The sequence below is a fragment of the Phenylobacterium sp. genome, from assembly GCF_036264965.1.
In the GTDB taxonomy this organism is placed as follows: Bacteria; Pseudomonadota; Alphaproteobacteria; order Caulobacterales; family Caulobacteraceae; genus Phenylobacterium.
The window spans coordinates 1-47,899 of sequence record NZ_DATAPY010000151.1 but is presented as its reverse complement, the minus strand read 5'-3'; the positions used below and the strand labels follow the sequence as shown (position 1 = coordinate 47,899).

The following is a 47,899-nucleotide window of genomic DNA, read 5'->3' as shown; positions in this document are numbered from 1 at the left end:
AAGCCTGCGATCGATCAGCGCTTGGCCGTAGCGGCTCGCGTAGGCCAGGAACACGCCGACCTGGCTGTTCTCGATCCGACCCGCTGTCCCCGAGTACTGGCGCGCGACACCGGCAGAGCGATCCCCCTTCTTCACAAACCCTGTCTCGTCAACAATGAGGACGCCGTCCGCGTCGCCCAGCGCCTCCACCACATAATCGCGAACCTCGTCTCGCAGCTGATCGGCGTCCCACTGGCTACGCCCCAGCAGCGACTGCATCCGGTAGGGCCGCTCAGCGCCCGACTGCTCGGCCATCAACCAGCCCGTCTTGCGCTCAATGCCGGAGAGAAGACCATCCAGGAAATCCGCGCCCGTCTCGCGCAGCTCTCGACGGCGAAGCACTCGCCCAACCCGCGCTTTAAGCACCGTGAGCTCCTGCTCCCAAGCCAATAAGGATCCTGACCACGAGGCGACAGACATGGCTCCCTCCATAACCTGCCGAAGGGAATCAGAAAATCACTTGATCCGCAACTGTAGTACTAGGACGGATCGACATTCAGCTTCCCTCGCAACTGGCGCTCCAAAGTCCTCTCCCCGCAAGGGGGAGGGGAAACGAGGAACACCCGCCTCCGCTGAATGTCGATCCGTCCTAAACGTCCGACCACATCCGCAGCAGGTTGTTGTAGGTCCCCGCCAGGCTGACCAGGGTCGGATCACCTGGGCCGACCTTCACGCTCATCGCCTGGATCGCGTTGTCGAGGTCGTAGAGCAGGGCCCGCTGGGCGTCGGCGCGGACCATCGACTGGGCCCAGAAGACCGCCGCCCAGCGTGACCCACGGGTGATGGCTGCGACCCGGTGCAGGCTGGTGGCCGGATAGAGGATCATGTCGCCGGCCGGCAGCTTGATGGCGTGCTCGCCATAGGCGTCCTCGACGATCAATTCGCCGCCGTCGTAGTCGTCGGGATCGGTGAGGAAGAGCGTCGCCGAGACGTCCGTCCGGAACCGCACGGGGCCTGCGAAGCGGATGGCGTTGTCGACGTGGGTGTCGAAGGCCATGCCCTCGTCGTAGCGGTTGAACAGCGGCGGGAAGACCCTGAGCGGCAGGGCGGCCGACACGAACTGCGGATGGCGGCCCAGCGCGGTCAGGATCAGGTCGCCGAGCTCGCGGGCGGCCGGTGCGTCCTGCGGGACCTGCAGGTTGCGCTTGGCGAGCGCCGACTGCTCGCCGGCGGTGACGCGGCCGTCGACCCAGGCCTGGCCCTGCAGGATCGCGCGCGCGCTCGCCACCTGCTCCGCGGACAGGACGTTTGGGACATGCAGCAGCATGGCTAGAAGGTCGCTCCCACCGAAAAGATGATCGTCCGCGCCGGCGCCGGCGTCGCCCGCGTGCCGAAGGTCTGGGCGTAGTTCAGCCGGTCGGCCAGGTTGTAGCCATTCACCGACAGGCGGTAGCGGCCGATCCGGTAACTCACGAAGGCGTCGAAGGTGACGTTGTCCGGAACCTCGGCGATCTTCAGCGCGGCCAGGGTGGAGCGGTCGGTGTAGCCGACGCTGCGCGCCGTGTACCCCAGGAAGAGCGTGCTCTGGTAGGTGACGTCGCCGCCGACGGTCAGCCCGTCGACCCACTGCGACAGATCATAGGTGGTGAAGAAGGTCGCCGCGTTCTTCGGCGTGAAGGTTGCCTGCTGGCCGACAGCCACGGTGTTCAACACCGGCAGGGCCGTGGTGACGCCCACGGGACAGACGATGCCGATCGGCGTGCCCGTCGTGGTCGTCGGCACGGCGCAGTTGGCAAAGGACTCTCTGATCCTGTCGTCGAGATAGGTGTAGCCGGCGCTGATCGTCCAGGCGCCGGTGACCTTGCCGGTCAGGCCGAGCTCGAAGCCCTTCACCTCCTGGCGTTCGCCGGACTGGGCCTGCAGGAAGCCGGTGGCCGGATCGGTCTGCAGGGCGTTGTCCTTCCTGATGTCGAAGACCGCGCCGGTCGCCGAAAGCCGCGCGCCGGGCAGGGCGAACTTCGCGCCCGCCTCCCAGATCTCGCTGTCCTCGGGCGCCAGGTCCTTGGAGGTCACCGCCAGGTTGGCCGCCGCGCCCACCACGGAGGTCCCCTGCGGCGTCTGCGACCTGCCCCAGGAGAGGTAGTAGGTCTGGTCGGACGCCGGCTCCCAGACCACGCTGGCCCGCGGGCTCTTCAGGAGGGGCTTCACCTTCAGGTTCGAGGTCGTGTCGTTGAAGAAGGTGGAGCTGAGCTCGGCGGCGTAGCGGTCCAGCCGGTAGCTGCCGATCAGCGACAGGGTCCGTGTCAGCCACAGCCGGTCGGTAAGGAAGATCCCGGCGTCCGTGGACGAGCCGTTGCTCTGTTCGGTGGCCGTCCCCAGGGTGTTGGTGAAGACCGTCGTCCCGTTCATCGTCGCAGTACAGTTGGCCGTCGCCGACGGACAGGCGATGTTTTGGCCGGGGACGGCGCGGAACACCGAATAGCCGGCGGGGAAGTTCGGGTTCGGATTGACGATCGGGTGCGGGATCGCGGGCCGCGTGGCGAAGCCCGCCGGCAGCAGGTAGGCGAAGAACAGCTTGTCGTTCTCCTGGCGCGAGACGTCGACGCCGACGATCGCCTGGTTCCTGAAACGGCCGAGGTCATAGTCGATCCGCGCCGCGGAGATGTTCTGCAGGCCCCTGGCGTCCATGTCGTAGGGGCCCTGGCCGCCGATGCCGCCGAAGGCCTCGGTGGCCGGATTGCCGTCGAACAGGGCCGTCGTGCAGGCCGCGCCGCACTGGTCCAGCGTCGTGTACTGGAAGTAGCGGCGGTAGATCGCGTAGCGGGTGTCCGAGGTCAGGGTGATCTTGTCGTTGACCTGGTGGCTGACGCGGACCGTCACCATGTCGGTGTCGGACCGGTCGATGTCGTTGCGGAAGCCCAGGAAGTTCGAGCGGCGGACGCCGACGTCATATTCGGTAGCCGGCAGGGCGACGATGTCGCCGGGCTTCTGGACGATGACGACGCCGTAGTCCGGCCGCTGGCGGTCGTGCTGGTGCAGATAGCTGGCGGTGAGCTGGGTGTCGGTCCCCAGGCCCCAGCCGACGGTCAGCGCCGCGCCCCAGCGGTCGGAATAGATCAGGTCGCGGTCCACCACCCCGGTGGAATTGCCCATCAGGGTCAGGCGCGCCGCGGTCGTTTCGCCGAACTTGTGATTGATGTCGGCCAGGGCGCGATAGTAGCGACCGTCGCCCACATACCCGTCGAGGCTGGTGAAATCGTCGAGCTTCGGGGCCTTGGAGATGATGTTGATCGCACCGCCGGTCGTGCCGCGGCCGAACATGGCGCCGGACGGGCCTTTCAGGACCTGGACTTCCTCGTAGTTGAAGCTGTCGCGGGTGTAGGCCCCGAAGTCGCGCAGGCCGTCCACATAGACGTCGTCCTTGGCGTCGAAGCCGCGGATCTTGAACTGGTCGCCCGAGAGCGTGCCGCCCTCGCCGATGGCGATGGTGATGCCCGGGACGTTGCGCAGGGCGCCTTCCAGGGTCGCGACCCCTTGCGCCTTCATCTGCGCCTGGCTGACGATGCTGATGGCCTGTGGCGTGTCCTGGACGGTGGAGCTGAGCACGCTGAGGCCCGTGCTGCGATCCAGCGGTTTGGCCTCGCCGCTCACCGTCACGCCGGAGACGGTCGTTTCGTCGGCGGCGTCCGTCGCGGCGGCCGGGACTTCGGCGGCTTGGGCCGCGCCGCACAGGCTGGCCGCCCCGGCGATCATCGCAAGGCCCAGCCGCACCGGCCGCGCCTTGCGATAGGCCACCACCCCGAACGCCCCACCACCCATCGAAAGCTCCCAACTGCAATTGAGAATCGTTCTTAATTAAGCGCGCTCGGCTTTGCAATGCGAATGATTTGCAAGAGCAAATCTCCTCTCCCTCCGGCACAGCGGGGGAGAGGGTAGGGTGAGGGCCGGCTCGAGGGCGTGATCCGCCGTTGGTTCGGCGATGACTCATGAACGGCGCCGCCGCAGACAGTCGGGTCACCAACGGGAGAGACTGTCAGACCCCCAGCCGACCCTCACCCCACCCTCTCCCCGCGTTTCGCGGGGAGAGGAGGAACAGCGGTACGATTCGACGCCGCAACGGATCGGCGCGATGCTGGCCAAAACCGGCGAACGACGGAGGAACGGCGATGGCCTATGACGCGAGCGACTACGAAACCATCACCCTGGAGCGGCGCGGCCATGTGGGCGTGCTGACGCTCAACCGCCCCGACCGGCTGAACGCCATCAACCGGGTGATGATGGGCGAGGTCGCCGCCGCGGTGGCCGCAGTGAAGGCCGACGACGAATTCCGCGCCCTGGTGGTCACCGGCGCCGGCAAGGGCTTCTGCGCCGGGGCCGACCTGCTGGGCGCCGGCCAACCGATCTCCGGCGCCGCCCCGGAGCTCAAAGAACAGTTCGACCGTATCGACGAGATGGGCTGGGTCGGGCGTTGGGCGATGATGTGGTCGGGCCTCGACAAGCCGACCATCGGGGCGATCAACGGCGTGGCGGCCGGCGCCGGCATGTCCACGGCGCTCGCCTGCGACGTGCGGATCGGCAGCGAGGCCGCGCGCTTCAAGAGCGTGTTCATCGAACGCTCGCTGTCGCCGGACTCTGGCCTGTCCTTCTTCCTGCCGCGGATCGTCGGCTATGCGGCGGCGGCCGACCTCATCTTCACCAGCCGCGCGGTAGGCGCCGAGGAGGCCAGGACGCTCGGCCTGCTGAACCGCCTGGTCGGCGCCGACGAACTGGTCGACGCCGCGGTGGACTACGCCAACGAGATGACCCGCTGGCCGCCGGTGGCGCTGCGGGTCTCCAAGCGGGTGCTGCAGCACAACACCGAAGCCACGCTGGAAGAAGCTCTGCGCTACGAGAGCGCCGGCCTCTACTACGCGCGCCGCGCGCCCAACGACGTGAAGGAATCGCGCGACTCGTTCATCGAAAAGCGTCCGGGCGTCTACACAGGCGCCTAATATCCCTTCATAAGGCGCGGCATTCTTTCTGGAGACATTTCCATGCCCCTCGACACCGCCGCCGATCAGAAGACGTTCCGCTGGGACGACCCGCTGGACCTCGCCTCGCGGCTCTCGGAAGAGGAGCGGATGATCTGGGAGGCGGCGCGCGCCTACGCCCGCGACAAGCTGCTGCCCCGCGTGGTCTCGGCCTATGCCGAGGAGCGCTTCGACCGCGAGATCATGACCGAGATGGGCGCGCTGGGCTTCCTGGGCCCGACGCTCCCGGAGAAGTACGGCTGCGCCGGCGTGAACCATGTGGCCTACGGCCTGATCGCCCGCGAGATCGAGGCGGTGGACTCCGGCTACCGCTCGGCGATGAGCGTGCAGTCCTCACTGGTGATGTACCCGATCTACGCCTTCGGCTCGGAAGAGCAGCGGATGAAATACCTGCCCGGCATGGCGGCCGGGACGATCATCGGCTGCTTCGGCCTGACCGAGAGCGACGGCGGCTCCGACCCGGCCTCGATGCGCACGGTGGCGAAGAAGGTCGACGGCGGCTACGTGCTGAACGGGTCCAAGATGTGGATCACCAATTCGCCGGTCAGCGACGTGGCCCTGGTCTGGGCCAAGCTGGACGGGGTGATCCGTGGCTTCCTGGTGGACCGCGGCTCCGAGGGCTTCGCGACGCCGAAGATCATGAACAAGCTCAGCCTGCGGGCCTCGGTGACGGGCGAGATCGCGCTCAGCGACGTCTTCGTGCCCGACGACATGATGTTGCCCAACGTCAGCGGGCTGCGCGGGCCGTTCTCCTGCCTGAACAAGGCCCGCTACGGCATCGCCTGGGGCGCCATGGGCGCGGCCGAGTTCTGCCTGCACGCCAGCCGCGACTACACCGTGAGCCGCAAGGTGTTCGGCAAGCCGCTCGCCGCGCGCCAGCTGATCCAGAAGAAGCTGGCCGACATGCAGACCGAGATCGCCCTGGGCTTCGAGGGCGCGCTCGCGCTGGGCCGGCTGATCGACGAAGGCGCCTGGGTTCCGGAGGCCATCAGCCTGATGAAGCGCAACAATTGCGGCAAGGCGCTGGCCATCGCCAGCGAGGCCCGCGACATCCACGGCGGCAACGGCATCTCCGGCGAATACCATGTGATGCGTCACGCGGCGAACCTAGAGACGGTCAACACTTACGAAGGCGCGCACGACGTTCACGCGCTGATCCTGGGCCGCGCGATCACCGGCGAGAACGCCTTCTAGCCCGTGACGGCACGCCGCTAGGCGGCTCCACATTACGTTTACGACTGGGCGATATGGTCGCGCCCCTACCTGGGGGGTGGACTGTCCATGGCCGGAAAAAGCGCGTCAGGCGCGGCCGACAAGGCTGAGATGATCAGCTCGCTGTTCTTGAACAGCAGCGATCTGATGCATGTCGTCAGCGACCGCGGTCTGCACAAGCTGATCAATCCGGCCTGGAAAACCCTGCTGGGCTGGGACGAAGCGGACATCATCGGCAAGCCGGCGATCGAGTTCACTCATCCGGAGGACCGCGAAGGTGTGGTCGAACGGATGATGGCGCTGGCGCCGGGCGGGGCCTGGGAGCGCCAGGTCCGGATGCGGGCTAAGGACGGAACCTACCGCTGGTTCGCCGCGCGCACCCAGAAGATGCCGAACGGCGAGTTCATCGGCACGCTGCGGGACGCCACGACCGAACGCGCCCGCGCCGAAGAGCTGGAAGAGACCCGCCGTATGCGGCGCGAACTCAGCGAGTCGGCCGGCATCGGCACCTGGCTCTTCGAGCCGCTGGAGGGGCGCATCGAATGGTCGCCGGACCTGCTGCGGCTGACCGGCTTCGACGTGGAGGAAATCACCGCCGCCGAACAGTTCTACGAGCGTGTCCACCCGGCCGACCGCGCCCACACCAGGCGGCTGATGATTCACGCCGTGCAGACCGGCGAAGGCGCGACACTGGAGCACCGGATGAAGGTGGGCGGCCGCTGGACCTCCTGGCGCACGACCTTCCGCACCCTGCCCCGCGCACCCGGCGCCTTCGCCCTGAAGGGCATCTCCGAGGAAATCACCGAGCTGGCCAAGGCTCGCGACGTCGCCCGACGCGGCGAGCTGCGCATGAAGCGCACGGAACGCGAGGCCCAGGTCAACGCGCAGCGCCTGGCTGTGGCGCTCGAGGCGGCCGAGGCCGGCGTCTATGAGATCGACCACGTCGGCAAGACGTTCTGGGCCTCGCCGGAGTTCGTGAAGCTCACGGGTCAGGACGACGCCACCTATGAACAGGCGACCCAGCTGCGCTTCCCGGGCTTCCATCCCGACGACCTGGACCACGTGCGCGACTCCTTCCGCGCCCTGCACACCGGTTCGAGCCCCGCCGGCGCCTTCGACGCACGGATCGTGCGGCCGGACGGCGAGACCCGCTGGATCCGCGTCTCGCACCACCTGAAGGTCGGCAAGGGCGGCCGCTGGCTGAAGGCGGTGGGCCTGATCCAGGACTTCGACGCGCGCAAGCGCCAGGAGATCGCGCTGCGGGAGGCGCAGGAGGCCGCCGAGGCCGCGGGCGAGGCGAAGTCCGCCTTCCTGGCCAACATGAGCCACGAGATCCGCACGCCGATGAACGGCGTGATGGGCGTCTTACACCTGCTCAAGGGCGAGAAGCTCACCGAGGAGGGCCGCCACATGCTGGAGGAGGCGCTCTCCTGCGGCCAGATGCTGGCCGAGCTGCTCAACGACGTGATCGACTTCTCGAAGATCGAGGCCGGCCGCCTGGAGCTGAGCGACGAGGCGCTCGACCCGCAGAGCCTGCTGGAGGGCGTCAGCCGCTTGCTGCGGCCGCAGGCCGAGAGCAAGGGCCTGCTGCTGCGCCTGGATTGCGAACCGGGCCTCGGCTGGGTGCGCTCCGATCCGGTGCGCCTGCGCCAGGCGCTGTTCAACCTGATCGGCAATGCGGTGAAGTTCACCGAGCGGGGCTCGGTCACCGTGCGGTGCGGCTCGCCGCGGCCCGGCTTCCTGCGCTTCGACGTCATCGACACCGGCGTCGGCATTCCGGACGAAGCGCAGAGCCGGATCTTCCAGCGGTTCGACCAGGGTGACGCGTCCACCACCCGCAAGTTCGGCGGTTCGGGCCTGGGCCTGGCGATCACCCAGAAGCTGGCCGAGATGATGTCCGGCGCCGTGGGGTTCTCATCGCAAGAGGGTCTCGGCTCGACCTTCTGGCTGGAGATCGCCGCCGGGCCGGCCGAGGCCGTCGCCGAGACCTGCGAAAGCCTGGAACCGGTGCTCGAGGGCCTGCGCGTGCTGGTGGTCGAGGACAACGCCACCAACCGGATGATCGCCACCAAGCTCCTGGAAAGCCTGGGGGCCCAGGTGGCGACCGCCGCCGACGGCTACCTGGGCGTCCAGGCCGCGGAGACCGGCGATTTCCACCTGATCCTGATGGACGTGCAGATGCCGGGGATCGATGGGCTCGAAGCCGCACGGCGCATCCGCGCGCTCGGCGGCGGCGCCGCCCAGACCCCAATCGTGGCGCTCACCGCTAATGTGCTGGCCCACCAGCGCCGCGCCTATCTCGACGCCGGCATGGACGGCGTGGTCGGCAAGCCGATCTCGCCCGGCGTTCTGCTGCGCGAGATCGCCCGCCTGAGCGCGCCGGCGCCTGAGGTCGAGGCCACTGAGGCGGCCTAAGGATTCGAGCGGAATTGGATGCGGGTCCGGCTTCCACCGGCGCGGGAACCGATGCTAAGGCTTCCCCAAGGACACCAGCCTTCGGAGTTGACCTGCAATGAGCCTGCGCCGCCCTTCCGCGACCCTCTGGCTGGCGGCGCTCGCCGCCGCCGCCGCGACTTCCGCCCTGGCTCAGCCGGCCACGCCGCCGGCCGACTTCGCCGTCTGCACCGCCTGCCATGAGGTCAAGCCGGGCGGCGTGTCGCTCGGCCCCACCCTGTTCGGCGTCGCCGGCCGCAAGGCGGGCACGGTCGCGGACTATGACTATTCGCCGGCCATGAAGGCCTGGGGGATGAGCTGGACGCCGGAGAACCTGGCCGCCTTCATCCTCGACCCCGCCAAGACCGTGCCCGGCAACAAGATGGACTATTCGGGGGCCGCCGATGCGGCGACCGCCAAGGCCATCGCCGACTATCTGGCGACCTTGAAGCCCTGAGTCCCGCGACGTCAGGGATTCTTCGAAGGAACGGTATGCTCAGGCAGCTGAGCCTTGCCACTTGTGGCAGGAACGAGGTCGCGGTACGTCGGGGCCTGACTTGACTGGAAAAAGATGGGGGTCCGCTGAAATCGTTGGGATTCGCCCAACGCCGCCGGCAACGCCCGACCACGGCAAACTTCACGCCCGCCGTCGTCGCGGGCGCACTCCGGAGCCTCGAATGACGCGTTCTCAATCCTACATCTGGGCCACGGCTGCCGGCGCGGTGCTGGCGATCGGCGTCTCCTCGCTGGCGCTCTCGGCCGGCAATCCGGTGGAAGACCGCCAGGCGGTGATGAAGGCGGTCGGCCAGTCGATGAAGGAAGCCGCGGGCCTCAACTCGCCGGCCACCTTCGACGCGGCCAAGGCCAAGGGCGCCATGGACGCCGTGGCCGGCAACGCCAAGAAGCTGCACAGCCTCTATCCGGCCGGCAGCGGGGCCGACCCGAAGAGCGCGGCCGACCCCAAGGTCTGGGAAAACAAGGCGGACTTCGACAAGCGTCTGACGGAAATGGCTACGCTCGCCACCGCCGCCGGCAAGGCCGCCAGTGCCGACGCCTACAAGCCGGCCTTCGCCGCGGTGGGCGCAACCTGCAAGTCGTGCCATGACGTCTATCGCAAGAAGAAGACGGCCTGAGCCGCGAACGGCGCGCTTGGGCGCGCCTGACGGACGGACATCAAGGGGTGGAAAGCGGCGATGCTTAGGCGCGGATTGATCGTCGTGGGCGTGCTGGCCGTGATTGTGGCCTGCGCCCTGTGGTTCATCACGGCGCCGAAGACGCTGCCGGCGTCGGAGCTGGCGGCCGGCTATCATCCCGACGTCGCCAACGGCCAGGTCATCTTCACCGCCGGCAATTGTTCGGCCTGCCACGCGACGCCCGGCCAGGACGACCGCACCCAGCTGGCCGGCGGCCTGAAGCTGAAGTCGCCTTTCGGGTCCTTCGTCGTCCCCAACATCACGCCGGACAAGCAGTTCGGGATCGGCGCCTGGACCGAAGCCCAGTTCGTCAACGCCATGAAGCGCGGGACGGGCCGCCGCGGCGAGCACCTCTATCCGGCCTTCCCCTACAGCTCCTACAGCCTCTTGAAGACGTCTGACGTGCGCGACCTCTTCGCCTACCTGCAGACCCTGCCGGCCGTGGCCAAGCCGACCGCGCCACACGAACTGAAGTTCCCCTACAGCCTGCGCCCGGCGGTGGGCTTCTGGAAGCTGCTCTACTTCAAGCCGCACGAGTTCGTGACCGATCCGAAGCAGTCGGCGGCCTGGAACCGCGGCGCCTATCTGGCCGAGGGCCCGGCCCACTGCGCCGAGTGCCACACGCCGCGTAATGCGCTGGGCGGCGTCGAGGCCGACAAAATCTACGCCGGCGCCCCGAACCTCGAGGCCGGCGGCCGCTTCGCCAGCAATATCACGCCGTCGAAGGACGGCATCGGCGACTGGAGCGAGCAGGACATCACCGACTTCCTGAAGTCGGGCACCGACAAGTGCTTCAATGAACCGACCGGCATGAAGGACGTCATCGCCTCCACCAGCAAGCTCCCCGACGCCGACGTGGCCGCAATGGGGACCTACATCCACGCCCTGCTGCCCAAGGACGGCAACGGCAAGAAGAAGACCTGCTGACTTACCTCCCCCATCGCGGCAGCGATGGCGGGAGGGGGACCGCTCGCCGAGCGGAGCGAAGAGTGAGTCGTGGAGGGGGCGAGCTCCATCCGCTGAGCGTGAATGTCAGGTCGCCCCGCCGCGCCTGAGGGTCGCCCCCTCCACCATCGGCTCTTCGGCCGATGGTCCCCCTCCCGCCGCTTTGCGGGGGAGGTAGCGACAGCGGCGCGCTTCCACCGCCGAGCGAACCGGTGCTAATCCAGCCCGACAAGTCAGGGGAGACTGAACGCATGGCGGAACTCGCCGCAGCAGCAGGCGTCGTGGCGCCGGAGAAGGCCGCGAGCCTGCGCACCGTCGTCGCCGCCTCGTCGCTGGGCGCGACCTTCGAATGGTATGACTTCTTCGTCTTCGGCAGCCTGACGCAGGTGGTCTCCAAGACCTTCTTTTCCGGCCTGAACGAGACGGCGGGCTATATCGCGGCGCTCGCCCTGTTCGGGGTCGGCTTTGCGTTCCGGCCGATCGGGGCGCTCGCCTTCGGCCGCATCGGCGACCGGGTGGGCCGCAAGGGCGCCTTCCTGATCACCGTGGCGCTGATGGGCGGCGCGACGGTCGCCATCGGGCTGTTGCCCAGCTACGCGACCGCCGGCATCGCCGCCCCGATCCTGCTGCTCGCGATGCGCATCGTCCAAGGCTTCGCGCTTGGCGGCGAATATGGCGGGGCGGCGATCTATGTGGCCGAGCATGCGCCGAGCAACGCGCGGGGCCGCTCGACGAGCTGGGTGCAGACGGCCGCGGCCTTCGGCCTGTTCGGCGCGCTACTGGTGATCCTCCTGACCCGCCTGATGCTCGGCAAGGCGTTCGGGCCTGCGGCCTTCGACGCCTGGGGCTGGCGCATCCCGTTCCTGTTCTCGGCGGGCCTGCTGGCGGTCTCCATCTTCATGCGCATGAAGCTGCAGGAGAGCCCGACCTTCGCCACCATGAAGGAAGAGGGCGGCCTGTCGGCGGCGCCCTTCACCGAGGCCTTCGGCCGGTGGAAGAACCTGAAGCTGGTGCTGCTGGCCCTGGTGGCGGTGATGTTCGCCCAGGGCGCAGTCTGGTACACGGCCTTCTTCTATGTGCAGACCTTCATGGAGAAATTCCTGAAGGTCGAGGCTACGACCATCAACGGCCTGATGATGGCCATCGTGGCGGCGAGCGCCCCGCTCTACGTCTTCTTCGGCTGGCTCTCCGACAAATGGGGCCGCAAGCCGGTGATGCTGGCCGGCATGACCCTGATGCTGGTCGCCTACTTCCCCGGCTTCCACATGCTGGCGGGAACCCTGAACCCGGCGCTCGCCGAAGCCCAGGCCGCCGCGCCGGCCACCGTCATCGCCGACCCGGCGGACTGCTCCCTGCAGTTCGATCCCGTCGGCAAGGCGAGCTTCACCTCGTCGTGCGACATCGCCAAGAGCGTGCTGGCCAACGCCGGGGTGTCCTACATCAACGAAGCCGGACAGCCGGGGCAGCTGGCCATCGTGCGCGTCGGCCTGGCGACCATCCCCTCGCTCGACGCGCGCGGCGCGCCCAAGGACGTGGCCAAGGCGATCAAGGCGACGGTCGAGGGCCATATCAAGGAAGGTCTGGCCCGCGCCGGCTATCCGGCCAAGGCCGATCCCAAGCGGATGAACCTGCCCGGCGCCTTCGGGGTGCTGATGATCTTCGTGGTGGCGTCGACGGCGCTGTTCGGGCCGATCGCCGCCTTCCTGGTGGAGCTGTTCCCGACGCGGATCCGCTATACGGCGCTGTCGCTGCCCTATCACATCGGCACCGGCTGGGTGGGCGGCTTCGTGCCCTTCACCGCCTTCGCCATCGTAGCGTCGGTCGGCAACATCTATTCGGGGCTCTGGTACCCGTTCGCGTTCACCGCGATCGCGTGTGCGACCTGCCTGTTCCTGGTTCCCGAGACCTTGGGCCGGCGGCTGGACCAGTAGGCGCTAACCCGCGATCGGCAGGACCTCGGTCTCGACGCCGGCGGCCTCCAGCACCGTCTGCTCGCTGCGCCAAGCCGGGCCGGTGACCAGGCGCGCCACGCGCAGGCCCTGACCGGTCAATTCCGCCAGCCGCGCCGCCGTCTGCGGCCCCGTGCGCTCGGCGTCGCGGCGGGCCAGCGCCAGGATGTCCGGATGCGCCGCCTCATCGCAGACCAGCACGTCGGCGGCGGCCAATGCGCGGGCCGCCTTCAGGGTCAGCAGGTCCGCCGGTCCGCGCGCATCGATGAACTGCACCATCCCCGCGCCCGGCTCATCGCGGGCCAGGGCCTGGCGCAGCAGGGTCGCGGCCAGCGCCTTGTCGCCGCGCAGGGCGGCCTCGGCGGCCGGGCCGTTGAGCGCCGCACGCAGGAAGGCGCGGCGGCGATGCGGCTCCGGCAGGGCCTTGCGCACCTCGTCCTGCATCCCCGCGAACAGGGCGGCCAGATGCCCAGCGCCTTCCGGCACACGCGCCTCGATGTCGTGGCGCAGCAGGGTCGCCAGCATAGGGGAAGCGCCGCCGGTGCCGATGGCCGCCACCACCTCCCCGCGGTCGATCAGGGCCGGCGTGGTGAAGTCGCAGAGCGCCGGGCGGTCGACCACATTGACCGGCACATGGGCCGCCCGCGCCGCGCCGGCGGCGGCTTCCGCAAAGGCGTCATCGTCGGTGGCGATGAAGGCCAGCGCCGCGCCCTCATAGGCCTCAGGCTTCAGGGCCGCCTCGCCTTCCAGCCGCCGGATCCTGGCCGGCGAGCCCACGAACAGCCGCAGCTTCGCCTCGGCGGCCTCGCCGGTCCCGACGATGACGATGGTCTTGCCGGACAGCGGATAGAAGGCGGGAAAGGCGTCCATGGGCCGGCGATAGATAGCGGAGGTCGGCCCCACAAGCCACGGCGGGCACACTTACGGCGCGGTCTGATCATCGTTAGGATGCGTCGCGGACTCTCCGGGAAGGACCTGCGCCATGACAACGACGCTGAACGTAAACGGCAAGGCTACGCCGGTGGAGGCGAGCCCGGACACCCCGCTACTGTGGGTGCTGCGCGATGAGCTCGGCCTCACCGGGACCAAGTACGGTTGCGGCATCGCCCAGTGCGGGGCCTGCACGGTGCTGGCGGACGGCCAGCCGATCCGCTCCTGCTCCACGCCGATCGCGGCGCTGGCCGCGGCCAAGATCACCACCGTGGAGAGCCTGGGCGGGAACCACCCGCTGCAGGTGGCCTGGGTGAAGAACGACGTGCCGCAGTGCGGCTACTGCCAGTCCGGGCAACTGATGAGCGCCACGGCCCTGCTGGCCACGAAGCCCAAGCCCACGGACGCCGAGATCGACGCGGCGATGAGCGGCAACATCTGCCGCTGCGGCACCTACCAGCGCATCCACGCCGCCATCAAGGAAGCCTCCGGCCAGCCGGCCGCAAAACCCGTCGCGGCCAAGGCCTGAGAGGGATCGCCATGAACCAGCTTCTCAAGGACCTGAAGGCTTTCCAACCCGTCCCGACGCGGCGCCAGGCGCTGGGCATCGGCGCGACCCTGGTGGGCGGCGCCCTGCTGATCGGCTGCTCGCCCCAGACCATCGGCAAGATCATGAGCGTCGGCGCGCCGCACGACTTCGGCGCCTTCGGCCCCTTCATCAAGGTGGCCGCCGACGGAACCGTGACCGTGGTCTCCAAGCACATCGAGTTCGGCCAGGGCAATCACGCCGGCCTGGCCGCCATCGCGGCCGAGGAAATGGACGCCGACTGGGACAAGGTGAAGGTCGAGCAGTCGCCCGCCAACGCCGCGGTCTACGCCAACACCAGCTTCGGCATGCAGGGCACCGGCGGCTCCTCGGCGATCTCCAATAGCTGGATGCAGCTGCGCAACGCCGGCGCGGCGGCGCGGGCCATGTTCGTGCAGGCCGCGGCGACCACCTGGAGCGTTCCGGCCGGCGAAGTCTCGGTGAAGGACGGCGTCGTCAGCCACGCGGCCAGCGGCAAGCAGGCCCATTTCGGCGACCTGCTGGGCGCCGCGGCCAAGGTCGCGCCGCCGCAGAAGCCGGCGCTGAAGGACCCCAAGACCTTCACCCTGATCGGCACGGACCGCGTACGGCGCAAGGACTCCGCGGCCAAGGCCAGCGGGACGGCGCGCTTCACCCAGGACGTCCACCTGCCGAACATGCTGACCGCCATGGTGGCGCACGCGCCGAAGTTCGGGGCCAGGGTCGCCAGCTTCGACGCGGCCGCGGCGAAGAAGGTCCCCGGCGTGGTGGACGTCTTCCAGATCCCCACCGGCGTGGCCGTGGTCGCCAAGACCACCTATGCCGCGCGCCAGGGCCGCGACGCCCTGGTGGTCACCTGGGACGAGACCAAGGCCGACAAGCGGGGTTCCGACCAGTTGCGTTCCGAGTGGACGACGCTGGCCAACAAGCCCCTACCGACCGGCGCGAGCCTGAAGTGGTACCCCTTCCTGGCCCGCGGCGATGCGGCCAAGGCGGCGTCCGAGCCCGCGGCGCTGGAGGTCAGCTACGACTTCCCGTTCCTGGCGCACGCCACCATGGAGCCGATGAACTGCGTCGCGGTGGTCGACGGGAACCACGCCAAGTTGATCCACGGCTCGCAGATCCCGACGCTGGACCAGCTCAACACGGCCAAGATCGTCGGCAACCTGCCGGGCGCCATCGAGATCGAGACCCTGTTCGCCGGCGGCAGCTTCGGCCGCCGCGCCAACTTCCAGTCCGACTACGTCGCCGAATGCGTCCACATCGCCAAGCACGTGGGCAAGGGTCGGCCGGTGAAGCTGGTCTGGACCCGCGAGGACGACATGACCGCGGGCTACTATCGCCCGATGGCGCACCACAGCCTGCGGATCAGCGTCGACAAGGACGGCTACCCCGCGACCTGGCGGCACCGCGTCGCCGTCCAGTCGCTGAGCAAGGGCTCGCCGCTCGGCGATCACGGGCTCGATCCGTCCGCTGTCGAGGGCGCGAAGGATTCGCCCTACCTGAAGGCCACCCCGGTGGTCGACGGCCAGGCGATCCATCCCGACGCCGCCGTGCCGGTGCTGTGGTGGCGCTCGGTGGGGGCGACCCACAACGCCTTCGTCATGGAGCACACCATCGACCAGCTGGCGAAGAAGGCCGGCAAGGACCCGGTCGACTATCGCCGCGCCCTCTACGCCAAGGCCGGCGCGGACCGCCACCTGGCGGTCCTGAACCTCGCCGCCGAGAAGGCCGGCTGGGGCAAGCCGGCGCCTGCCGGTTGGAGCCGCGGCGTGGCCGTGCACGAAAGCTTCGGCTCGGTGGTGGCGCAGATCGCCGAGGTGAAGCTGGTGAACGGCGAACCGCGCGTGGGCCGGGTAGTCACCGCCATCGACTGCGGCACGGCCATCACCCCCGACCAGATCGCCGCCCAGATGGAAGGCGGAACCTGCTACGGCCTGTCGGCGGCCCTGTTCGGCGAGATCACCCTGAAGGACGGTGCGGTGCAGCAGCACAATTTCGACGCCTATCGGGTGCTGCGCCACAACGAGGCGCCGACCGTGGAGACCTACATCGTGCCCTCGGGCGAAGCGCCCAGCGGGGTCGGCGAGCCCGGCACGCCGGTGATCGCCCCGGCGGTGGCCAACGCCCTTCTGGCCATGGGCCAGCCGCCCACCACCCGCCTGCCGTTCGTGAAAGCCTAGCCTAAAACCTCCCCCGTGCGCGTGTTCAGACCGGGGACATCCGTGACGGGTGTGCGGAGACATCCGTGACACCTTTCCGATCTCGCAAGGAGGTCGGAGATGCCGTTCACGGGAGTCTAGGCGATGGATCGCAAGGGGGAGGGGGACCACGAAGTGGTGGAGGGGGCGCTGCCTCCGCACGGCCCCAACGCCCCCTCCGTCAGCTTCGCTGCCACCTCCCCCGCACGCTGCCGCTACGGGGGAGGTATTTGACGCACCGCCTTGAGGTTTGGATCGCCGTCACAAACCGGCTAGGTAAGGCTCAGTCTGAGCATATGGGGTCCTGAGTGGACGACGCCGGTGCAAGCTTGCAGGCGCAGATGAGCGCTATGGGGCGCGCGGCCCACGAAGCCGCCGTCGCCCTGCGGTTGGCCGATGCGGAGACCCGCACCCGCGCGATCGCCGCCATGGCCGAGGCGATCCGCGCCAACGCCGCCGACATCCTGGCCGCCAACGCCCACGACGTGGCCGCCGCCAAGGCTTCCGGTATGGTGCCGGCCATGGTCGACCGCCTGTTGCTGGACGAAGCCCGCGTCGAGGCCATGGCCAGGGGCTGCGAGACCGTCGCCGCCATCCGCGATCCGCTGGGCGCGGAGCTGGACCGCTGGGACCGGCCGAACGGGCTGGACATCGCCCGAGTGCGCACGCCGATCGGGGTCATCGCGATCATCTATGAGAGCCGGCCTAACGTGACCGCCGACGCCGCGGCGCTGTGCGTGCGGTCCGGGAATGCGGCGATCCTGCGCGGCGGGTCCGAATGCCTGGCCTCGAACCTCGCCATCCATGCCGCCGTAGCTCGCGCTATGGAGGCCGCGGGGCTGCTCAAGACCTGCGTGCAGATGGTGGGCACGGCCGACCGCGCCGCCGTCGGCTTGATCCTGGGCGGTCTGGATGGGGCGGTGAACCTGATCATTCCCCGAGGCGGCAAGAGCTTGGTGGCCCGAGTTCAGCAGGAGGCCCGCGCCCCGGTGCTGGGTCATCTTGAGGGGATCAACCACGTCTTCCTGCACGCCAGCGCCGACCTGGAGAAGGCCAGGGCGATCGCCGTCAACGCCAAGATGCGCCGCGTCTCGGTCTGCGGAGCGGCGGAGACCTTGCTGGTCGACTCCGCCGACGCCCAGCGCCTGCTGCCGCCGGTGGCCGAGGCCCTGCGCGCCGCAGGCTGCGAGCTGCGCGGCGATGCGCGCGCGCGGTCCCTGGTTCCGGACATGGCGGCGGCGACCGACGAGGACTGGTCGACCGAATACCTGGCCCCGATCATCAGCGTCGCGGTGGTCGACGGCGTCGAGGGCGCGGCCGCCCACATCGCGGCCCACGGCTCGGCCCACACCGACGCCATCGTCGCCGAGGATGGCGCGGCGGCCGAGCGGTTCGTGGCCCTGGTGGATTCGGCCATCGTCCTGGTCAACGCCTCGACCCAGTTCGCAGACGGCGCCGAGTTCGGCTTCGGCGCGGAGATCGGCATCGCCACCGACCGGCTGCACGCCCGCGGCCCGGTGGGCGCGGAGCAGCTGACAACCTACAAGTATGTGGTCCGCGGGACCGGCCAGACGCGCCCCTGAAGGCGGGCGCCCGGCCGCGCTCAGGCCCGGATTCCATCTGGAGCCCGGAATGCGCGTGGGCCTCTACGGGGGTTCGTTCAACCCGGCGCATGAGGGCCACGCCCACGTCGCCGAGACCGCCAAACGCCGGCTGAACCTGGACCATGTGATCTGGCTGGTCTCGCCGCAGAACCCGCTGAAGGCCAGCCACGAGACCGCAGACCTGGCCGAGCGGATGGCCGGCGCGCGCCGCCAGGCCAAGGGGCCGGGCATGATCGTCACCGATGTCGAGGCGCGCCTGGGCAGCGCCTACACCATCGATACCGTGCGCGCCCTGAAGCAGCGGTTCCCCGGCGTGAAATTCGTCTGGATCATGGGCGCCGACAGCCTGGCCAGCTTCCACCGCTGGCGTGGCTGGACCCAGATCATGCGCGAGGCGCCCGTCGCCGTGGTCTCGCGGCCGTGGATCGGGCTGAAGAGCCGGTTCTCGCCGGCCGCCCGGCGGTTCGCCCGCTTCCGCATCCCGTCCATCGCGGCCGCCACGCTGGCTGACCGCAAGCCGCCGGCCTGGGTCTTCCTGCGCGGACCGCTCAACTTCCAGAGCTCCACAGCCCTGCGCGAGCGGATGAAACGGCTGAAGCCGTGATGGGCGGCTGACCGGCGCCCCTTTGCGTGCTAGGGTGGCTCTTGCGAGGCTTAAAGGAGTTACCCCGCTGACCCGTGAAGTTGCGCCCCGTGCGCAGGAAAGCGCCCCCTCTTTGAGAGAAGCCGGGCTTTCCAAGACCCCCCTGGACCGCATCGCGGCCCTGGAGGAGATGATCCTGAGCCGCTTGGACGACGATAAGGCGCAGGACGTCGTGTTCATCGACCTCAAGGGAAAATCGGCGATCGCAGACGGCCTGGTGGTCGCCTCCGGGCGTTCGCACCGTCATGTCGGCGCCATGGCCGACCACCTGCTGCGCGCCTTGAAGGACGAAGGCTACGGCCGCGCCCGGGTCGAGGGCCTGCCCAGCTGCGACTGGGTGCTGATCGACACCGGCGACGTGATCATCCACCTGTTCCGCCCCGAGGTCCGCAGCTTCTACAACATCGAGAAGATCTGGTCGGTGGACTCACCCCACCGGACCCAGGCGGCCGGCCCGGTCGTCTAGAGCTTTCGAGACCCGTCACCGGGGCGTGCGGCGGCCAAGTTCCGGCTGCGCCAGAGCAACCTTATCCGTTTGAATCCGTTAGGGTTGCATGCCCAGGATCATCATTGACTGCCCGACCACCGGCGCGGAGGTTCCGACCGGACACCGCACCCAGGACTTCGCTCTCTCGGCCGTCGTCGAGCCGCGCTCGTTCCGCTGCCCGGTCTGCCACCAGGTGCACGCCTGGCGCGGCGAGGACGCCCGGATCGAGGGCGTGGAACGTGAGCGGGCCACAGTCGGCGCGGCGATAATGGATCCATCACCCTCGAACTGATCCCCCACAGTCGCGTTTCCTCTGTTCATTCCAAGGGGACAAGCGACCATGGCCACCCGTCCGACCTGGCAGGGCTATCTGCGGCTGTCGCTGGTGAGCTGCCCCGTGGCGCTCTACACGGCGACCTCGCGCGGCGGGGAGGTGCATTTCAACATGCTCTCCAAGGCGACCCACAACCGCATCCGCATGATCCCCACCGACCCTGAGACAGGGCCGGTGGAGCGCTCGCAGATCGTCAAGGGCTACGAGATCGAGAAGGGCCACTACGTCGTCGTCACCGGCGAGGAGCTGGAGGGCGTGCGGCTGGAGACCACGCGGACGCTGGATATCGAACGCTTCGTCGGCGACGAGGACATCGACCGGCTCTACTGGAACGACCCCTATTTCCTGGCCCCCGACGGCGAGATGGCGGCCGAGGCCTTCGCGGTGATCCGCGAGGCGATGAAGAAGGCCGGCAAGGTGGCGCTGGGCCGGCTGGTCATGCACCAGCGCGAGCGGCTGATGGCGCTCGAGCCGCACGACAAGGGCATCGTCGCCTACACCCTGCGCAACCGGACCGAGGTCCGCGAGGCCGACGAGATCTTTTCCCACATCAAGGCGGTGAAGCCGCCGGCCCAGATGGTCGAGATCGCCGCCAGGATCATCGACCAGCTGGAAGGCCCCTTCGATCCCAGCCAGTTCAACGACCGCTACGAGGACGCGCTTCGGGCCCTGATCAAGGAAAAGCAGAAGGGCCACACCATCGAGGCGCCCGAGGAGCCCCGCGAGGCCGAGGTCATCGACCTGATGGAGGCGCTGAAGCGCAGCCTCGGCCAGTCCGGCGGCGAGCGGCGCAAGCCGGCCTCGGCCCATGCCGCGCGCAAGAAGCCGGCCGCCACGCCCCATAAGAAGCCGCCCGCTAAGAAACGGGCCTGACGCTGATGGCTCCGCCGGCTAGGTTCGCGCCTTTCTCGGCAGGGAGGGCGCATATGGCGGCCTATGTGGTCAACGAGATCGTGGTCACCGACCCGGACCTCTTCCAGACCTATTCCGTCCAGGTCCCGCCGACGCTGGCGGCGTTCGGCGGTCGCTACCTAGTGCGCAGCGGCGCGAGCCAGGCCATCGAGGGCGAGCCTCCCGGCCGCCTGGTGATCCTGGAGTTCCCCGACCGCGCCGCGGCGCTCGCCTGGCGCTCGTCGCCCGCCTATAGCGCCATCCTGCCGATCCGCGACGCCAGCTCGACATCGCGGGTCTATGTGGTGGACGGGTATCAGCCCCAATAGCCCGCTTACCACCAACGCCCGTCATCCTCCGGTCGCCCGAAGAGGCGATCCGGGGGACCCAAGCTGAGTCAGCCGATTGGCGAATCGGCTTGGGTCCCCCGGATCAGCCTGCGGCTGACCGGAGGATGACGATGAATTTTGAGCCGCTTATTTCGGCGACGTCGGCGAGGCGCCGCCGCCGGCTTTCACATTGGCTTCCTGCCAGTCGAGCTGGGCCTTCAGGAAGTGATCGTGCGGCTTCGCGCCATCGGCGCTGAACTCCATGTAGGTTTCGGCCGGCGCGAACTTCGGCCAGGCCGGGCCGCCGGCTGAGTCCGGATTGCCGGTTTTAATAAAGGCCGCCCAGTAGGCGCTGACCGACTTGGCGAGCGGCAGGTCCACGTCGGCGAACTGCTGCTTGGGGCCGGCGAAGGCGTACTTGATCTCCGCGGTGTGCGGCGCGCCGAACGCCAGCTGGGCCTTCGCGCCCGGCGACACGTAGGAGAAGTAGTAGGTGTAGACCGGCTGGCCGGCCTTGGCCTGGGCGCGGCTGATCGCCCGGTCCGGCTCGGTGATGTACTGGCGCGTCGCCATGTCGTTGGCCATCTGCGCCTTGTTGCCGGCGCCGGTCGGATCGAAGGCGGCCACCGCCGCGGCCTTGCGGTCGGCGGAAATGGCGTCGACGGCGGCGGCCTGCGGGCGGAAGAGGCTGGCTTCGTTGGAGTTGCCGCCGATCAAGAGCGGCACCTTGGCCTGCTTGCCGGCGGCGAAGCCCTCGTAGATGCCGCCCTGCACATAGCGGCCATCGAGGATCGGGCCGGCGCGGGAGGTGAACGGGCCCGAATAGGGCATGGCGCTGAGCGGCAGCTTGCGCAGGGCTGCGGCGGCGGCGGCGTCGTCGCCGCTGACCCCGGCGGTGGCGGCGGCCTTCAAGCCCTGGGCCTGGGCGTCGGCCATCGAGGTGGGCTCCAGGCGGCCGAAGCTCGACTCGCCGATGGCCTTCTGGAAGAGGCCACGGGCGTCGGGCGCCAGCATCAGCTCCAGCACCGAGATGCCGCCGGCGCTCTCGCCGCCGATGGTGACGTTGTTGGGGTCGCCGCCGAAGGAGGCGATATTGGCGTTCACCCACTTCAGCGCCGCGATCTGGTCCATGTAGCCGTAGTTGCCGCAGGGGCCTTCCTTGCAGAGCGCCGGATGGGCGAACCAGCCGGCGCGGCCCAGGCGGTAGCTGACCGAGACGGTGATGATGCCGTCCTTGGCGAACTGGATGCCGTCGGTCTGGGCCCCGAACGCGCCGACCGCCGAGCCGATGGTGAAGCCGCCGCCGTGGATCCAGACGTAGACGGGAAGCTTGGCGCCCGGCTTGGCGCCGGCGGGACGGGTGACGTTCGCGAACAGGCAGTCTTCGGTGTACTCGCCCTTCTGGGTCGGCTGGCAGGAGGCGCCGGCATGGGTCGCATCGCGTTCGCCGGTCCAGGGCGCGGCGGCCATCGGCGGCTTCCAGCGCAGGTCGCCGACCGGCGGCGCGGCATAGGGGATGCCCCAGAATTCTTCGACGCCCTCGACCACGGCGCCCTTCAAGACGCCCTGCTTGATCGTGGCGGTCTGGGCAGATGCGCCCAGCGGCAGGCTGAGCGCACTCAGCGCAAAGGCGGCGGCGGCCAGTTGGCGGCGAACGATCATCCGAAATCCCCCTTTATGATTTCGCTGGTCTCTAGTGCGCGGCTGTTGCGCGATTGTGTCCGAGGGCCTGCACGACAGGCAAGGAAAAGGCGGCCGCGCTGGGGGGAGCGCGGCCGCCTTCGGCGCCACTGGGGATTGGCGCCTTCCCCATCGATTGACCCGGTCCAGGTCAGCCGAGAAGCTTGTTACGCCGCGAGCTGCTCGCCTGGCGGGATCACGGCGTCGAGGGACAACAGGGTGACGATGCCGTCGTTGGTGGTGATCACGCCGCGCACGAACTCGTGGACACGGGCCGAGCCGACATCCGGCGCCGGCTGCAACATGCCCTCGCCAAGGGTGAGGATGTCGCAAACCGCGTCGACCATCAGTCCCACCAGCCGGTCGCCGATCTCGGTGACGATCACCACCGAGGCGGTGTTGGGCTCGCTGTCGCCGAGGCCCAGGCGCGAGGAGAAGTCGACCACCGGCAGGACGGAGCCCCGCAAGTTGATCATCCCCAGCACGTGGGCCGGCGACTGCGGCAGGCGGGTGGAGGCGCACCAGCCGCGGATTTCGCGCACGGACATGATGTCGATGGCGAAGCGCTGACCGCTGATCTCGACGATGATCAGCTCATGGCCGGTGTTCACGTTGAGATTCGCGGTCACGTTCAGAACTCCGACCAGGCGGCCGACTTGATCGGGTCGGTCGTGATCATCTGGGCGACGCGGGTCTGGGCGGCATGCACCGGATTGCGGGCAGCCGGCGTACGGCCGCTTCGCGCCGGCTGGGCGTGATCGGCGCCCAGCCGGAACTGGCCCATCAGATCGGAGAGGTTCGTGGCTTCCTGCGACAGCGCGTGGCTGGCGGCGGTGGCTTCCTCGACCATGGCGGCGTTCTGTTGGGTGACCTGGTCCATCTGGTTCACCGCGACGTTCACCTGGGCCAGGCCCGTGGCCTGCTCCTGGGCGGCGGAGGCGATCTCCTCGACCAGGGTGTTGATGCGGCCGACCTCGCCGACGATGCGTTCCAGCGCCTGGCCGGTCTCGCCGACCAGCTTCACGCCCTGGCCGACCTTCGCCGTGGAGTCGGAGATCAGCGCCTTGATCTCCTTGGCCGCGTCCGCCGAGCGCTGGGCCAGCGCCCGCACCTCGGAGGCCACCACCGCGAAGCCCTTGCCGGCGTCGCCGGCGCGGGCCGCCTCGACGCCCGCGTTCAGGGCGAGGAGGTTGGTCTGGAAGGCGATCTCGTCGATCACGCTGATGATCTGGCTGATCTGCTGGGCCGAGCTCTCGATCTCGCTCATGGCCGCCATGGCCTGGGCGACCACCTGGCCGCCGGTTTCCGCGCCGCCCTTGGCCGACACCACGACTTCGCGGGTCTCCTTGGCGCCTTCCGCGGTCTTGCGGACGGTGGCGGTGATCTGCTCGAGCGCGGCGGCGGTCTCTTCAAGGCTCGCGGCCTGCTGTTCAGTGCGGCGGGACAGGTCGTCGGAGGCGACGCTGATCTCCTGGCTGCCGGAGTGGATGCCGCCGGCGTTGCCGACGATCACGCCCATGGTGTTTTCCAGCTTGGCCATGGAGCCGTTGAAGTCCTCGCGCAGCTTCTCGTAGGCCGGCGCCAGGTCGTCGTTCACGCGGTAGGTCAAGTCGCCGGCGGCGAGCTTCTCCATGGCGCCGCCGAACACCGAGACGACCGAGGCCTGCTCGTGGGCGATGGCGGCCTCGCCGGCGGCGCGGCGCTCCTGCTCGGCGCGTTCCTTGGCCTCGACGGCTTCGGCGTCGGCCTTGATCTTGGCGATGGCGTTGTCCTTGAAGACCTGCACCGTGCCGGCCATCTGGCCGAGCTCGTCGTGGCGGTCCGCGCCGGGGATTTCGACGGAGTTGTCGCCGCCGGCCAGCTTGCGCATGGCGTCGGCGATCCGCAGCAGCGGCTTGGACACCTGGTTGATCACCACGTGGCTGGCGAAGGCCAGCATGGCCGCGGCGATGGCGGCGATGACGGCCATGATGGTCAGCGAGACCTTGGCGGCCTTGGCGGCGGCTTCACCATCCTCGCGGGCGACCTTCATCTGCAGGTCGACCAGATCGCTGATCACCCCGGTCACCGGGTCGATGGCAGGATACAAGTTGTGGTCGTTGAACTCGGCCAGGGCGGCCATGTCGCCGCTGTTCAGGATCGTCACCAGCCGGTCGGTCGCCGCATCGGCGGCGGGCATGCTCTCCTCGACCTTCTTGGCCAGCGACGCCTCGTCGCCCGCCATCTTGGTGTCGGTATAGGCCTTCCACTGGGCCTTGATGGTTTCGCGGGCCTTGGCGATCTGCTGCAGGGCCTTGGCCGGGGTGTAGGACCCGCCGCGGGTCTTGTGGGCGGCGTCGACGATGCTGTCGGCGTAGCTGTCGCTGACGGCCTTCAGCTGCTGCATCGGCTCGACGCGGTCGCTGATGACCGACTGCAGGCGGGCGTTGCCGACCGTGGTCGAGACCCAGCCGCTGGCGCCGATGGCGATCATGCCGACCGCAAGCGCGGCGAGCGAGCCGACCAAGCGCGCTTTGATGGTGAGGTTCATGGTTTCCGTCCCTGAATTCGATCGGCGATTAGCCGTCCGGACGTGTTTAACGGCCACCGATTACCGTTCTCTAAAGACTGGGAATTTCCGTCAAGTTTTGGGAATTACCCCTTAGCGAGGGGCGCTATTGCCTTCCCAGTTTCTGGATCGCGGGTCCCAGCGGCTGCTCCGCGTCGCAGTAGTCGGCCCAGGCCTTGGCCGTCTTCAGCAGGGTCGGCGCGGTGCGGATCGTAAAGGCCTTGGGGTCGAGGCCCGGCTTCACCTGGCTCCAGGTCAGCGGAAAGCTCACCGTCGCGCCCGGCCTGGCCCTGGGCGACAGCGGCGCCACCGCCGTCGAGAGGCGGTCGTTGCGCAGGTAGTCCAGGAAGATGCGGCCCACCCGCTTGGCCTTGGCCATGTTGACCACGTAGCGGTCCGGCTGGTCGGCGGCCATGGCCAGGCAGACGTCCTGGGCGAACCGCTTGGCGGCGGGCCAGTCGGTCTTGCCCTTTTCGTCCGCCAAGGGCGTGACCACGTGCAGGCCCTTGCCGCCGGTGGTCTTGCAGAAGGCGACCAGGCCCAGGGCCTCCAGCCGTTCCTTCACCGCCAGGGCCGCCTCGATCACCCGGTCGAAGGGGATGGCTTCATCGGGGTCGAGGTCGAAGATCAGCCGGCCGGGGACTTCGGGCTGGAAGGGCTGGCAGTTCCAGGGATGGAACTCGGTGGCGCCCGATTGCGCCAGGGCCGCCAGGGCCTCGATGCGATCGATCTGCAGATAGGGCTTGGGATCACCCAGCACCTTCACCTCGGATATCAGGGCCGAAGAGCCCTTGCCGAGGTGGCGCTGGAAGAAGCGCTGCTCGCCGTCGATCCCGTCGGGGGTGCGGACGATCGAGCAGGGACGGCCCTTGATGTGCGGCATCATCCAGGCGCCCACGGCCTCCAGATATTGCGCGAGGTCGAGCTTGGTGACGGGCGCGCCGTCGCCGCCATCGGGCCACAGGGCCTTGTCGGGGTGGCTGAGCGTCACGCCCATGACGAGGGGAGGGCCGGGCTTCTTCACACCCCCAGCCTTGGCGTTGGGCGCGGGTTGCGCAAGGGCCGCCGCCTCCACCGGCGCAGGTCTGTCGGCCACGACGTCGCTGGCGGGCTTGTCCTCACGCAGCGCCTTGAACGCCGCCTGGCGGACCATGCCGGAGCCGGTGAAGCCCGCGAATTCGATCTCGGCCACCAGGTCGGGTCTGGCCCAATGGACGTTGGCCTCATTGCGCGGCGCGCCGACGCCGGAGAACGGGCTCGCCTTGGTCTCAAGCCTGGCCAGGCGCGGCAGGACACGGGCTGCCTTGTCGCGGCCGAAGCCCGTGCCGACCCGGCCGACATAGACCAGCGTGTCGCCGCGATGGACGCCCACCAGCAGCGAGCGCAACTGCCCGGCCTCGCCGGTCCAGCCGCCGATCACCACCTCGTGGCCGGCGCGGCACTTGGACTTTAACCAGCCGTCCTGCCGGCCCGAGCGGTAGGGCGCATCGAGTCGCTTCGACACGATCCCCTCCAGTGACATCCGGCAGGCCGACTGCAGCACCGCATCGCCGGCGATCTCGAAGTGGTCGACGTAGCGGAGGCGCGCGCCTGTCTTGGATGGGGAGCTCCCGGGCGTCGTGGCGAGCAGGGCCTTCAGCCGCGCCTTGCGCTCGCTGAGCGGCAGGTTGCGCAGGTCGGTTCCGTCCGTGAACAGAAGATCGAAGGCGAAGAAGATGAGATCTTCGGTCCTGCCATCCGACAACGCCGCCTGCAGGGCCGCGAAATCGGGCGCGCCGGCCGCGTCCAGGGCGCAGGCCTCGCCGTCGATCAGACAGTCCGGGAGGCCCGAGCCCTCCTTGGCGATCTCCTTGAACCTGGCCGTCCAGTCCAGGCCGGCGCGGGTCTTCAGCGTGGCCGCGCCACCCTCGACGCGCAGCTGCAGCCGATAGCCGTCGAACTTGATCTCGTGACCCCAGCCCGCGCCCTGCGGCGGGCGGTCGACGGACCGGGCCAATTGCGGCGCCACGAACCCCGGCAGGCCCGCCGCCTTCAGTTTGGGCGGGGCGGCGGCCCGAAGCTGGGCGGCCGGCTCGGCCGGGCCGTCCTTGGATTGCCAGACGCGCTTGGCCGCGGCGCGCGCCTTGCCGGTCATGAACCGCGTCGGGCCCCTGCCCTTGCCCTCGGCGATCTGCGCCATCGTGCGGCCCGACGCGACGGAGGTGGTCTCGTCCTCCACCAGGGCGTCGCCCTGGCCTTCCAGCGCCCAGCCGTCGTGGTGCTTGATCAGGAGCCAGTTGTCGCGCCGCTCCTTGGGCCGGCGCTTCATCCGCACCAGGACGAAGCCGCCCTTCAGCCGCTCGCCGTCCAGGACGACCTTCAGGTCGCCGGATTTCAGCCCCTCGTGCGGATCGGTCCCGGGTTCGGGCGCCCAATAGCCGCGGTCCCACAGCATCACCGTGCCGCCGCCGTACTGGCCCTTGGGGATGGTCCCTTCGAAGTCGCCATAGTCGAGCGGATGGTCCTCGACCTCGACGGCGAGCCGGCGGTCGTGCGGGTCCATCGACGGCCCTCGGGTCACCGCCCAGGACTTAAAGGTCCCGTCCAGCTCCAGGCGGAAGTCGTAATGCAGGCGGGTGGCGTCGTGCTTCTGGATCACGAAACGGCGGCGCTCGGAGGGTTTGACGGTCTCCTCGCCGCTGGGTTCGGCTGTCCTGGAAAAGTCGCGCATCGACCGGTAGCGGGCGAGCTTGGTCCTGGCGTCGGCCTTGGCGGCCATCCCCTCGCCTCCTCAGCTGGCCAGCGCGGCCTGCGGCGCCTTCACGCCGGCCAGGGCGCCCACGAAGGCGTCGCGCCACGCGGTGACGTCCTCGCGCTCAACATTCTCGAACAGTGCGCTCCAGCGGCGGACGCGCTCGGCCTTGCCCATGCGGATCGCCCGCTGAAGCGCGTCGGCGATCTCTTCGGGGCTGTTGGGATTGACCAGCAGCGCGTCCTTCAGCTGCCGCGCCGCGCCGGCGAAACGCGACAGGATCAGCACGCCGGGGTCTTCCGGGTTCTGGGCGGCGACGAATTCCTTGGCCACCAAGTTCATCCCGTCGCGCAACGGGGTCACCAGCCCGACCCGCGCTGCGCCATAGATGCCGGCCAGCTCATCGCGACGGTAGGTCTTGTTCACATAGCGGAACGGGTTCCAGTCCACGTCGGAGAACTCGGCGTTGATCCGCCCGGAAAGCGCATCCAGCCGGCCGCGGATTTCCTGATAGGCCTCGACGCTCTCGCGGCTGACCGGGGCGATCTGCAGCATCAGGACCTCGCGGCGCATGTCCGGATTGTCGACCAGGTACTGCTCGAAACCGAGGAACCGCTCCTCCAGGCCCTTGGCGTAGTCGAGCCGGTCAACGCCGACGACCAGGTGGCGGAAGACGGTGGCCGCGCTCATCAGATCGCGCATGCGCCGGGCCCTGGGGCTCTTCAGCATCTGAGCGAATTCGGCGGCGTCCAGGCCGATGGGGAAGGCCCCGACCCGCAGCGACTGGCCATAGGCCTTGAGGAGCCCGGGCTGGGGCTCGGAGCCCTTGGCCTCGGCCAGCACATATTCCTCGAAGGCCTGGCGGTATTCGACGGTCTGGAAGCCCACCAGGTCGTAGCCGAACATCGCCTCGACGAGCTTTGAGTGGCCTGGCAGCGTCGTGAACACCTGATGCGCCGGCCAGGGCACATGCAGGAAGAAGCCGATCCGGTTCTTGACGCCCAGGGCCCGCAGCTCCCGGGCCAGCGGGATCAGATGGTAGTCGTGCACCCAGATCAGGTCGTCGGGCTCGATCAGCGGCGCCAGGGTCTCGGCGAAGCGCTTGTTCACCCGGCTGTACCCCTCGCCATAGACCCGGTCGTAGGCGGCGAGGTCCGTGCGGTAGTGGAACAGCGGCCACAGGGTCTTGTTGGCGTAGCCGTTGTAATATTCCTCGAGGTCGATCTCCTCCAGATCGATCACGGCGGTGGTGACCCCGTCGACGCTTTGCATGGAGAGCTTGCCGTCGAACTTTTCCGTGGTCTGGCCGCTCCAGCCGAACCACAGGCCGGAATATTCCCGCAGCGCCGCAGCCAGCGCCATGGCCAGGCCGCCCATGGATTCGTCGCCGGCGCCGCCCGGCGGGTTCACCCGGTTGGAAACGACGATCAGGCGGTTCACTTGGCCGCCTCCAGCCAGGCCAGCGCAGCGTCCACGTCGGCCAGGCGGAAACGCGCGCCGGTGGCGCGGTCCGGACCGACCATCACGCCGATCCCGCCCAGGGCCTGGGCCGCCTCGAAGCCGTCCTCGTCGGTGATGTCGTCGCCCACGAACACCGGCCGCGCGCCGGCGAACGACGGCATGGCCATGAAGTCGCGTACGCTGTCGCCCTTGCTGGCGCCGGGGGTGCGCAGCTCGGCCACCATGTCACCGTCCTGCAGGAAGAGACCGGTCTCGACGGCGAGCCGGCGGGCGCAGGCGCGGGCGGCGTCGGCCTGGTCCCGCGCCTGGCGGAAGTGGAGCGCCACCGAAAGGCCCGCCTTTTCCTCGACGATCAGGCCGGGGTCGCGGGCGGCGAAGACATGCAGGGCTTCGACAGCCCGCGGCAGGGCCGGGTGCGGCTGGCTCGCGAACACCTGCCCATCGGGATCGCGACGAACCAGGCCGTGCACCGCGGCGGCGGCGATCACGCAGCCCTCCAGGATGCGGTCGATGTCCTCCAGGGTGCGACCGCTGATCACCGCCAGGCGGCCGTCCAGGGTCTGGGCCAGACGTTCCACGAGGCTTGTGCGGCGCGGATCGGGGGCGACGTCCTGCGGCCGCGCGGCGATCGGGGCCAGGGTCCCGTCAAGGTCGAGGAACAGCGCCGTCTGCCCAAGCTGAAGCGGCTTGGGCGCAGGCAGTCCGGTGGTGAGGGTTTGAATGGACATCTCGACACACGCCCCAGCTTATACGTGCAACGCACAATCGGGTCGTTCGATCCGCTGAAAAGGCCGTGAAGCCCTTGGCGGGCTTGACGTTCCGTACTGCAATCGACGCTATGCGACGGACCTGCTTGAACCGCTCTGGAGATAACGCCCGATGGCTTCCACGCCGCAGGCCGCCGCGCCCCTGGCCGATGCAATCGTGCTGTTCGGCGCGACGGGCGACCTGTCGCGCCGCATGCTCCTGCCCTCGCTCTATTTCCTGGACGCTGACGGCCTGTTGCCGGTGGGCTTCAAGATCCTGGCCACAGCGCGGGCCCAGCACAGCCGCGACGAGTTCGTGGGCCAGGTCCACGAGATCCTGAAGGCGCGCCCGGAAGCGGTCGATGAGTCGGTCTGGGAGCGGTTCTCCGGACGCCTCGACTATGTGGCCTGCGACGCCACCACCGCCGAGGGCGTGGGCGAGCTGAAGCCGCATCTCGAGGGCCGCAAGAGCCCGATGTTCTTCCTGGCCATCTCGCCCAGCCTCTACGCCAAGGTCTGCGGCGCCTTGTCCGGGTCAGACCTGGCCAGCGACGCCACGCGGATCGTGCTGGAAAAGCCGATTGGCCGGGACCTGGAAAGCTCGCGCCAGGTGAACGAGGCGGTGGGCGCGGTCTTCTCCGAGGAGCGGATCTTCCGCATCGACCACTACCTGGGCAAGGAGACGGTGCAGAACCTGATCGCGCTGCGCTTCGCCAACACCCTGTTCGAGCCGCTCTGGAACAACCTGACCATCGACCACGTGCAGATCACCGTGGCCGAGACCGAGGGCGTGGGCGACCGCTGGCCCTACTACGACGAGTACGGCGCGCTGCGCGACATGCTGCAGAACCACATGCTGCAGCTGCTCTGCTTCGTGGCCATGGAGCCCCCGGCCGACATGGACCCGCGCTCGGTGCGCAACGAGAAGGTCAAGGTGCTGCGCAGCTTGCGCCGCTTCACCCGCACCGACGCCCAGAACGCCTCGGTCCGCGGCCAGTACACCAAGGGCGTCGTCGGCGGCAAAGAAGCCGCCGGCTACGAGGCCGAGCGCGGCCAGCCCACCGGCACCGAGACCTTCGTGGCCTTGCGCGCCGACATCGACAACTGGCGCTGGGCGGGCGTGCCGTTCTTCCTGCGCACCGGCAAGCGCCTGCCCGAGCGGCGCACCCAGATCGTCATCCAGTTCAAGCCGGTGCCGCATTCGATCTTCGGCAATTCGGCCAAGGACGACCTGGTCGCCAACCGGCTGGTCATCGACCTGCAGCCGGACGAGGACATCGCGCTGACCCTGATGAACAAGTCGCCGGGGATCAGCCATGGCGGCATGCGGCTGCAGTCCATGCCGCTCTCGCTCAGCCTGCTGCGCGCCTACGAAGGGCCGGGCTCGCGGCGGCGGATCGCCTATGAGCGTCTGTTGCTCGACGTGGTGCACGGCGACAACACCCTCTTCGTGCGCCGCGACGAGGTGGAGGAGGCCTGGCGATGGGTCGACGGGGTCGCCGACGCCTGGGCCGAGGCCGGCATGGCGCCGAAGCCTTACGCGGCCGGCAGCTGGGGGCCTTCGGGCGCCTTTGCGCTGATCGAGCGGTCGGAACGCGCCTGGGTGGACTGACCGTTAGCCCGATCTCGCCTGTTTCAGCTTGCGCACGCAGGCCTGGAGCAGTTGCGCGCGTTCGCTGCTGAGGCCGCCGGCCTTCAGTTCGGACAGGGCGCCTTCCAGGGGCTCGCCGCGGTGACGGACGCCCAGGCTCCAGACTTCGGAGCGGACCTCAGCCTCGCTCGCGCCGGTCGGCAGCCAGGAGAACAAACTCATGAGCTGGCTCCTGGAGACATCTAGACGGCCTCCCGCAGCACTGCGGCACGACTGGCCGGCGAGGCCGCCGCGTGGACGACCGATATCCGGGTTCCCGGAGCGGTATGGACCACCTCGACCACGGCGCCGAGCTGCTTGGCCAGAGCCTGGACGATACTGGTGCCGAGGCCGGCCTTAGCTGGCATGGTCCCGGTGGGCATGCCGACGCCGTCATCGCTGACCGACAGGGTCCACGCGGCGCCGGTCACCTTGTAGGCGACGACGATGTGGCCGCCGCGGGCGCCGGGAAATGCGTGCTTGAGCGCGTTGATGACCAGTTCGGTCACCACCAGTCCCAGGCTGACCGAAGCCTCCGGCGCGGCGGAGCCCTCGTCGGCCATCACCTCAAGCGTCAAGGTCTTGCGGTCGTGGATCATCGACGCGGCGATGCTGTCGCACAATTCGGTGAGGTAGCCCTTCAACTCGACGTCGCCGACATTGGACGCCGCCAGCTGGTGCTGCAGCGCCGCCACCGACATCACCCGGCTATGGGCGTCGCGGAGGTAGCCCTTGGTCTCTTCCGACGACACGCGCCGCGCGCTCTGCATCAGCACGCTGGCGATGATCTGCAGGCTGTTGGCGACGCGGTGCTGCAGCTCCTGGAACAGGATGGCCTTTTCGCGCAGCAGGTCGTCCTTGAGGCGCTCGGCGAGCCTGGCGTCGGTGACATCGGAGACGGCCAGCAACAGCCGGATATTGGCCGGATCGCCGTATTCCAGCATGTGGGCGGTGATCACCAGCCGGCGCGGGGCCTGGCCCTGCCGATGCAGGTCCATCTCATAGGCGTCGATATTGGCGGCGCCGGAGAGCGTCGCTTTCAAAAGCGACCGCAACTGCGCGACATCCCATTCGCCCGACCCCAGCGCAAACAACGACACGCCCTCAAGGTGAGACGGCTCGATCTGGAAGGCGCGGGAGAAGGAGTCGCTGGCGGCGATCACCGTCGAGGTCCCGTCGAGCAGCAGGATGGGCGCATCAGACGTGGCGACCAGCGCCAGCGCCAGACTGTGCGTCACCACCGGAATAATGGGCAGAACAGGTAGATCGTTGGCCATTTAGGCCCCAAACGCCTGCCGGAGGCTCGCGAAGCGAAAGCCATCCCCGGCGTTAGTCTCTCGCGGCCACATCCGGCCCGTCGCGAAGGGCCTCAGTGTCGCCGTTTGGGCATCCTATCACGGTACGGCGAAAAGTCGGTCGCCTATCGCCTGGGCGCCCGCGGCGTCTCGATCCGAATTAAACGAGCCGGAAACTTGGCGCGCCGAGGAGTAGCGCGTCATCGAGGGCTTCCACTGAGCCCAGGAAGATCGTCCTCGACGCCATGGCGCGCCATTGCGCCGCAAGCTTCAGGAACTCAAGGGCCACAGGCTCGCTCTGCGCCAGTCGGGCGTTCGCCGCGCATGCGCTCGCCCGTTCGTGGCATTCGTCCGCCGTCATCGAAGGGTGCCGCCTCGCCATGGGGTCCAAAGACCCCGGTTCTGTATAACGTTCCTTAAAGACCCGTTTTGAACGGCCCTAGCGACCTTTATCTCACACTGGACCACGGCCGCGACAGCAGAGTCGCGCAGTTGATCAGGCCCACGAGGGAGTAGGTCTGCGGATAATTCCCCCAGAGCTCCTTGCCATCGAAGGTGATGTCCTCTGAGAGCAGGCCCGCCTTGGTGCGCCGGCTCAGCATCTCCTCGAAAAGCTGGCGCGCCTCCTCGGTGCGGCCGGAGAGGTGCAGGGCCTCGATCAGCCAGAAGGTGCAGAAATTGAAGGCGGTCTTCGGCTCGCCGAAATCGTCCGGCAGGGCGTAGCGCAGCATGAATTCGCCGCGGCGCAGGCCCTTCTCCACCGCCGCCATAGTGGCCGCCATCCGCGGATCGTCGGGCGCCAGGAACCGCACGTCGACCATCTGCAAGAGGCTCGCGTCGAGCTGATCGCCGCCGAAGGTCGAGGCATAGCGGCCGAGCTCCTCGTTCCAGGCCTCACGCTCGATAGTGGCGCGGATCTGGGCGGCGCGCCCGTTCCAAAAGACCGCCCGGTCTTCCAGGCCCAGGCGATGGGCGGCGTTGCCCAGCCGGTCGCAGGCCGCCCAGCACATTACCGAGGAATAGGTGTGCACCGCCTCGCGGCCGCGGAACTCCCAGAGGCTGGCGTCGGGCTTGTCGTACAGCTCGAAGGCCCGCTCGCCGACCCATTCCAGGGCCTTGAAATCGTCGACCGTGGGCGGGCGCATCAGCCGCTCGTCGAAGAAGGCCTGCACGGTGGAGAGCACGATCTGGCCGAAGACGTCGTACTGCATATGCTCGTGGGCCTGGTTGCCGACCCGCACGGGACCCATGCCGCGGTAGCCCTTCAGCGCCGGCGCGACGCGTTCGGTCAGCACCGGCTCCAGGCCGACGCCATAGACCGGCTGCACGCGCCCGCTCGCCGCCACCTGGTCCACCAGGTTGCGCAGATAGACGAGGTAGTTCTCCAGGATGTCCGCCGCGCCCAGGCGGTTGAGCGCCTGGACGACGTAATAGGCGTCGCGCAGCCAGCAGTACCGGTAGTCCCAGTTGCGGGCGGTCTCGCCCGGCTCGACGGCATGCTCGGGGATCGACGTGGTGAGCGCGGCCACGATGGCGCCAGTATCCTCGTGCGCGCAGAGCTTGAGCGTGATCGCCGCGCGGATCACCGCCTCCTGCCACTCCAGCGGCACCGACAGCGTCCGCACCCAGCGACGCCAGTAGTCGGTGGTTTCGCGCAGCATTCGCCGCGTCGTCGTGGTGATATCGTCGGGAAAGCCTTCGTCGGGGCCGAGGAACATGGCGACCGGCTCCTCCAGGCGGAACAGGCGCTCCTCCAGCACATGGCTCATCGGCCCGTCGGTGGTCAGGCGCAGGGTCGTCTCACCGCCCACATAGCGGATGTGGTTGGAGCCGTTGGTGGTCGTGGCGGCCGCCTCGCCATAGTTGACGGTCGGGCGAAGCTTGACGCGGATGCGCGGCGTGCCGGTGACGGGACGGATCAGGCGTATGAAGGCCAGAGGCCGGTAGAGCCGGCCGAACTGGCGGTAGCGCGGGCAGAAATCGATGATCTCCAGCTTGCCGCCGGTGGTGTCGGTGACCTCGGTGACCAGGATCGGGGTGTTGCGCAGGTAGGTCTGGGTGGTCTCGGCGCGGTTCTCCACCTCCACGGACCACAGGCCGTAGGCGTCGTCGCCGCCGTCCAGGTCCGCCCCGCCGAGCAAGGCCGAGAAGAATGGGTCCCCGTCGACCCGGGGCGCGCAGGCCCAGACGAACCGCCCGCGCCGGTCGATCAGCGCGCTGGCCGCGCAATTGCCGATCGGGAAGAGTTCCAGGGTTTGGCTCAAGCGGTTTCCCCCACGCCTTGCAGTCTCGCCATGTTGGGGTCCCGACTCTTTTCACCCACCTTGGCTACTAACGCGCCTTGATCCGCTTGGCTCCAGAAGCCTAAGCCTGACCGATGATCCGAGCGCGCAGAGCCAGAATCGTCGCGACCCTGGGCCCCGCCAGCCGCGGCGTCGACAAGGTGCGCGAACTGGCCATGGCCGGCGCCGATGTGTTCCGCGTGAATTTCAGCCACGGGACCCATGCCGACCACGCCAAGACCATCGCCTCGGTGCGCGAGGCCGAGGCGGTCGTCGGCCGCCCGCTGGCGGTGCTGGCCGACCTGCAGGGCCCGAAGATCCGCCTGGGGGAGTTCGCTGACGGGGCCATCCAACTGAAGGCCGGACATCACCTGCGCCTCGATCTCGGCAAGACGCCCGGCGACGCCGCGCGCGTCGGCGTGCCGCATCCGGAGGTGTTCGCCGCTCTGCGGGTCGGCGCCCAGGTGCTGCTCGATGACGGGAAGGTCCGCTTGCGGGTGACTGACCACGGCCCGGACTTCGCGAACACGGTGGTGGAAGCCGGCGACCACCTCTCCGACCACAAGGGCCTGAACCTGCCGGGCCTGGCGATCCCAATTCCCGCGCTGACCGAGAAGGACCGCGCGGACCTGGCCTTCGCGCTCGGCGAAGGGGTCGACTGGGTGGCGCTGTCGTTCGTGCAGCGCGCCTCCGACATGGCCGAGCTGCGCAGCATCGTGCAGGGCCGCGCCAAGGTGCTGGCCAAGATCGAGAAGCCGTCGGCGCTGGAAGCCCTGGACGAGATCCTCGATCTGTCCCAGGCGATCATGGTCGCCCGCGGCGATCTGGGCGTCGAAATGGCCCCGGAAGAGGTGCCGGTGGTCCAGAAGCAGCTGGTCCGCGCCGCGCGCCTGCGGGGCATCCCGGTGGTGGTGGCGACCCAGATGCTGGAGAGCATGACCCACTCGCCGACGCCCACCCGGGCCGAGGCCTCCGACGTGGCGGGCGCGGTCTACGAAGGCGCCGACGCCCTGATGCTGTCGGCGGAGAGCGCGGCGGGCGACTATCCGGTCGAGGCGGTGGCGATCATGGACCGCATCATCACCCGCGTGGAGCGCGACCCGCGCTGGCCGGAGCTGATGCGCGCGGAATATCCGGTGGAGGACGCCGACGCCGACGCCCTGGTGGCCGCCGCCCGCAAGGCCGCCGAAGCCGCCTCCACTGCCTGCCTGGTGACCTTCACCACCACCGGCCAGACGGCGCTGCGGCTCGCCCGTGAGCGGCCATTGCAGGCCACCCTGGCGCTGACGCCGAGCCTCGACACCGCCCGGCGCGCGGCGCTGATCTGGGGCGTCGAGCCGCGCGTGGTGCCCGAGCCTGGCGATCCGGAAGAGCTGGCGCGGGTAGCCATCGAGATGGCCGTTCAGACGGGCCTCGCCGGACCCGGCCAGCGCATCCTGATCCTGGCGGGTTTCCCCATGGGCTCGCCCGGCGCCGCCAACATCCTGCGCATCGCCCACGCGCCGTTTCCGCGTTAGCGGACCCCGCTAGCGGACGATCAGCCGCTCGGGATCGCTGGCCGTGACCGTGATGCGCGAGCCGTGGCGCTCGATCGCCAGATCGATGCAGCACTCGCCCACCTGCAGGGCGTCGATCCACAGCCGGTCGATACCGATGGGCAACCGCGGATCGCAGACGGTCACCGTGTGTGGCGTGACCTCCAGCCCCAGGCAGGCCTGCAGCATCATGAACACCGAGCCGGCGGCCCAGGCCTGCGGCAGGCAGGCCACCGGATAGGCTACCGGCGGCTCGCCGGCCTGGCGCGGGAAGCCGCAGAACAGTTCCGGCAGGCGCATCTCGAAATTGACGGCGGTCTCGAACAGGGCCGCGGTCAGCGCCACCACCCCGTCGCGCTCGCCGTAGTGCGAGAGGCCGAGCGCGCAGAGCGCGGTGTCGTGCGGCCAAACCGAGCCGTTGTGGTAGCTCATCGGATTGAACCGCGCCTCGCCCAGCGCCAAGGTCCTGACACCCCAGCCCGGCGCGAAGTCGCGCGACAGCAGATGACGGCCCACGCGCTCGGCCCGCGCGGGCGAGACCAGTTTCGCAAACAGCAGATGCCCGGGATTCGACGCCAGCACATTGCAGGGCTCGCCGGACCCATCGATGGCGATGGCGTAGAACCCCTTGTCCTCTATCCAGAACAGCTTTTCGACCGCCGCCCGGATCCGCTCGGCGCGGGCGGCCCAGGCTGCGGCCAACTGCGGTTCGGCCCGCAAGGTGGCCAGCTTCGCCATCGCCAGGTAAGCGGCGAAGGCGTAGCCCTGCACCTCGACCAGGGCGATCGGGCCGGTCGCGAAGCGGCCGTCGGAGTGGAAGACGCTATCCTGGCTGTCCTTCCAGCCCTGGTTGGCCAGGCCGCTTTCCCGGCCGCGGGCATAGTCGATCAGGCCATCGCCGTCGGTGTCGCCGTATGTCTCGATCCAGCCCATGGCCGCTTGGAGGTGCGGCCAGAGGCCGTCGATGAACTCGTAGTCGCCGGTCCGCTCGGCATAGGCGCCGGCCAAGGCCACGAACAGCGGCGTGGTGTCGACCCCGCCGTAGTAGCTGCCGAACGGCACCTCCCCGAGCGCGGCCATCTCACCGCGCCGGGACTCGTGCATGATCTTGCCGGGCGCGGAGTCGCGGAAGGCCGAGACCTCCGTCGCCTGGCGTGAGGCCAGGTAGGCCAGCACCCCCTTGGCCAACGAGGGGTCCAGCCACAGCACCTGCCAGGCGGTGATGATCGCGTCGCGCCCGAAGGTGGTCGAGAACCAAGGGATGCCCGCGTAGGGGTAGGGCCCGGTGGAAAGCTCGGTGGTCAGCAGCGCCAGGTCCGAGCGCGACTTGGCCATCCAATCGGAGAAGAGGCGCCCCGAGCTGCGCAGCCGCGCCCCGTGTCGGCGGCGCGCGCGGGTAGCGAACCGCGCCAGGGCCGCGTGGCTGCGGAACCGCTCACGGGTCGGCGCGGGCCCGGCCTCCAGGCCCACCTCGACGTAGAGCTCCAGATGCGATTCCGGGCCGAGCGGGTACATGAACTCCGCCCGGTGTTCGCTAAGGCGGAACGGCGGATCGGAGAAGGAGATGACACTGGTGCGCTCGACGCTGTCGAGGCCGGTGTAGCGCACCGAGACGGCCCGTCCGTCGATCTCAGCCGGATGCTTGAAGCCGCGGCGGGCCCGCTTCAGCCCGCGCACCTCGAACATGTCGCGGAAGTCGGCATCGAACTCGATGACCAGGGGAACGAGCACGTCGTCGCGGCTGTAGTTGACCATCGAGATGCGCTCGAACAGCCGCTGATCCGCCAGGAACCGTTTGCGCGCGATGTGCAGTACGCCGGGCGGCGCCACCGGCCCGCCGGGGAACGGCAGATGCTGATTGGTGCTGTGCGAGGTGAAATAGACGTTGTCCTGCCCCAGCGCCGCCGACAGCAGAGCCGGCCGTTCGGCGCCCAGCGACAGGGTGAAGCGCGACAGGATGCGGGTGTCGTTGTGGAACAGTCCGTCGCCCAGGCCCGCGATGTCGCCCAGGGCGTCGGCCACCAGGAAGACGTCGCGGTCCTTCAGCGCGTAGAGCCGGCCGGGCAAGACCGGTTCGCGGGTTTCGCCGAGGACGGCATCCGCTTCCACGGCCTGAGTGAGGTCGTCCATCCGCTACCTCATTCGGCGGCGAGGCCCACATCCGCCTCACGAAGCTTCCCCAGCCGAGCGTAGAGGTCGACATAGCGCCGCGCCATAGCTGTGGCCGAGAAGCGTTGTTCGAAGCGCAGGCGGACCAACTGGCGGTCCAGCCCGTGCAGCCGGCCGACGGCCGACACCGCCTCATCGTCGGTGCGCACGATGAAGCCGGTCAGACCGTCCTCCACCACCTCACGCACCGAGCCGCAGTCATAGGCGATCACCGGCGTCCCACAGGCCATGGCCTCGATCATCACTAGGCCGAAGGGCTCGGGCCAGTCGATGGGGAAGAGCAGGCCGTCAGCCCCGCCGAGGAAGTCCGACTTCTGCCCGTCGCCGATCTCGCCGATGAATTCGATCAGCGGGTGATCCAGCAGGGGCTCGATCTCCTCCTCGAAATAGGCGCGGTCGGCGGCGTCGACCTTGGCGGCGATCTTCAGCCGTCGGCCGGTGGCGATGGCGATGGCGATGGCGCGATCCGGCCGCTTCTCCGGGGAGATCCGGCCGAGGAACGCCAGGTAGCCTCGGCCCGCCGGATGGAAGCCATAGATGTCCGCGCGCACCCCGTGCTGCACGGTGGCCGCCCAGTTGGCGAAGGGCAGCGGCCGGCGCTGGCTGTCGCTGATCGAGACCAGCGGGAAGCGCGGCCAGCGCTGGTAGACGCCGGACAGGTCCTTCAGGTCGAGGCGGCCGTGCAGGGTGGTCACCGTGCGGCCGGCCCAGGCCTCGAAGAATGGAAATTGCAGCATGTCGGTGTGGAAGTGGATCACATCGAACTCGTCGGCGCGGCGGCGCACCTCGGCCAGCAGCGACAGGTGGGCCGCGAGGTCGGACTTCAGCGGCGCCGGGTCCAGCCGGATCGCCTGGTCGCGGACCGGCGCCAGCCGGGCCTTGGTCTCGGCGTCGGCGCTGGCGAACAGGGTCACCTCATGGCCCAGCTCCACCAGAGCGTCGGTCAGGTGGGCGACCACGCGCTCGGTCCCGCCGTAGAGCCGCGGCGGGACAGCTTCGTAGAGCGGGGTCACCTGGGCGATCTTCATGGCGAACTCTGTAAACTGCAGGATGCGGCCGGCGCACGGGCATGCCCCGGTTCGCCCCCACATAGAGAGCCTATGTATGGCGGAGGCCTTTGGTTCCCGGATCACAGCGGTTTTTCTTGCGCCCCGCCGATCTGCGCAGCCGTGGCCGGCGGACTGCGTTATGAGGCGACGGAATGCTCGAAGCCTTCCCAGATACAGAGGCCCTGGCCGACGCCGCGAGCGAGGCGATCGTGGCGGCGCTTGGCGCCGGGCTCGCAGCTCGCGGCCATGCCAGCCTGGTGGCCACCGGCGGGCGGTCGCCGGGGCCGGTCTATGACCGCCTGGCGCGCGCGCCGATCGACTGGGCCCACGTGGCGGTCACCCTGTCGGACGAGCGGCACGTCGACACCGAGTCACCCAACGCCAACGCCCGCTTGCTGCGCGAGCGGCTGTTCGTGGGCGCGGCGGCGGCCGCGCGGTACCTGCCGCTCACCGACTACGCCGAGCCGGCGCTTAAGAAACTCATGCCGTTCGATGCGACGATCCTGGGCATGGGCGAGGACGGCCATATCGCCTCGCTGATCCCCGGCAGTCCGGTGCTGGCCGACGCGATGGATCCGGCCGGCGCCGCGCTGACCGCGGAGTCGCCGCAGGGCTTCGGATCGCCGCCGGTGGCGCGGATCACGCTCACCTTGTCGGCGTTGTTACAAAGCCGGGCCATCTTCCTGTTGATCGCCGGCGAGGCTAAGCGGCAGGTGATCGAGAGGGCCGCCTCCCTTCCAGATGGGGCTGGCGGCGACCTGCCGGTGCGCGCGATCCTTAACCAGGACCATGTCCCGGTCAGGATATTCTGGGCGCCGAACTAGACGAAGGACAGGCACATGCATCCGGTCACGGCGGAAGTCACCGAGCGGATCGTCGAACGCAGCCGCGGGACCCGCGCGGACTACCTGGCCCGCACCGAAGCCGCGCGCGCCGCGGGGACGGGCCGGGCCAAGCTGTCCTGCGCCAACTGGGCCCACGCCTTCGCCGCCGAAAGCGACGAGGCAAAGCGCACCATGCGCGACCCGACCGCGCCCAACGTCGCCATCGTGTCCGCCTACAACGATATGCTCTCGGCTCACCAGCCGCTGGAGCGCTTCCCGGCGATCATCAAGCAGGCCGCCAGGGAGATGGGCGCGGCGGCGCAGTTCGCCGGCGGCGTGCCGGCCATGTGCGACGGCGTCACCCAGGGGCGTCCAGGCATGGAGCTGTCGCTGTTCTCCCGCGACGTGATCGCCATGGCCACCGCCGTGGCGCTGAGCCACGACGCCTTCGACGCAGCCCTGCTGCTGGGCGTCTGCGACAAGATCGTGCCGGGCCTGACCATCGGGGCGCTGGCCTTCGGCCACCTGCCGGTGATCTTCGTGCCCGCCGGGCCGATGACCTCGGGCGTGCCCAACGCCCAGAAGGCCAAGGTCCGCGCCCTCTACGCCCAGGGCCAGGCGACCCGCGAGGAACTGCTCGACTCGGAGATGGCCTCCTACCACGGCCCAGGCACCTGCACCTTCTACGGCACCGCCAACTCCAACCAGATGATGATGGAGATGATGGGCCTGCACCTGCCGGGCTCGGCCTTTGTGCATCCCAACACGCCGCTCCGCGACGCCCTGGTCGCCGCCGCACCGAAGCGGGCCATCGAGATCCGCGACGGGACCAACGCCTACGCGCCCATGGCCCAGGTGGTGGACGAGAAGAGCCTGGTGAACGCGCTGGCGGGCCTGCTCGCCACCGGCGGGTCGACCAACCACACCCTGCACCTCATCGCCATGGGACGCGCCGCGGGCGTGCAGCTGACATGGGAGGACTTCGACGATCTCTCCCGCGTCACCCCGCTGCTGGCACGGGTCTATCCCAACGGCAGCGAGGACGTGAACGCCTTCCAGGCGGCGGGCGGCATGGGCTTCGTGGTGCGCCAGCTGCTGGACGCGGGCCTCGCCCACGACGACGTGATGACCGTGGCCGGGCCCGGCCTGCGCCGCTATCAGACCGAGCCCGTCCTGGACGGCGGCAAGCTGGTGTGGCGCGAGGGCCCGACGGCCTCGCTCAACGAAGACATCCTGCGGCCTGCCGACAATCCGTTCCAACCGCAGGGTGGCCTCCGCCTGATGAGCGGGCCCCTGGGCCGCGCGGTGATGAAGACCTCGGCGGTGAAGGCCGACCACATGGTGATCGAGGCCCCGGCGGTGGTGTTCGAGGACCAGGACGCGCTGCAGGCGGCCTATCATCGCGGCGAACTGAACAAGGACTTCATCGCCGTGGTCCGCTTCCAGGGGCCGCGCGCCAACGGCATGCCGGAACTGCACAACCTGACCCCGCCGCTGGGCGTGCTGCTGGACAAGGGCTTCAAGGTGGCCTTGGTCACCGACGGGCGCATGTCGGGCGCGTCCGGCAAGGTTCCAGCGGCGATCCATGTCACGCCGGAGGCGGCGGACGGCGGCGCTCTGGCCTATGTCCGCGACGGGGACATCATTCGTGTCGACGCGCTGAGGGGCACGCTGGAGATCAAGGTGGACGAAGCTGAACTGAAGAGCCGACCTTGCGGCGCCTGCCCGCCCTCGGCCTCCGGCTATGGGCGCGACCTCTTCGGGGTCATGCGCCGCGCCGCCTCGACCGCCGACACAGGCGCCTGCAGCCTGTTCGAGGCCGCCTGATGAAACCCTATTATTCGGGCCTCGTCGGCGACGTCGGCGGGACCAACGCGCGCTTCGCCCTGATCGACGGTGAAGGCCGAGTCCGCAACCTGCACATCTATCAGGCGTCGAAATACGCCAGCCTGAACGAGATCATCGCCGACTATCTGGAACGCACCATGGGCCGCAAGCACCCGCCTCGGGCGGTGATCGCGGTGGCTGGGCCGGTTCTGGACGGGGAAATCGAGTTCACCAACCTCGACTGGCAGGTCTCAGAGGGCGAGCTCCTGGCGCAGTTCGAGTTCGAGGCGGTGCGGCTGATCAACGACTTCGCCGCCCAGGCGCTCGCCTGCCCGATGCTGGGCCCTGATGCGCTCAAGCCGCTGGGCCCGGCGATCCGTGGCGCGGTCGACTGCCCGATGGTGGTGCTGGGGGCCGGCACCGGCTTCGGCGTCGCGGGCCTGGCGCGCAGCGAGCGCGGCGATATGTATGTCGCCACCGAAGGCGGCCACGCGGCCTTCGCCCCGTCGGACGACGTGGAGGTGGAGATCTGGACCCATTTCCGCGCCCGCCATGGCCGGGTCTCCATCGAGCGCATCCTGTCGGGCCGCGGCCTCTTCGAGCTCTATGGCGTGCTGGCCGGCCTGCGGCAGGCCGAGGCGACGCTCACCGACGAGAAGGCGGTCTATGAGGCGGCCGGCAAGGGCGACGCCCTGGCGATCGAGACCCTCGACCGCTTCTGCGGCATCCTGGGCTCGGTGGCCGGCGACCTGGCGCTCAGCTTCGGCGCGCGCGGCGGCGTGTTCATCTCCGGCGGCATCGCGCCGCGCATGGCCGAACGCCTCGCGACGGGCGATTTCCGCGCGCGGTTCGAGGACAAGGGCCGCCTGGGCCCTTACGTTCGGCAGATCCCAACCTCGCTGGTGGTGCATCCCTATCCGGCGATCATCGGGGCGGCCCGCGAACTGGGGATGATGGAGCGCCTATGACGCTGGAGAAGATCCTGGGGCTGGCGCCGGTCATTCCGGTGCTGATCATCGACGACATCTCCCAGGCGGTGCCGCTGGGCCGGGCCCTGGTCGCCGGCGGCCTGCCGGTGCTGGAGGTGACCCTTCGCACGCCAGTCGCCCTGCAATGCATCGAGCGGATGGCGGGCGAGATCGAGGGCGCGGTGGTGGGCGCGGGCACGGTCCTGACCCCGGCCCTGCGGTTGGCCTGCGCCCACGCCGGCGCGCAGTTCTGCGTCAGCCCGGGCCTGATCGAGGGCGAGACCGACGAGGGGCCGACGCCGCTCCTGCCGGGCATCGCCACGGCGACCGAGTTGATGGCGGGCCTTTCGGCCGGCTTCAGTTTCTTCAAGCTGTTCCCAGCCAATATCGCCGGCGGAATCGACGCCCTGAAGGCCTTCGCCAGCCCCTTCCAGCAGGCCCGGTTCTGCCCGACCGGCGGGGTCAGCGCCAGGAATGCCGCCGACTACCTGGCCCTGCCCAATGTGGTCTGTGTCGGCGGCAGCTGGGTTGCGCCCGCCGAGGCCGTGAAGGCCGGCGACTGGGACCGAATCACCGCGCTCGCCCGTGGGGCCCGCGCGCTCGCGCCCACCCGCGACTGAGCATGGCGGAGACCAATGACCATCTCCGCTGGGAGATCACCGCCGATGCGCGGCCCGGCGAGGCCGGCGTGGCGATCGTCAGCGTGCTGGGCAAGAACGCCATGGCGCCGGAGGTGGCTTTCGACATGCAGGTCGACTGGCATCCCGGCGCCGAGGCCGCCGACGTCGAGGGTCGCGCCCTGATCATCCTGTCCCTGTTGTTCAAGGAACTGGCCGATGAGTGCGAACGGGTGGCGGGCGAGCGGTTCGAGCGAGGCTAGAGCCCTTCCCACTCAGGTTGAATCAACCTGAGTGGATAAGAAGGGCTCCAGATATTGCCGACGACCCTGTTTATCCCGGCTGACTTGATCCAAGTCAGCCGGGACAGGGTCTAGGGCCGGATGCGGCGAGGCAGGGCCGCCACTTCCTGCGGCAACATCCTCTCGATCGTCGCGATGGGACAGACCGTGCCGGCGGTGATCACAAGGTCGTCGGCCTTGCAGATCATCTGAGCGTGCCTGGCGGAGAGGACGTTGCTGGAGATCTGGAAGCCCCCATGCTCGGTGTCCGATCCCACGGCGTCGCAGACGTGCTTCGTCTCCACATGGAAGTAGGCGACGGCATGCATGTGGGAGACGTCCTTCACCTTGAAATAGAGGGTGTGCGGGCCGCCCACCGTGCGGTCGCCAACGTCACGGACAAAGAAGCAGCCGCGGGTAGGCTCCGCGGCGGCCGCAGAGGCCAAGGCCACGGTCGCGACGCCCGCGAGCCCGGCAAGACGACGTAGGTTCATCGACACGCTCCCATTTTATGGGATTTTTATGCCGTATCCCCGTTACGTCAATGTTGCAGGCCAAAAGCGCGGCGCCTCAGTTCACCGCCCCTGGAACACCCCGGCCCGGCGCTCGGTGACCGAGCGGACGCCTTCCTTGTAATCCTCGGTGTCGCGCAGCACGCCCTGCTCGGCGGCCTCGATGTCGGTTTGGGCGCGGACCGCCGCCGCCAAGTCGCCACGCAAAGTCTTGCGGGTGGCGATCAGCGCCAGGGGTGCGTTCTCGGCGATCTCCGTGGCCAGGCGGAGCGCCGCGGCGCGTAGGTCTTCCAGCGGAACAACCTCGTCCACCAGGCCCCAGGCCAGGCCGTCCTCGGCCTTCACCCGGCGGCCGGTCAGGAACATGAGGTTCGCCTTCGCCGGTCCGATCAGGTGCGGCAGGGTGAAGGTGAGCCCGAAGCCCGGGTGGAAGCCCAGCTTCACGAAGTTCGCGGCAAACCGCGCGTCGGGCGAGGCGACACGGAAATCGGCCATCACCGCCAGGCCCAGGCCCGCGCCGACCGCCGCGCCCTGCACCGCCGCCACCACCGGCTTCTTGGCCGAGAACAGCCGAACCGCCTGATCGTAGAGCGGATTCACCGCACCCAGCCCGCCGGCGCTCTCGCGGCTCACCAGATCGGCGCCGGCGCAGAAGTTCTTGCCCGCCGCCTGCAGCACCGAACAGCGCAGCTCGACCTCGCCGTCGATGGCGTCCAGCGCGTCGGCCAGATCGCGCATCAGGTCGACGCTGACGTGGTTGTTCGGCGGCTTGTCCAAAGTGATGACCGCCACATGGCCGTCGACCTGGACGGTGACGTGATCTCCGAACTTGCCCTGCATCAGCGTCTCGTCCCCAAAAGGTTCCTGGCCACCACCCACTTATGGACTTCGGTGGGGCCGTCATAGATGCGCATGGTCCGAAGCTTCGCCTGCATGAGGCTGAGCGGCAGCTCCTTGGTCATGCCCATGGCGCCGAAGGCCTGCATGGCGCGGTCGACCGTCTCATAGGCCATCTCGGTGGCGTACCACTTGATCATGCTGATCTCGTTGCGCACATCGCGGCCCTGGTCGAGCTTCCAGGCGCAGTCGTAGGTCATCAGCCGGGTGGCGTGGATCTTGGTCGCCGCCTCCGCCACCCAGAACTGCACCGCCTGGCGCTCGCTGAGCGGCATGCCGAAGGTCTTCCGCTGCGGCGCGTACTCGATGATCATGTCGAGCGCCCTCTGCGCCATGCCCACCGACCAGGCCGCCATCTGGATGCGCCGGGTGCCGAGCCGGGTCTGCATGGGCGCGAACCCCTGCCCTTCCGTCCCCAACAACTTCCAGCCCTCGACCAGGCAGTCCTCCAGCGCAATCTCGTAGGTGTAGGCGCCGCCAATCATCGGGATGCGCCGCAGCACGTTGAAGCCCTTGGTCCCCTTGTCGACCAGGAAGGCCGAGATGCCGCCGCGGGCCCGCTTCTCCTGGTCGGTGACCGCCATCAGGATGGTGAAATCAGCGTCGGCGGCGCGAGAAATCCAGATCTTTCGGCCGTTGATGACCCAGTCGTCGCCCTCCCGCACCGCGCGCGTGGTCATGCCGGCCGGGTCGGAGCCGGCGCCCGGCTCGGAAATGCCGATCGCCGAGACGGTCTTTCCGGCGACGTAGGGCGCGAGGTAGGCCGCGCGCTGCCGATCGTCGACCGTCTGCATCAACATCCTGAGGTTCGGGCTGTCCGGCGGCAGGGTGTAGGGCGTCACGCAACGGCCGATCTCCTCCTCGACGCCGACCATCGCGGTCATCGGCAGGTCGGAGCCGCCGACGTCCTCCGGCGCGTCCAGGCCGAAGAGGCCGAGTTCATGGGCCACCTTGTCCAGCCGGGCGTGTTCGTCGGGACCGATGCCCAGGCCCTTGCCGTCGGCCTCGCGAGCCAGCACCCCGGCCTCCAGCGGCATTAGTTCGTCGCGGACGAAGTTGGCCACTAGGTCCTTGAGCATCCGGTGTTCTTCGGCGAGTTCGAAATCCATTGGCCCTCCCGTCGCGTGCGCGATCTTTGTAGAAGGATCATAACGACCGAAAGCGGCGTGGGGAGCAGGAAGTGGCGGAAGTGAGAACGTTGGCGAGCAAGGCGACGGGTCCGCTGAGCGGCGTGCGGATCATCGACCTGACCAGCGTGGTCAACGGCGCCTATGCGACCCAGATCCTCGCCGATCAGGGCGCCGACGTGATCAAGATCGAAGACCCAGGCGGCCGGCGCGGCGGCGGCGGCGACATCATGCGCTATCCGGGCCACGTGCCGGAGGGCGCGCCCCGCGACCTCGGCCCCATCTTCCTGACCATCAACCGCAACAAGCGCTCTGTGGTGCTCGACCTGAAGGACCCCAAGGCGCAGCGTGCGCTCTGCAAGCTGGTCGCCAGCGCCGACGTCTTCGCGGCCTCGGTCCGCTACGACGGGCTGAAGCGGCTGGGTCTCGCTTACGAGGACGTCAAGGCGATCAAGCCGGACATCGTCTATGTCCATGCGGCCGGCTACGGCTCGGACGGCCCCTATGCCGGCGAGCCGGCCTACGACGACCTCATCCAGTCGGCGTCCGGCCTGGCCGACGTCCTGCCGCGCACCGACGGCGACAGCACCCCGCGCATCCTGCCGACGCTGGTGGCCGACAAGGTCTCGGGCCTGTTCATGGCCCAGGCGGTGACCGCGGCCCTCCTGCACAAGGAACGCACCGGCGAGGGCCAGTTCGTCGAAGTGCCGATGCTGGAGTGCCTGGTCAGCTTCAACCTGGTCGAGAACATGTTCGGCCACACCTTCGACCCGCCGACCGGGCAGTGGAGCTACACCCGCTCGGCCAACCCGAATCGCAAGCCGTTCCCGACCAAGGACGGCTACATCGGCCTCTTGCCCTACACCGACGCGCAGTGGGACCAGTTCTTCGAGATCGCCGGCTGGGGCGAGACGCTGTCTAAGGACCCGCGCTTTTCCGACTTCCGCACCCGCGCGGCCAACATCGCCGCGCTCTACGGCATGGTCGACGAGGTG

At 69.0% G+C, this 47,899-nt stretch carries 42 protein-coding genes; 23 read left to right on the top strand and 19 right to left on the bottom strand.

Translation table 11 applies throughout. The annotated features are described in order from the left end of the window. From VHS75_RS20325 to VHS75_RS20315, 3 genes are all read right to left on the bottom strand, one after another. Positions 1–459 (bottom strand): IS701 family transposase (locus tag VHS75_RS20325; RefSeq protein ID WP_329640442.1); only part of this gene is annotated, 459 nt, incomplete at its 3' end. 169 nt (positions 460–628) lie between these two features. Then, positions 629–1,306, bottom strand: a complete 678-nt coding sequence (locus VHS75_RS20320) for a Fe2+-dependent dioxygenase (RefSeq protein WP_329640441.1) — start codon at positions 1,304–1,306, stop codon at positions 629–631. A 2-nt stretch (positions 1,307–1,308) separates the two neighbouring features. After that, on the bottom strand, positions 1,309–3,798 hold the full coding sequence (locus VHS75_RS20315) for a TonB-dependent receptor (RefSeq protein WP_329640440.1): 2,490 nt from the start codon (positions 3,796–3,798) through the stop codon (positions 1,309–1,311). A 347-nt stretch (positions 3,799–4,145) separates the two neighbouring features. Between VHS75_RS20315 and VHS75_RS20310 the strand changes: the two genes are divergently transcribed. From VHS75_RS20310 to VHS75_RS20280, 7 genes are all read left to right on the top strand, one after another. Then, entirely contained in the window at positions 4,146–4,970 is an 825-nt protein-coding gene (locus VHS75_RS20310) for an enoyl-CoA hydratase/isomerase family protein (RefSeq protein WP_329640439.1), read from the top strand. A 42-nt stretch (positions 4,971–5,012) separates the two neighbouring features. After that, positions 5,013–6,203, top strand: coding sequence for an acyl-CoA dehydrogenase (locus VHS75_RS20305; RefSeq protein WP_329640438.1), 1,191 nt, complete (start codon positions 5,013–5,015; stop codon positions 6,201–6,203). Between the two features lie 87 nt (positions 6,204–6,290). After that, complete coding sequence (locus VHS75_RS20300; RefSeq protein ID WP_329640437.1) at positions 6,291–8,636, top strand: PAS domain-containing hybrid sensor histidine kinase/response regulator; 2,346 nt, start codon at positions 6,291–6,293, stop codon at positions 8,634–8,636. A gap of 97 nt (positions 8,637–8,733) precedes the next feature. Further along, on the top strand, positions 8,734–9,111 hold the full coding sequence (locus VHS75_RS20295) for a c-type cytochrome (protein ID WP_329640436.1): 378 nt from the start codon (positions 8,734–8,736) through the stop codon (positions 9,109–9,111). Between the two features lie 220 nt (positions 9,112–9,331). Beyond that, positions 9,332–9,787, top strand: a complete 456-nt coding sequence (locus VHS75_RS20290; RefSeq protein ID WP_329640435.1) for a cytochrome c — start codon at positions 9,332–9,334, stop codon at positions 9,785–9,787. 60 nt (positions 9,788–9,847) lie between these two features. Beyond that, on the top strand, positions 9,848–10,774 hold the full coding sequence (locus tag VHS75_RS20285) for a cytochrome c (RefSeq protein ID WP_329640434.1): 927 nt from the start codon (positions 9,848–9,850) through the stop codon (positions 10,772–10,774). Positions 10,775–11,043: 269 nt separating this feature from the next. Further along, positions 11,044–12,723 carry an MFS transporter gene (locus VHS75_RS20280; protein WP_329640433.1) on the top strand — a complete coding sequence of 560 codons (1,680 nt, stop codon included), beginning with the start codon at positions 11,044–11,046 and terminating at the stop codon, positions 12,721–12,723. 3 nt (positions 12,724–12,726) lie between these two features. On the opposite strand, the gene VHS75_RS20275 is transcribed toward VHS75_RS20280, so the two are convergent. Beyond that, positions 12,727–13,611, bottom strand: a complete 885-nt coding sequence (locus tag VHS75_RS20275) for a bifunctional precorrin-2 dehydrogenase/sirohydrochlorin ferrochelatase (protein WP_329640432.1) — start codon at positions 13,609–13,611, stop codon at positions 12,727–12,729. A gap of 112 nt (positions 13,612–13,723) precedes the next feature. On the opposite strand from VHS75_RS20275, the gene VHS75_RS20270 reads away from it, so the two are divergent. The 8 genes from VHS75_RS20270 (at position 13,724) to VHS75_RS20235 (ending at position 20,725) form a co-directional block, all read left to right on the top strand. Then, positions 13,724–14,200 carry a (2Fe-2S)-binding protein gene (locus tag VHS75_RS20270; protein WP_329640431.1) on the top strand — a complete coding sequence of 159 codons (477 nt, stop codon included), beginning with the start codon at positions 13,724–13,726 and terminating at the stop codon, positions 14,198–14,200. Positions 14,201–14,211: 11 nt separating this feature from the next. After that, positions 14,212–16,419, top strand: a complete 2,208-nt coding sequence (locus VHS75_RS20265) for a xanthine dehydrogenase family protein molybdopterin-binding subunit (RefSeq protein ID WP_329640430.1) — start codon at positions 14,212–14,214, stop codon at positions 16,417–16,419. Positions 16,420–16,745: 326 nt separating this feature from the next. After that, positions 16,746–18,020, top strand: a complete 1,275-nt coding sequence (locus tag VHS75_RS20260) for a glutamate-5-semialdehyde dehydrogenase (RefSeq protein ID WP_329640429.1) — start codon at positions 16,746–16,748, stop codon at positions 18,018–18,020. Continuing rightward, positions 17,986–18,645 (top strand): nicotinate-nucleotide adenylyltransferase, encoded by a 660-nt coding sequence (locus VHS75_RS20255; protein ID WP_329640428.1) that lies wholly within the window; start codon positions 17,986–17,988, stop codon positions 18,643–18,645. Before VHS75_RS20260 ends, VHS75_RS20255 begins: the two co-directional genes overlap by 35 nt. 112 nt (positions 18,646–18,757) lie before the next feature. Next, entirely contained in the window at positions 18,758–19,150 is a 393-nt protein-coding gene (gene rsfS, locus VHS75_RS20250; protein WP_414694378.1) for a ribosome silencing factor, read from the top strand. 88 nt (positions 19,151–19,238) lie between these two features. Then, positions 19,239–19,463, top strand: coding sequence for a hypothetical protein (locus VHS75_RS20245; protein ID WP_329640427.1), 225 nt, complete (start codon positions 19,239–19,241; stop codon positions 19,461–19,463). 48 nt (positions 19,464–19,511) lie between these two features. Beyond that, on the top strand, positions 19,512–20,378 hold the full coding sequence (locus tag VHS75_RS20240; protein WP_329640426.1) for a Ku protein: 867 nt from the start codon (positions 19,512–19,514) through the stop codon (positions 20,376–20,378). A 53-nt stretch (positions 20,379–20,431) separates the two neighbouring features. Beyond that, the gene (locus VHS75_RS20235; protein ID WP_329640425.1) at positions 20,432–20,725 is read left to right on the top strand and encodes a DUF1330 domain-containing protein; all 294 of its coding nucleotides are present in this window, start codon (positions 20,432–20,434) and stop codon (positions 20,723–20,725) included. Between the two features lie 147 nt (positions 20,726–20,872). Here the strand turns inward: VHS75_RS20235 and VHS75_RS20230 are convergent, their stop codons facing one another. The 6 genes from VHS75_RS20230 to otsB form a co-directional block, all read right to left on the bottom strand. Then, positions 20,873–22,387: a carboxylesterase/lipase family protein gene (locus VHS75_RS20230; RefSeq protein WP_329640424.1), complete on the bottom strand. Its 1,515-nt coding sequence runs from the start codon at positions 22,385–22,387 to the stop codon at positions 20,873–20,875. 185 nt (positions 22,388–22,572) lie between these two features. Continuing rightward, positions 22,573–23,034: a chemotaxis protein CheW gene (locus VHS75_RS20225; RefSeq protein WP_329640423.1), complete on the bottom strand. Its 462-nt coding sequence runs from the start codon at positions 23,032–23,034 to the stop codon at positions 22,573–22,575. 2 nt (positions 23,035–23,036) lie between these two features. Next, positions 23,037–24,935, bottom strand: a complete 1,899-nt coding sequence (locus VHS75_RS20220) for a methyl-accepting chemotaxis protein (RefSeq protein WP_329640422.1) — start codon at positions 24,933–24,935, stop codon at positions 23,037–23,039. 124 nt (positions 24,936–25,059) lie between these two features. Then, a complete protein-coding gene (gene ligD, locus VHS75_RS20215; protein ID WP_329640421.1) occupies positions 25,060–27,711 on the bottom strand; it encodes a DNA ligase D in 2,652 nt (883 codons plus the stop codon). Between the two features lie 12 nt (positions 27,712–27,723). Next, positions 27,724–29,124 (bottom strand): alpha,alpha-trehalose-phosphate synthase (UDP-forming), encoded by a 1,401-nt coding sequence (locus VHS75_RS20210; protein WP_329640420.1) that lies wholly within the window; start codon positions 29,122–29,124, stop codon positions 27,724–27,726. Next, positions 29,121–29,873 (bottom strand): trehalose-phosphatase, encoded by a 753-nt coding sequence (gene otsB / locus VHS75_RS20205; protein WP_329640419.1) that lies wholly within the window; start codon positions 29,871–29,873, stop codon positions 29,121–29,123. The genes VHS75_RS20210 and otsB overlap by 4 nt, the downstream gene beginning before the upstream one ends. A 151-nt stretch (positions 29,874–30,024) precedes the next feature. Here otsB and zwf point away from each other — a divergent pair, with 151 nt between their 5' ends. After that, positions 30,025–31,503: a glucose-6-phosphate dehydrogenase gene (gene zwf, locus VHS75_RS20200; protein WP_329640418.1), complete on the top strand. Its 1,479-nt coding sequence runs from the start codon at positions 30,025–30,027 to the stop codon at positions 31,501–31,503. A gap of 3 nt (positions 31,504–31,506) precedes the next feature. On the opposite strand, the gene VHS75_RS20195 is transcribed toward zwf, so the two are convergent. The 4 genes from VHS75_RS20195 to VHS75_RS20180 form a co-directional block, all read right to left on the bottom strand. After that, positions 31,507–31,704, bottom strand: a complete 198-nt coding sequence (locus VHS75_RS20195) for a hypothetical protein (protein ID WP_329640417.1) — start codon at positions 31,702–31,704, stop codon at positions 31,507–31,509. Between the two features lie 20 nt (positions 31,705–31,724). After that, complete coding sequence (locus tag VHS75_RS20190; protein WP_329640416.1) at positions 31,725–32,798, bottom strand: sensor histidine kinase; 1,074 nt, start codon at positions 32,796–32,798, stop codon at positions 31,725–31,727. Between the two features lie 178 nt (positions 32,799–32,976). Next, positions 32,977–33,177, bottom strand: a complete 201-nt coding sequence (locus VHS75_RS20185; RefSeq protein ID WP_329640415.1) for a hypothetical protein — start codon at positions 33,175–33,177, stop codon at positions 32,977–32,979. 88 nt (positions 33,178–33,265) lie between these two features. Next, positions 33,266–35,080 (bottom strand): glycoside hydrolase family 15 protein, encoded by a 1,815-nt coding sequence (locus tag VHS75_RS20180; protein ID WP_329640414.1) that lies wholly within the window; start codon positions 35,078–35,080, stop codon positions 33,266–33,268. Positions 35,081–35,193: 113 nt separating this feature from the next. Between VHS75_RS20180 and pyk the strand changes: the two genes are divergently transcribed. Next, on the top strand, positions 35,194–36,615 hold the full coding sequence (pyk, locus tag VHS75_RS20175) for a pyruvate kinase (protein ID WP_329640413.1): 1,422 nt from the start codon (positions 35,194–35,196) through the stop codon (positions 36,613–36,615). A gap of 9 nt (positions 36,616–36,624) precedes the next feature. On the opposite strand, the gene VHS75_RS20170 is transcribed toward pyk, so the two are convergent. Further along, the gene (locus VHS75_RS20170) at positions 36,625–38,763 is read right to left on the bottom strand and encodes an amylo-alpha-1,6-glucosidase (protein ID WP_329640412.1); all 2,139 of its coding nucleotides are present in this window, start codon (positions 38,761–38,763) and stop codon (positions 36,625–36,627) included. Between the two features lie 8 nt (positions 38,764–38,771). After that, positions 38,772–39,830, bottom strand: a complete 1,059-nt coding sequence (locus VHS75_RS20165) for a glycosyltransferase family 4 protein (RefSeq protein WP_329640411.1) — start codon at positions 39,828–39,830, stop codon at positions 38,772–38,774. A gap of 173 nt (positions 39,831–40,003) precedes the next feature. Here VHS75_RS20165 and pgl point away from each other — a divergent pair, with 173 nt between their 5' ends. From pgl to VHS75_RS20140, 5 genes are read left to right on the top strand one after another with little or no spacing between them, the layout of a single operon-like run. Next, positions 40,004–40,675 carry a 6-phosphogluconolactonase gene (gene pgl, locus VHS75_RS20160; RefSeq protein WP_329640410.1) on the top strand — a complete coding sequence of 224 codons (672 nt, stop codon included), beginning with the start codon at positions 40,004–40,006 and terminating at the stop codon, positions 40,673–40,675. A 15-nt stretch (positions 40,676–40,690) separates the two neighbouring features. Continuing rightward, complete coding sequence (gene edd, locus VHS75_RS20155) at positions 40,691–42,502, top strand: phosphogluconate dehydratase (protein ID WP_329640409.1); 1,812 nt, start codon at positions 40,691–40,693, stop codon at positions 42,500–42,502. After that, positions 42,502–43,470: a glucokinase gene (gene glk / locus VHS75_RS20150; protein WP_329640408.1), complete on the top strand. Its 969-nt coding sequence runs from the start codon at positions 42,502–42,504 to the stop codon at positions 43,468–43,470. Before edd ends, glk begins: the two co-directional genes overlap by 1 nt. Then, on the top strand, positions 43,467–44,090 hold the full coding sequence (eda, locus tag VHS75_RS20145; protein ID WP_329640407.1) for a bifunctional 4-hydroxy-2-oxoglutarate aldolase/2-dehydro-3-deoxy-phosphogluconate aldolase: 624 nt from the start codon (positions 43,467–43,469) through the stop codon (positions 44,088–44,090). Before glk ends, eda begins: the two co-directional genes overlap by 4 nt. A 2-nt stretch (positions 44,091–44,092) precedes the next feature. Further along, the gene (locus VHS75_RS20140; RefSeq protein ID WP_329640406.1) at positions 44,093–44,350 is read left to right on the top strand and encodes a hypothetical protein; all 258 of its coding nucleotides are present in this window, start codon (positions 44,093–44,095) and stop codon (positions 44,348–44,350) included. Positions 44,351–44,460: 110 nt separating this feature from the next. Here VHS75_RS20140 and VHS75_RS20135 read toward each other — a convergent pair whose 3' ends face one another. The 3 genes from VHS75_RS20135 to VHS75_RS20125 all read right to left on the bottom strand — a co-directional run bounded on the left by VHS75_RS20135 (position 44,461) and on the right by VHS75_RS20125 (position 46,886). After that, entirely contained in the window at positions 44,461–44,862 is a 402-nt protein-coding gene (locus VHS75_RS20135; protein ID WP_329640405.1) for a hypothetical protein, read from the bottom strand. Positions 44,863–44,943: 81 nt separating this feature from the next. Further along, positions 44,944–45,720 carry an enoyl-CoA hydratase/isomerase family protein gene (locus VHS75_RS20130; protein WP_329640404.1) on the bottom strand — a complete coding sequence of 259 codons (777 nt, stop codon included), beginning with the start codon at positions 45,718–45,720 and terminating at the stop codon, positions 44,944–44,946. Further along, on the bottom strand, positions 45,720–46,886 hold the full coding sequence (locus VHS75_RS20125) for an acyl-CoA dehydrogenase family protein (RefSeq protein ID WP_329640403.1): 1,167 nt from the start codon (positions 46,884–46,886) through the stop codon (positions 45,720–45,722). The genes VHS75_RS20130 and VHS75_RS20125 overlap by 1 nt, the downstream gene beginning before the upstream one ends. A gap of 71 nt (positions 46,887–46,957) precedes the next feature. Between VHS75_RS20125 and VHS75_RS20120 the strand changes: the two genes are divergently transcribed. After that, on the top strand, positions 46,958–47,899 hold a 942-nt coding region (locus VHS75_RS20120; protein ID WP_329640402.1), incomplete at its 3' end, for a CoA transferase.

Bases quoted from the DNA above. Each gene is read 5' to 3' on its own strand.
- VHS75_RS20320 (WP_329640441.1), bottom strand. From the start codon at position 1,306: ATGCTGCTGCATGTCCCAAACGTCCTGTCCGCGGAGCAGGTGGCGAGC.
- VHS75_RS20315 (WP_329640440.1), bottom strand. From the start codon at position 3,798: ATGGGTGGTGGGGCGTTCGGGGTGGTGGCCTATCGCAAGGCGCGGCCG.
- VHS75_RS20310 (WP_329640439.1), top strand. From the start codon at position 4,146: ATGGCCTATGACGCGAGCGACTACGAAACCATCACCCTGGAGCGGCGC.
- VHS75_RS20305 (WP_329640438.1), top strand. From the start codon at position 5,013: ATGCCCCTCGACACCGCCGCCGATCAGAAGACGTTCCGCTGGGACGAC.
- VHS75_RS20300 (WP_329640437.1), top strand. From the start codon at position 6,291: ATGGCCGGAAAAAGCGCGTCAGGCGCGGCCGACAAGGCTGAGATGATC.
- VHS75_RS20295 (WP_329640436.1), top strand. From the start codon at position 8,734: ATGAGCCTGCGCCGCCCTTCCGCGACCCTCTGGCTGGCGGCGCTCGCC.
- VHS75_RS20290 (WP_329640435.1), top strand. From the start codon at position 9,332: ATGACGCGTTCTCAATCCTACATCTGGGCCACGGCTGCCGGCGCGGTG.
- VHS75_RS20285 (WP_329640434.1), top strand. From the start codon at position 9,848: ATGCTTAGGCGCGGATTGATCGTCGTGGGCGTGCTGGCCGTGATTGTG.
- VHS75_RS20280 (WP_329640433.1), top strand. From the start codon at position 11,044: ATGGCGGAACTCGCCGCAGCAGCAGGCGTCGTGGCGCCGGAGAAGGCC.
- VHS75_RS20275 (WP_329640432.1), bottom strand. From the start codon at position 13,611: ATGGACGCCTTTCCCGCCTTCTATCCGCTGTCCGGCAAGACCATCGTC.
- VHS75_RS20270 (WP_329640431.1), top strand. From the start codon at position 13,724: ATGACAACGACGCTGAACGTAAACGGCAAGGCTACGCCGGTGGAGGCG.
- VHS75_RS20265 (WP_329640430.1), top strand. From the start codon at position 14,212: ATGAACCAGCTTCTCAAGGACCTGAAGGCTTTCCAACCCGTCCCGACG.
- VHS75_RS20255 (WP_329640428.1), top strand. From the start codon at position 17,986: ATGTGGTCCGCGGGACCGGCCAGACGCGCCCCTGAAGGCGGGCGCCCG.
- VHS75_RS20245 (WP_329640427.1), top strand. From the start codon at position 19,239: ATGCCCAGGATCATCATTGACTGCCCGACCACCGGCGCGGAGGTTCCG.
- VHS75_RS20240 (WP_329640426.1), top strand. From the start codon at position 19,512: ATGGCCACCCGTCCGACCTGGCAGGGCTATCTGCGGCTGTCGCTGGTG.
- VHS75_RS20235 (WP_329640425.1), top strand. From the start codon at position 20,432: ATGGCGGCCTATGTGGTCAACGAGATCGTGGTCACCGACCCGGACCTC.
- VHS75_RS20230 (WP_329640424.1), bottom strand. From the start codon at position 22,387: ATGATCGTTCGCCGCCAACTGGCCGCCGCCGCCTTTGCGCTGAGTGCG.
- VHS75_RS20220 (WP_329640422.1), bottom strand. From the start codon at position 24,935: ATGAACCTCACCATCAAAGCGCGCTTGGTCGGCTCGCTCGCCGCGCTT.
- ligD (WP_329640421.1), bottom strand. From the start codon at position 27,711: ATGGCCGCCAAGGCCGACGCCAGGACCAAGCTCGCCCGCTACCGGTCG.
- otsB (WP_329640419.1), bottom strand. From the start codon at position 29,873: ATGTCCATTCAAACCCTCACCACCGGACTGCCTGCGCCCAAGCCGCTT.
- zwf (WP_329640418.1), top strand. From the start codon at position 30,025: ATGGCTTCCACGCCGCAGGCCGCCGCGCCCCTGGCCGATGCAATCGTG.
- VHS75_RS20195 (WP_329640417.1), bottom strand. From the start codon at position 31,704: ATGAGTTTGTTCTCCTGGCTGCCGACCGGCGCGAGCGAGGCTGAGGTC.
- VHS75_RS20190 (WP_329640416.1), bottom strand. From the start codon at position 32,798: ATGGCCAACGATCTACCTGTTCTGCCCATTATTCCGGTGGTGACGCAC.
- VHS75_RS20185 (WP_329640415.1), bottom strand. From the start codon at position 33,177: ATGACGGCGGACGAATGCCACGAACGGGCGAGCGCATGCGCGGCGAAC.
- pyk (WP_329640413.1), top strand. From the start codon at position 35,194: ATGATCCGAGCGCGCAGAGCCAGAATCGTCGCGACCCTGGGCCCCGCC.
- VHS75_RS20170 (WP_329640412.1), bottom strand. From the start codon at position 38,763: ATGGACGACCTCACTCAGGCCGTGGAAGCGGATGCCGTCCTCGGCGAA.
- VHS75_RS20165 (WP_329640411.1), bottom strand. From the start codon at position 39,830: ATGAAGATCGCCCAGGTGACCCCGCTCTACGAAGCTGTCCCGCCGCGG.
- pgl (WP_329640410.1), top strand. From the start codon at position 40,004: ATGCTCGAAGCCTTCCCAGATACAGAGGCCCTGGCCGACGCCGCGAGC.
- edd (WP_329640409.1), top strand. From the start codon at position 40,691: ATGCATCCGGTCACGGCGGAAGTCACCGAGCGGATCGTCGAACGCAGC.
- glk (WP_329640408.1), top strand. From the start codon at position 42,502: ATGAAACCCTATTATTCGGGCCTCGTCGGCGACGTCGGCGGGACCAAC.
- eda (WP_329640407.1), top strand. From the start codon at position 43,467: ATGACGCTGGAGAAGATCCTGGGGCTGGCGCCGGTCATTCCGGTGCTG.
- VHS75_RS20140 (WP_329640406.1), top strand. From the start codon at position 44,093: ATGGCGGAGACCAATGACCATCTCCGCTGGGAGATCACCGCCGATGCG.
- VHS75_RS20135 (WP_329640405.1), bottom strand. From the start codon at position 44,862: ATGAACCTACGTCGTCTTGCCGGGCTCGCGGGCGTCGCGACCGTGGCC.
- VHS75_RS20130 (WP_329640404.1), bottom strand. From the start codon at position 45,720: ATGCAGGGCAAGTTCGGAGATCACGTCACCGTCCAGGTCGACGGCCAT.
- VHS75_RS20125 (WP_329640403.1), bottom strand. From the start codon at position 46,886: ATGGATTTCGAACTCGCCGAAGAACACCGGATGCTCAAGGACCTAGTG.